53 protein-coding genes, 1 tRNA gene, 1 other RNA gene and 1 pseudogene are annotated in these 57,671 nt (G+C 37.6%); 10 read left to right on the top strand and 46 right to left on the bottom strand.

Annotated elements, in window-relative coordinates; translation table 11 throughout:
- The first annotated feature begins 324 nt into the window (after positions 1-324).
- Positions 325-549 carry a type II toxin-antitoxin system HicB family antitoxin gene (locus EVJ47_09180; GenBank protein ID RZD13834.1) on the top strand — a complete coding sequence of 75 codons (225 nt, stop codon included), beginning with the start codon at positions 325-327 and terminating at the stop codon, positions 547-549.
- A gap of 8 nt (positions 550-557) precedes the next feature.
- A complete protein-coding gene (locus tag EVJ47_09175) occupies positions 558-776 on the top strand; it encodes an addiction module toxin, HicA family (protein ID RZD13837.1) in 219 nt (72 codons plus the stop codon).
- A 443-nt stretch (positions 777-1,219) separates the two neighbouring features.
- On the opposite strand, the gene EVJ47_09170 is transcribed toward EVJ47_09175, so the two are convergent.
- On the bottom strand, positions 1,220-2,050 hold the full coding sequence (locus tag EVJ47_09170) for a hypothetical protein (protein RZD13833.1): 831 nt from the start codon (positions 2,048-2,050) through the stop codon (positions 1,220-1,222).
- Positions 2,051-2,314: 264 nt separating this feature from the next.
- On the opposite strand from EVJ47_09170, the gene EVJ47_09165 reads away from it, so the two are divergent.
- Entirely contained in the window at positions 2,315-2,518 is a 204-nt protein-coding gene (locus EVJ47_09165; GenBank protein RZD13832.1) for a hypothetical protein, read from the top strand.
- 217 nt (positions 2,519-2,735) lie between these two features.
- Positions 2,736-4,445, top strand: a complete 1,710-nt coding sequence (locus EVJ47_09160; protein RZD13831.1) for an AarF/ABC1/UbiB kinase family protein — start codon at positions 2,736-2,738, stop codon at positions 4,443-4,445.
- A 122-nt stretch (positions 4,446-4,567) separates the two neighbouring features.
- On the opposite strand, the gene EVJ47_09155 is transcribed toward EVJ47_09160, so the two are convergent.
- Positions 4,568-5,938, bottom strand: coding sequence for a hypothetical protein (locus EVJ47_09155; GenBank protein ID RZD13830.1), 1,371 nt, complete (start codon positions 5,936-5,938; stop codon positions 4,568-4,570).
- Positions 5,939-6,131: 193 nt separating this feature from the next.
- Between EVJ47_09155 and EVJ47_09150 the strand changes: the two genes are divergently transcribed.
- The 4 genes from EVJ47_09150 (at position 6,132) to EVJ47_09135 (ending at position 10,370) form a co-directional block, all read left to right on the top strand.
- Entirely contained in the window at positions 6,132-6,755 is a 624-nt protein-coding gene (locus tag EVJ47_09150) for a phosphoribosyltransferase (protein RZD13829.1), read from the top strand.
- Positions 6,756-6,891: 136 nt separating this feature from the next.
- Positions 6,892-7,410: an ATPase gene (locus EVJ47_09145; protein RZD13828.1), complete on the top strand. Its 519-nt coding sequence runs from the start codon at positions 6,892-6,894 to the stop codon at positions 7,408-7,410.
- 540 nt (positions 7,411-7,950) lie between these two features.
- Positions 7,951-9,084, top strand: coding sequence for a TolC family protein (locus EVJ47_09140; GenBank protein RZD13827.1), 1,134 nt, complete (start codon positions 7,951-7,953; stop codon positions 9,082-9,084).
- A gap of 65 nt (positions 9,085-9,149) precedes the next feature.
- Entirely contained in the window at positions 9,150-10,370 is a 1,221-nt protein-coding gene (locus EVJ47_09135; GenBank protein RZD13826.1) for an efflux RND transporter periplasmic adaptor subunit, read from the top strand.
- Between the two features lie 93 nt (positions 10,371-10,463).
- Here EVJ47_09135 and EVJ47_09130 read toward each other — a convergent pair whose 3' ends face one another.
- From EVJ47_09130 to EVJ47_09115, 4 genes are all read right to left on the bottom strand, one after another.
- Entirely contained in the window at positions 10,464-12,809 is a 2,346-nt protein-coding gene (locus tag EVJ47_09130) for a plasma-membrane proton-efflux P-type ATPase (protein ID RZD13825.1), read from the bottom strand.
- A gap of 438 nt (positions 12,810-13,247) precedes the next feature.
- A complete protein-coding gene (locus EVJ47_09125; protein RZD13824.1) occupies positions 13,248-14,828 on the bottom strand; it encodes an ATP-binding protein in 1,581 nt (526 codons plus the stop codon).
- 383 nt (positions 14,829-15,211) lie between these two features.
- Positions 15,212-16,630: a hypothetical protein gene (locus EVJ47_09120; protein RZD13823.1), complete on the bottom strand. Its 1,419-nt coding sequence runs from the start codon at positions 16,628-16,630 to the stop codon at positions 15,212-15,214.
- Between the two features lie 33 nt (positions 16,631-16,663).
- A complete protein-coding gene (locus EVJ47_09115) occupies positions 16,664-18,067 on the bottom strand; it encodes a TldD/PmbA family protein (GenBank protein ID RZD13822.1) in 1,404 nt (467 codons plus the stop codon).
- A 134-nt stretch (positions 18,068-18,201) separates the two neighbouring features.
- On the opposite strand from EVJ47_09115, the gene alr reads away from it, so the two are divergent.
- Complete coding sequence (alr, locus tag EVJ47_09110; GenBank protein ID RZD13821.1) at positions 18,202-19,329, top strand: alanine racemase; 1,128 nt, start codon at positions 18,202-18,204, stop codon at positions 19,327-19,329.
- A gap of 63 nt (positions 19,330-19,392) precedes the next feature.
- Here alr and EVJ47_09105 read toward each other — a convergent pair whose 3' ends face one another.
- From EVJ47_09105 to EVJ47_08935, 35 genes and pseudogenes are all read right to left on the bottom strand, one after another.
- Entirely contained in the window at positions 19,393-19,623 is a 231-nt protein-coding gene (locus EVJ47_09105; GenBank protein ID RZD13820.1) for a NifU family protein, read from the bottom strand.
- A gap of 183 nt (positions 19,624-19,806) precedes the next feature.
- Positions 19,807-20,265, bottom strand: coding sequence for a transcription elongation factor GreA (greA, locus tag EVJ47_09100; GenBank protein ID RZD13836.1), 459 nt, complete (start codon positions 20,263-20,265; stop codon positions 19,807-19,809).
- 41 nt (positions 20,266-20,306) lie between these two features.
- Positions 20,307-23,633: a carbamoyl-phosphate synthase large subunit gene (gene carB, locus EVJ47_09095; GenBank protein ID RZD13819.1), complete on the bottom strand. Its 3,327-nt coding sequence runs from the start codon at positions 23,631-23,633 to the stop codon at positions 20,307-20,309.
- A 91-nt stretch (positions 23,634-23,724) separates the two neighbouring features.
- Positions 23,725-24,594, bottom strand: a pseudogene (locus EVJ47_09090) (radical SAM protein).
- Positions 24,594-25,715 (bottom strand): carbamoyl-phosphate synthase small subunit, encoded by a 1,122-nt coding sequence (gene carA / locus EVJ47_09085; protein ID RZD13818.1) that lies wholly within the window; start codon positions 25,713-25,715, stop codon positions 24,594-24,596. Before carA ends, EVJ47_09090 begins: the two are co-directional and overlap by 1 nt.
- Before the next feature lie 21 nt (positions 25,716-25,736).
- Positions 25,737-27,014 carry a dihydroorotase gene (locus EVJ47_09080; GenBank protein RZD13817.1) on the bottom strand — a complete coding sequence of 426 codons (1,278 nt, stop codon included), beginning with the start codon at positions 27,012-27,014 and terminating at the stop codon, positions 25,737-25,739.
- A gap of 4 nt (positions 27,015-27,018) precedes the next feature.
- Positions 27,019-27,954, bottom strand: coding sequence for an aspartate carbamoyltransferase catalytic subunit (locus EVJ47_09075; GenBank protein RZD13816.1), 936 nt, complete (start codon positions 27,952-27,954; stop codon positions 27,019-27,021).
- A 13-nt stretch (positions 27,955-27,967) separates the two neighbouring features.
- Positions 27,968-28,543: a bifunctional pyr operon transcriptional regulator/uracil phosphoribosyltransferase PyrR gene (gene pyrR, locus EVJ47_09070; GenBank protein ID RZD13815.1), complete on the bottom strand. Its 576-nt coding sequence runs from the start codon at positions 28,541-28,543 to the stop codon at positions 27,968-27,970.
- On the bottom strand, positions 28,536-29,201 hold the full coding sequence (gene lepB / locus EVJ47_09065; protein RZD13814.1) for a signal peptidase I: 666 nt from the start codon (positions 29,199-29,201) through the stop codon (positions 28,536-28,538). Before lepB ends, pyrR begins: the two co-directional genes overlap by 8 nt.
- Positions 29,202-29,489: 288 nt before the next feature.
- Positions 29,490-31,295, bottom strand: a complete 1,806-nt coding sequence (locus EVJ47_09060; GenBank protein RZD13813.1) for an elongation factor 4 — start codon at positions 31,293-31,295, stop codon at positions 29,490-29,492.
- A 64-nt stretch (positions 31,296-31,359) separates the two neighbouring features.
- An RNA gene (rnpB, locus tag EVJ47_09055) (RNase P RNA component class A) lies at positions 31,360-31,701 on the bottom strand.
- 55 nt (positions 31,702-31,756) lie between these two features.
- Positions 31,757-32,188 (bottom strand): ribonuclease HI family protein, encoded by a 432-nt coding sequence (locus tag EVJ47_09050; protein ID RZD13812.1) that lies wholly within the window; start codon positions 32,186-32,188, stop codon positions 31,757-31,759.
- A gap of 82 nt (positions 32,189-32,270) precedes the next feature.
- Positions 32,271-32,984 (bottom strand): hypothetical protein, encoded by a 714-nt coding sequence (locus EVJ47_09045; protein RZD13811.1) that lies wholly within the window; start codon positions 32,982-32,984, stop codon positions 32,271-32,273.
- On the bottom strand, positions 32,981-34,102 hold the full coding sequence (locus EVJ47_09040) for a Nif3-like dinuclear metal center hexameric protein (protein ID RZD13810.1): 1,122 nt from the start codon (positions 34,100-34,102) through the stop codon (positions 32,981-32,983). Before EVJ47_09040 ends, EVJ47_09045 begins: the two co-directional genes overlap by 4 nt.
- A gap of 7 nt (positions 34,103-34,109) precedes the next feature.
- A tRNA-Met gene (locus tag EVJ47_09035) sits at positions 34,110-34,185 on the bottom strand.
- A 12-nt stretch (positions 34,186-34,197) separates the two neighbouring features.
- Positions 34,198-36,111, bottom strand: coding sequence for an RNA polymerase sigma factor RpoD (rpoD, locus tag EVJ47_09030; GenBank protein ID RZD13809.1), 1,914 nt, complete (start codon positions 36,109-36,111; stop codon positions 34,198-34,200).
- A gap of 26 nt (positions 36,112-36,137) precedes the next feature.
- Positions 36,138-38,147: a DNA primase gene (gene dnaG, locus EVJ47_09025; protein ID RZD13808.1), complete on the bottom strand. Its 2,010-nt coding sequence runs from the start codon at positions 38,145-38,147 to the stop codon at positions 36,138-36,140.
- A 176-nt stretch (positions 38,148-38,323) separates the two neighbouring features.
- On the bottom strand, positions 38,324-38,668 hold the full coding sequence (locus EVJ47_09020; protein ID RZD13807.1) for a CvpA family protein: 345 nt from the start codon (positions 38,666-38,668) through the stop codon (positions 38,324-38,326).
- A 9-nt stretch (positions 38,669-38,677) separates the two neighbouring features.
- Positions 38,678-38,872, bottom strand: coding sequence for a 30S ribosomal protein S21 (locus tag EVJ47_09015; GenBank protein ID RZD13806.1), 195 nt, complete (start codon positions 38,870-38,872; stop codon positions 38,678-38,680).
- Positions 38,873-38,988: 116 nt separating this feature from the next.
- On the bottom strand, positions 38,989-39,747 hold the full coding sequence (locus tag EVJ47_09010) for a bifunctional phosphoribosyl-AMP cyclohydrolase/phosphoribosyl-ATP diphosphatase HisIE (GenBank protein ID RZD13805.1): 759 nt from the start codon (positions 39,745-39,747) through the stop codon (positions 38,989-38,991).
- A gap of 23 nt (positions 39,748-39,770) precedes the next feature.
- The gene (gene hisF, locus EVJ47_09005) at positions 39,771-40,526 is read right to left on the bottom strand and encodes an imidazole glycerol phosphate synthase subunit HisF (GenBank protein ID RZD13804.1); all 756 of its coding nucleotides are present in this window, start codon (positions 40,524-40,526) and stop codon (positions 39,771-39,773) included.
- Positions 40,527-40,577: 51 nt separating this feature from the next.
- A complete protein-coding gene (gene hisA / locus EVJ47_09000) occupies positions 40,578-41,300 on the bottom strand; it encodes a 1-(5-phosphoribosyl)-5-[(5-phosphoribosylamino)methylideneamino]imidazole-4-carboxamide isomerase (protein RZD13803.1) in 723 nt (240 codons plus the stop codon).
- A 6-nt stretch (positions 41,301-41,306) separates the two neighbouring features.
- Complete coding sequence (gene hisH, locus EVJ47_08995) at positions 41,307-41,951, bottom strand: imidazole glycerol phosphate synthase subunit HisH (GenBank protein RZD13802.1); 645 nt, start codon at positions 41,949-41,951, stop codon at positions 41,307-41,309.
- Positions 41,952-41,962: 11 nt separating this feature from the next.
- A complete protein-coding gene (locus tag EVJ47_08990; protein RZD13801.1) occupies positions 41,963-43,003 on the bottom strand; it encodes an N-acetylmuramoyl-L-alanine amidase in 1,041 nt (346 codons plus the stop codon).
- Between the two features lie 55 nt (positions 43,004-43,058).
- Positions 43,059-43,778 carry an imidazoleglycerol-phosphate dehydratase gene (locus EVJ47_08985; protein RZD13800.1) on the bottom strand — a complete coding sequence of 240 codons (720 nt, stop codon included), beginning with the start codon at positions 43,776-43,778 and terminating at the stop codon, positions 43,059-43,061.
- A 130-nt stretch (positions 43,779-43,908) separates the two neighbouring features.
- Positions 43,909-44,976 (bottom strand): histidinol-phosphate transaminase, encoded by a 1,068-nt coding sequence (hisC, locus tag EVJ47_08980; GenBank protein RZD13799.1) that lies wholly within the window; start codon positions 44,974-44,976, stop codon positions 43,909-43,911.
- A gap of 1 nt (position 44,977) precedes the next feature.
- Positions 44,978-46,279, bottom strand: a complete 1,302-nt coding sequence (gene hisD / locus EVJ47_08975) for a histidinol dehydrogenase (protein RZD13798.1) — start codon at positions 46,277-46,279, stop codon at positions 44,978-44,980.
- Complete coding sequence (gene hisG, locus EVJ47_08970; GenBank protein RZD13797.1) at positions 46,266-47,105, bottom strand: ATP phosphoribosyltransferase; 840 nt, start codon at positions 47,103-47,105, stop codon at positions 46,266-46,268. Before hisG ends, hisD begins: the two co-directional genes overlap by 14 nt.
- Before the next feature lie 14 nt (positions 47,106-47,119).
- A complete protein-coding gene (gene murA, locus EVJ47_08965) occupies positions 47,120-48,448 on the bottom strand; it encodes a UDP-N-acetylglucosamine 1-carboxyvinyltransferase (protein ID RZD13796.1) in 1,329 nt (442 codons plus the stop codon).
- Positions 48,429-49,469: a peptide chain release factor N(5)-glutamine methyltransferase gene (gene prmC / locus EVJ47_08960; GenBank protein ID RZD13795.1), complete on the bottom strand. Its 1,041-nt coding sequence runs from the start codon at positions 49,467-49,469 to the stop codon at positions 48,429-48,431. Before prmC ends, murA begins: the two co-directional genes overlap by 20 nt.
- On the bottom strand, positions 49,447-50,514 hold the full coding sequence (locus EVJ47_08955; protein RZD13794.1) for a peptide chain release factor 1: 1,068 nt from the start codon (positions 50,512-50,514) through the stop codon (positions 49,447-49,449). The genes prmC and EVJ47_08955 overlap by 23 nt, the downstream gene beginning before the upstream one ends.
- A gap of 53 nt (positions 50,515-50,567) precedes the next feature.
- Positions 50,568-51,278, bottom strand: coding sequence for an FAD-dependent thymidylate synthase (locus tag EVJ47_08950; GenBank protein RZD13835.1), 711 nt, complete (start codon positions 51,276-51,278; stop codon positions 50,568-50,570).
- Between the two features lie 97 nt (positions 51,279-51,375).
- Positions 51,376-51,585, bottom strand: coding sequence for a 50S ribosomal protein L31 (locus tag EVJ47_08945; GenBank protein ID RZD13793.1), 210 nt, complete (start codon positions 51,583-51,585; stop codon positions 51,376-51,378).
- Positions 51,586-51,695: 110 nt separating this feature from the next.
- The gene (gene kdsB, locus EVJ47_08940; GenBank protein ID RZD13792.1) at positions 51,696-52,451 is read right to left on the bottom strand and encodes a 3-deoxy-manno-octulosonate cytidylyltransferase; all 756 of its coding nucleotides are present in this window, start codon (positions 52,449-52,451) and stop codon (positions 51,696-51,698) included.
- A gap of 177 nt (positions 52,452-52,628) precedes the next feature.
- Positions 52,629-53,375: a septal ring lytic transglycosylase RlpA family protein gene (locus EVJ47_08935; protein ID RZD13791.1), complete on the bottom strand. Its 747-nt coding sequence runs from the start codon at positions 53,373-53,375 to the stop codon at positions 52,629-52,631.
- 292 nt (positions 53,376-53,667) lie between these two features.
- Here EVJ47_08935 and EVJ47_08930 point away from each other — a divergent pair, with 292 nt between their 5' ends.
- Positions 53,668-54,411: a Crp/Fnr family transcriptional regulator gene (locus EVJ47_08930; GenBank protein RZD13790.1), complete on the top strand. Its 744-nt coding sequence runs from the start codon at positions 53,668-53,670 to the stop codon at positions 54,409-54,411.
- A 7-nt stretch (positions 54,412-54,418) separates the two neighbouring features.
- Here EVJ47_08930 and EVJ47_08925 read toward each other — a convergent pair whose 3' ends face one another.
- From EVJ47_08925 to EVJ47_08905, 5 genes are all read right to left on the bottom strand, one after another.
- Entirely contained in the window at positions 54,419-55,831 is a 1,413-nt protein-coding gene (locus EVJ47_08925; GenBank protein ID RZD13789.1) for a hypothetical protein, read from the bottom strand.
- Between the two features lie 152 nt (positions 55,832-55,983).
- Positions 55,984-56,187 carry a hypothetical protein gene (locus EVJ47_08920; GenBank protein ID RZD13788.1) on the bottom strand — a complete coding sequence of 68 codons (204 nt, stop codon included), beginning with the start codon at positions 56,185-56,187 and terminating at the stop codon, positions 55,984-55,986.
- 149 nt (positions 56,188-56,336) lie between these two features.
- Complete coding sequence (locus EVJ47_08915) at positions 56,337-56,897, bottom strand: cytochrome c biogenesis protein CcdA (protein RZD13787.1); 561 nt, start codon at positions 56,895-56,897, stop codon at positions 56,337-56,339.
- Positions 56,891-57,127: a hypothetical protein gene (locus tag EVJ47_08910; GenBank protein RZD13786.1), complete on the bottom strand. Its 237-nt coding sequence runs from the start codon at positions 57,125-57,127 to the stop codon at positions 56,891-56,893. Before EVJ47_08910 ends, EVJ47_08915 begins: the two co-directional genes overlap by 7 nt.
- A 22-nt stretch (positions 57,128-57,149) precedes the next feature.
- A complete protein-coding gene (locus tag EVJ47_08905) occupies positions 57,150-57,521 on the bottom strand; it encodes a hypothetical protein (GenBank protein RZD13785.1) in 372 nt (123 codons plus the stop codon).
- Positions 57,522-57,671: the final 150 nt, after the last annotated feature.

Below are 57,671 nucleotides of genomic sequence, written 5' to 3'. Positions count from 1 at the left end.
AACAGGGCGGTTACCGATGAAACATACCTCGAGATCGATACCCGGACATTTTCCATAGACGATAACTCCGATTTTAAGATTATCGGGGTTGTTATTATGATTGTCAAGGGAAACCCGATAAACGATATGGATATAGAAGCGTTATTAATGACCAAGTGGATTAATGAATAGATTTTAAAAGCCCTAATGTTAATTACATAAAAGTTTTACATAAAAGTTTTATTGACATAATATTTTACAAGGGATAAAATTAATTTATTATAAAAAATGAAGAATAATTGCTGTTCTTAAAAATTAGAAATTTATAGGATTTAAAAACACAACATGAAAGAATATAATTATACGGTTATTTTGGAAAGAGAAGAAGACGGCGGATTTCATGCGTTTTGTCCGGCTCTTCCGGGATGTCATACATACGGGGACAACTACGATGAAGCATCAGAAAATATAAAAGATGCAATTAAGCTTTATATTGAAAGTTTAAAGATGCATAAAGAAGAAATCCCAATTGAAGACATTGCTATTAAATCTATGAGGGTAGCGGTTTGAGCCCCAAATTGCCTCGCATTACTTCTAAGGACATAATAAAGGTGGCTGTTAAATTAGGCTTTCAGTTCGACAGGAAATCAGGAAGCCACGCCATTTATTACAGCGATTCGGATAAAAGGCGGATAGTCGTTCCAATTCATTCTGGAAAAATTATAAAACCGAAAACGCTCTCAGGAATAATTAAAGACATGGGATTAGAATCAAATGAATTTCAAAGTCTGCTATAAAATAATCACATTTTAGCGCACATAAAAAATATATATAGCCGATAAGTTAGTAATTTCATTAACTTATCAATCAAGGTAACAGCCTTCTAAGCTGTGGGTCGCAGGTTCGAATCCTGCTGGACGCACCATTAAAAACCGCAGTAAATAAGCAGTTCTGCAGATTTTCCTCTTGACTACGATATGAATTAAAATGTAAAATTATGTATGAAAATGAGGCAAATGGAAAAAGCGGCCGATGTCCTGGGAGATATTCTCGATGGCGCCTTGGAAACGACCGGTAGCGAGACCACCCTCGAACTAAACCTTGCTGCCATAAAGGTAAAGCACACGGTTAAGAAAGGTAAGAAATAAAAATAACGGGGGGGGTAACATTATGACCGTGCAGGAACTAATCGAAGAGCTTAAGGAATAGCCGCCTGAATTACTATCCTTGCTTCCGGCGGCTATTTTGCCGCGTTGAACTTCTTTGATTGTTTTTTAATAATATCGAATTGCCAGGCAAGTTCCGTGATTATCTGGTTATTAGATGTAACGGTAATCTTTCCCAATAAATCTTCCCTATGTGAAATTATCCCTATCGACAATTCTTCGGATATCGCAAAACTGGCGTACGGCAACATTTTATCTAATTCGTTTTGAAAAACGTAAAATACATCGATACTATTTTTTGCCTGCTCATCCATAATTTCTTTTATCTTGGAGAAATCATCCTCGTCCTTTAAAAGAAATATTCGTTCAATATGAACGCCTCTTTTTGCCTGCCTGTAATTTTGTTTTGTATGTTCGGTCACATCCTTGCCGTATCCCCAATAAAACGGTTCTATAAGATTGCTTACAACCTTAAACGACTGTCCCGGTTTTAATTCTTTCAATGCAATCAATTTAGCGGCGTAAATATCGTGAAAAATAAAATCTCCACCCTTTTCCGCCTGTTTTAAGAGAATATGAATTTTTTCAAAATCTTCCAGAGCTATTCGCGTCGAAATATCCGATTTTTTCTTTTTAAGCCTGTTATACAGCATTATAGTTTCATTAATAGCGATTTGTTCCTTAAGGGGAAGTTCTAACGACGGGAAAGCCGCCTTTAATCTTTTTTCCAGATTATCGATGGCTATTACAATTTCCGCAAGAATAGCGGCTAATGCAAAAGCCAATACGATTACTATTTTTGTGGAAACGTTTAAATGAAAATATGCACCTAACCAAAATGTGAGAACTATAAACACAATGCCTAATAGTCCTATTAATAGGCGTAAAAATATAACCCTTGACATTATTATATTATCCCTTGATATAAAAGAATTTACTATTTTGTGGAGCTTGTTTTTTCGTTATTATAGATATATAAAGACTAATAATTGCCACAACTAAACCTATTATTGCGGCAATTAAATTGATTGTATTTGACATAATTCTATTTATTGGCTGTTATTTTAAAGAAATTAAAGCAAAATCCGATAAACCAATTATTGCATAGCCTGTTAGTTTATCGCCTGTAATCGGCACATCCGCAAGCATCGATGGTTTACCCCCCCCCAATGATAATTTCAAAAATATCCGTATCCGCATCATCAATATTTTTGATAATATACGGGATGGACTTATTATATCATAAAATAAAAATAGAATCAGGTGAAAAAGCGGCAATGCAAAAGCACACAAGGGTTCTTGCAAGAGGAATACTTGGGCGGAATAACGGGGATATATCAAAGTCGGCAAACATCGCTTCGCCGCCTCTGTAATGACTTCTGTGGGAAGGCTCTAGTTTCTTGCGGAAATCGTTCATATAAAATACTTAAACAGGGTGCGGAAATAGCCGGGCGGGTTGTTTTATATATACTCCTGCCGTAAAATAAGGTAGGTTACGCCGGGCTTTTTAATCTCTTTGGCAACGCAAGCGGGATGGGGGAGTCCGCTTGCTTTTGCGGTAAGCAGGGCTTATAATATAATTAACTCTGAATGGCTAAACAAGAAGATGCGGAGGCGTCTTTGCTCTTAAATAAAAGAAAACATCGCAATTTTAAAAGATACGCGGAAATATTATCCATATTATCCCGCCACGGTTTAGGATGGTTGATTCTTGAGCTGGATCTGGGATTCTTGATTCCTTTCCACTGGGGTTTATTAGGGCATCCGAAGAGAAAAGAACCTTATAATAAACCCGAACATATTAGAATGGCGCTGGAAGATTTAGGACCAACATTTATAAAACTCGGCCAAATATTAAGTATGAGACCTGATATATTGCCGCCGGAATATATAAACCAATTTATTAAACTTCAGGACAGCGCTCCTTCCGTTAGTTTTGATAAAATTAAAAAACTGATAGAGGACGAATTTGGAAAACCGCTGAATAAAATATTTAAAAATGTTGACGTTAAGCCTTTAGCCGTTGCCTCGATAGCGCAGGTTCATAAGGCAATTCTTTTTGACGGTACGGAAGTTGCGCTTAAAATTCAAAAACCTGGAGTCGAATTAATAATAGAAGAAGATTTAGAAATTCTTTCGGAACTTGCCGATTTTGCAAAGAAGCATTCCAAGCTTGCCAAAAAAGTTGATCTGGATACAATAGTCGGCGAATTTAGTTTTATTATTAAAAACGAACTCGATTATACCGGTGAAGGCAGGAATGCCGAAAGAATGGAAAAAAATTTTGAAGGGGATGCATCATTGCATATACCTAAAATATTTTGGGATTATTCGAGTAAAAAAATACTGACGATGGAAATAATATCGGGAATCAAGATAAGCGATACCGAAGCCTTAAAAAAGAAAGGATTCGATTTAACGGATATTGCAAAAAAAATAGCCCATATATATCTTACGATGATTTATAAACATGGTTTTTTTCATATGGACCCACACCCGGGAAACTTATTTGTAATGGATAGCGGAGCTATCGGAATTATCGACTACGGAATGACCGGTTCATTAGACCAAAGTCTTAAAAGGGCGCTTCTAAGACTTTTTTTGTCTTTGACCGAAAAAAATGTCGATAACGTGATAGATGAATTTTTGACTATGGGGGTTATAAAAAGAAGCGCTAATCTGTCCATTCTTAAAAGAGACCTGAAACATTTTATTAAAAATGTATATGATAAGCCCCTTAAAGATATTATAGCGGCGGATGTTTTTAATGAATTGATGGCAATTGCATTCCGTCATCAGCTTGAGTTTCCCAATGATATGATTGCACTGCTTAGAGCAACCGCCATAGGTGAAGGTTTAGAGTTGATACTTGACCCCGAGTTTAAACTGATGGAATTTTCTGAGCCATATTTTAAGCGCTTTTTCTTTGACAGTTATTCATTTAAAAATCAGGTAAAAAGATTTTTTGAGGAATCAAACGGTATGCTCGAAGTTTTTTACGAACTGCCAAAAAATTTAAAAAAAATATTCAGGGAATTCGATAACGAAGGGATAAAAACCTCAACCGAAATCGACGGGTTAAAAGACGCGTTAAATGAAATGAAAAGAACCGCCAACAGGGTTTCGGTGAGTATTTTAACCGGTTCATTGGTAATAGGACTCGGTCTTTTAATGCTTATATATCACCCGCCTGTATGGAAGGCAATAGGCGGAATATTTTTTAGCATTTTATTCATCGTGGTTTTAATATTTGTTATAGGCCTTTTATGGTCGATATGGAAATCAGGGAGAATTGACTGACCTGCCGCCAATCTTGGAATTAATGCTTTTAGACACACAGATTACGAATCTACGAAAGAAAAACTTTTCCAGATTTAATTTATTGACATAGTTTATCCATTTAGTAAAATCCGGGCAAAAATTCAATAATTTTTAAAAGTATAAACAACCATAGCGTTTACGGTATTTTGAGTGCTGTTACCGTTTCCGTAAACCCTGCGGTTTGCAATTTGATTTTCAAATTCAAGTCTAAACTGAATATTTTTAAATATCTTCATGGCAGGTCTATATCCTAAGGTAAATGTCGAATCGAAATAACGATAAGCTATGCCGGGCGTACTTGCCGCTTCCCACATGCCGTTAGGATCCGAGACGCCGGCTTCCCTTACGGTTTGCGAAAACCTGCCTATGTTTAAGATGCTATAATGATGGATATAAAAAACCAGACCAGAGAAATGCGATTTGTTAAAGGTAGAATCTGAGGTAGAAATCAAGTAAGACGGATAATTATTTATGGAAGAATTAAATTGACCGGCATTTATATTGTTGCCGTAAACTATGGATTTATTTATTCCTCCGTTTAAACCGGTTTCGTAATCTAATACCGCCGTCCAGTGTTTGTAAAACGAATATTTAGCATCTATAAAATTATAGAAAAACCTGTCTAAATTATCCCGATAAAGGTTATTGTTGTATATGATAAAATTTTCGGCTCCGTAAACGACCCCTTCATGAAATTTTAAAAATTTAAACGGTTTATACGAAGCTATATATTCGAATGTCGGGTATCTGTTTATAGGAACCATAGCGTTATCGGTTAATGCAACCCCGAAAACCATTTTTAACCGTCTTGTAAAAGGGTACTTGAAAAATATTCCGGTAAGTTCCCCTGGTTCTATTGCCGTTACCAATGAGTATGTATTTTCCCATAACCTTGATAAATTATAAGATTCAAAACCTATAAGATAATTTTTTTCGCCTAAATCAATTTTTAACCCATTTCCGATTGGAATACCAAAAGAAATATAAATTTGCCTAAACCCGTATAACGGTCTATCGTAGATAGGTTCCGTGTAATAAGAATAGTTGCCTGTGTAAGGTCCGACAGCCTGAATATTTTCGCCGGCGTCTATGGATACTTTGAAACCGATGCCGAATTTGTTTCTGCCGTTTGAAAAAGGATTTTTTGATACGGTAATATCAAATTCATTAATTGTAGCGCCGTTTGCCTTATAATTATCTATATAATTTCCGTTGTAGTTGCCCAAAGGATATGCTTCGCTTGCGTAAGGTCTTGCAAGATTATAAGTATAAGATGCGGCAAAAGTTCCGAACAGTTTTATTTGGGATATAAAAGAATTATTATGACTTGCGGCAATAATTCTTTTTTGTTTTAACGGGATGGATTGTGCCTGCGCCGTGCTTAGTTTATAATAATTTTCGGCATTTGAGACCCTGGTAAAAATAAAAATACAGGAAAACAAAATGTAAATTGCGATCGGGATTATCCGCATATAAAAATTTTTATTTAATTAAGACTGGCTTGCAAGGCATAAAAATTTGGAATTCTATTGTTTCAGGATATAATATAACTAAAGGGATTATTTATGCAATTATTTTTTAGATACTTGAAAATCGGCATGGGCATTTAAATTTTTAAAATTGAAAGAAATTAATTTGTTAATTGAAAATTTTACGGTGTTTTAAATGTTTAAAAATAGACGGGAAGCGGGAGAAAAGCTTGCTATTGCTTTAGAAAAATATAAAAACAAGGAGGATATAACCGTCCTTGCCCTTCCAAAAGGCGGAATAGAAGTTGCTTTTGAGGTTGCAAAATATTTGAATGCAAAATTCTCGCTTTTAATCGTAAGAAAACTGCCCTTCCCCGATAACCCCGAAGCCGGTTTCGGGGCCGTAGCGGAAGACGGCAGCATATATATAAACAAACAATCGTCGCGGTATCTTTCGGAAAAAGAAATGAATGACATAATATTTTCTCAAAAAAATGAAATTAAAAGAAGGATTTCTATTTTAAGAAAAGGGGAGCCATTACCCGATATTATTAATAAAACGGTTATCTTGATAGATGACGGCATTGCCGCAGGTTCGACAATGCGCGCGGCAATAATGCTATGCAGAAAACGGGGGGCAAAAAAGATTATAGCGGCCGCCCCCGTTGCGGGAAAGGATGTCGCCGGGCAGATAAATGAATTAGCGGACGAACTGGTGATACTTGAAACGCCGTATAATTTTCGTGCCGTTGCGCAGGTTTATGAGAACTGGTATGATGTTTCCGACGAAGAGGCAATAGATTTACTTGGCCGCTTATAGCGGTTTATTATATTTATTACGGTGCTTAGCTTATATAGTTGTTATACGCCTTTAAAGCTTGTTAAACGACTATTTTGTAATTACAATGCGATGTTAAAATTAATCTTGAAGAAGAAAAAGTTTTCGGAGGCTTTTTATGAAAAAATGGGATGCTACCAAAGCCAAAGTGAAAAAACAGCAGGCAGACGATTTAATGGACTCTTATTTAAACGCTATAGAATATAAAGACATGTCGGTTTGCAGTAAATGCCGCAGTATATATCATGACAAAAGATGGGCCGAAGATAAGAAACTATATGATTTACTTATGAAAAACCCTGAAAAAGTAATCTTTACCGTATGTCCAGCCTGCCGGAAAATCGAGACCAAATATATGGAGGGGGTGGTTGAACTTAAAGGAAATTTTTTGTTTGAGCATAAAGATGAAATTATCAGCCTTATAAAAAATACGGTTGAAAAAGCGGATTATATTGATCCTCTTGAAAAGATAGAAAATATAAATATAGACGAAAAAAATAAAACAATAGAAATTATCACCACAGACGATAAACTTGCGCAAAGAATCGGCAGAAATATCGAAAAAGCTTACAAAGGCAATGTTGAATATCATTTTTCAAAAGAAGACAGATTGACAAGGGTTTATTGGAAAAGGTGATGCTTGACGCCGTGTTTTCGCTTAAACTAATGGCGGATAAAGGCTTATTTCTACATATAAAGCCCAAATCCCGATTTAGAAATTTATTTTCTAAATCGGGATTTGGCGGGTTGATTTTTATTTTCATTTTTGATATGATATAGATATCTGATAAAGAATACCTTATCCTTAAGTTGAATCCGCCGACAGGCTCGTTAATCTTCTTTGTTTCTTAATTTATTAAATTCAATTTATAGCAAAATTAATTATACCTTTAGTTTTAATCTTTCTTGCCATGAATAAAAAAGGAACGGCGATTAAAGTTATTTTTCCGATTCTAATACCCGCTCTCTTAACGGTAATATTTCTGGCTTATCCAAATCCCTCTTTTGCTTTTAAAAACTTAAAAAAAAACTTCATTTTTTAGCAATTAACGATAAAAAACCTGTTAATTTAGGATTAAAACAGCCCTTTAATACCGCTGCAATAAATAATAAAAACCCTAAAAAGATTTTATCCTTGAAACGGTTAATCAAAAGTTCCTTAGGGAATTATAATCTGATGTCTTTAATGACGAAAGCCGATGCCTTAAAAGAAAATATTACAATAGACAAAAGCCTGCCAAACCCCAGAATCGCTTTCGGCTATAACGACTCCGACGGTTTTAATAATTTTATGATAGGAAACCATGAATATCAGGGAAGCAAGGTAAGATTTACTTTTACCCAGCTTATACCGTTTCCGACTAAACTATTTTTAAAAAGTAAAATCGCGAAAATTTATTATGGATACAATAAGGAAATTACGGAATCTGCAAGGGTTTCGACGGTTGCGGGCGTTAAAAACTATTACTACCGGCTTGCGCAATTAGAAAACGATATTTCTATAATAAAAAGCGATTATTCGCTGTTAAAGCTGTTAGAAAAAAATACCGACAACAGCTACGCGATAGGAAAAGCCAAAGAAACCGATGTTATAAGAATCGAGCTAAAAATGATAGCCCTTAAAAACCAATTAACCATCCTGAAAAAAGACAGGTTACAATATTTATACGCGCTCTCGAGACTTTCGGGAATCAAGCTAAATAAACTTAAAGGAAACGCTGTGCTGCCGCGTGTAACAAAATTAAAAGCTAAAAAATTTAGAAATATTATCAGGACAGCTCTCAAAAATAACCCTTCACTCAAAGCCGCTAATTTTTTATATAAAAGGTCAAAATATGAAAAAAAATTAGCCGGCCAGGGGCTGTATCCAAATATTATTTTTCATGTGAAATATGGTTATAGATACGACATACAGCCCGCTTTAGGAGGTTCGATAGGGCTTGAAATCCCGCTATACTTTAATCAAAGGCAGTTTCCCGAAATGAATAAGGCTAAAAAGAATATGATTTCGTCAATGTTCGCGAGAAGCTGGGAATACAGCGGAGTTGCAAGAGATATTATGGCATACATAGCAAAAATTAAAAAATATTACAAGCTTTACGAAACCGAAAAAAAGATTTATCTTCCCGAATCCTCGCTCCTTTTAAAATTATATATAAGCAGGTATATATTCGGAAAAACTTCCGCTTTTGAACTTCTTAATTCATTCAAAAAAATGGTAAAAGCGGAACTCTTATCCAATAGCTACGAGGTTAATTTCTTAATAAACAGAAGCGATTTATCGGCATCCTTAGGGGAAATAAATCGTTAACAATAAAATTACGAAAAACGGAAAATAATAAAAAAAATAATTTATAAAAAGGCGTTGATACAGATATGTTTAAAATGAAGAAATTCTTCGATAATATTAAAAAGACCGTTCCGAACAATAAATTTTTTATTCCGGTTATTTTATTTATACTGGCAGGAATATTTTTAATCATATACAGGTTTTTTATCCTGCCGGTAAATTTTTACTACAATAAGGAATTATATAATCTCAGTAATTATAACATCAGGATAGGCGTCAGTAAAAAGGTGCGCCTATTAAGGCTTAGCCATATAAAAAAAATAAAACCCTATTTCCGAATAGTAAAAACCATAAAAGTATCTCCAAGAATCAGGGCAAGGGGCAGGACTACATTTGCCACTCCGTTAGCGAGAACTATTTCGTTGAAATTCGGCGGTTATATTTCTAAGATATACGCCGATAAAACCGGAATTAAAGTTCGCAAAGGAATGCCTTTATTTTCGTTATACAGCCCGTCCTTAATAGATGCGGAAAATGACTATAACCTTGCATATAAAAACTATCAAAGACTTAAAAATACCTCATTTAAATCGCAAGCCCAAACAATTTATGTATCCGCCGAAAAAAAACTTTTATTCTGGGGGATAAATAAAAACCAGCTTGAAAGAATAAAAAAAGATAAAAAAATTATTAAACAAATACCCGTATATTCCCCTATAAATGGAATAGTGGTCAGAAAATTCATTACTCAAGGCGGTTACATTAAGCCGAGCAAAAGACTTTACGAGCTGGCTAATATATCGAAACTCTGGATGAAAATATTTATAAATGTTCACGATTTAAAATTTATCAATATAGGAAAGCGGGTCTCTTTAAGATTTGCATATTATAAAAAAAGAACTTTTCACGGCATAATTTCATATGTTTATCCATATACCTATAAAAAAGGAAAATTTATTAAAGTAAGAATATCCGTAGCAAATACAAAACATGCCTTAAAAATTAATTCTTACGGAAACGCATATATAAAAATGCCTTTTACCGAACGCTTGGCCGTGCCGGTCTCTTCCGTGGCTCATATAGGTTATAAAGATGTCGTGCTAATTTATGATAAAAGCAAAAACGCGTTTAAAGCAAAAAGTATCCTTATAGGCGCAAGGGACGGTAATTATTATCCTGTCATAGAAGGCTTAAAATCGAAAGAAATCGTTCTTAAATTAAAAAATTTAAGCAAGATAAATATAAGTGATTTAAGAAAAATAAATCATTATCTTATTCTATCTTCCGTAAAAATAAATTCTTTATAAGCCGTAAGGGTGAAATTTTTGGGCATATAAGGACTAAACGGCGAAAAGTTATGGCCGTTTAGTCCTTATATACAAAACGACGGTATTATGTTATTAAATGTATCTTTTTAAAAGCGGCACTTTTATAAAGTCTAACGCCACCATAAAAATCAATGTGAAAATTATCAGATATAAAACCATTATTAGCGGAACAGGGGCAATTAACCATCCATATATTGCCATTAGCGTAGCTAAAAGAAGCCCGCCGAATTCCGCTATTAAAAGCGGTTTTGACGGCATAGAGTGCCATAAAAACGATTTCTCGCGAACCAAAAATATATTGGCATGACCGGAATAGACGAGTCCTAAGAATATAAAAGAATCCAATGCCGGTCTGGATAAATCAAGCAGTTTCCAGCCCCAAATATAGACGCCGAATATATATACGAGCCAGCCGATAGAAAATGCTACCGAAATTTCCATAAGTTCCCTTACATTCCACTTATTGGGTTTCTTTGAGTATCTTACATTATCCGTCGATAAAGACATCGTTACGAAGTCGTTTGTGAAAATAAGCAGAAGAATTATAAGCGGCATGGCCTGGACATCAAAGTTTTTAATTCCGAATATTAATAGCCCGAGAGCTAAAAATAAGCCTATTTGTATTGTTTTTACTATCTTATTCGATATGTAAGAAAATAATCTCTGGTAAACGCGTCTTCCCGTTTCTACCGCGCCCAGCATACCCGACAATCCCGGATTGGTTAGAACAAGACTTGCCGAAGCCTTGGCCACATCGGTAGCCGTCGATACCGCAATGCCTACCTGAGCCTGTTTAAGGGCAGGAGCATCGTTTACGCCGTCCCCCGTCATACCTATGACCTCTTTCCCCCCTTTCTGCAGAGCCTGAACAAGGTTATATTTATCTTCGGGAAAAATACCGGCATATACTTCGCAGTTCAACACTTCAGGTTTTAATTCGACTTTACCTTCTTTTTTCAAGGCATTGTAATCGCAAACTTCGCCATTTATGCCTAATTTTTCGCCTATGTGAATTGCCGTTGCCGAGTTATCGCCCGTAAGCATTTTGACATTGACGTGCAGGTCTTTAAGCTTGGCTATAACTTCTTTAGAATCGGGACGAACAGGATCGGATAGCGCCAGTAATCCATAAAATTTTGGAGTGGTTCCCTCTTCCCCGCCCAGTACCGCTATAGTTCTTTCGCCTCTCTTTGCAAATTCTGCCGATTCTTTTTCCCAATCTATAGTCGGGTCAAATTCCTTTATGATTAACGGAGAACCTTTTATAGCCGCATAGCTCTTTCCGTTTTCTTCGTATCTGGCTTCCGAACGCTTAGTGGCGGGATCAAAAGGGATAAATTTGGTTTTCTTGGGAATGCTTACATTCAATTCCTTAGTTTTATCTAAGATAACTTTATCTATAGCATCCATGGTGGATTCTTCCGATGCAATCGAAGCCATTTTTAACAAATCCTGTTCCTTAAAATCACCGTGAGGCCGAACCGTGGACAGCGTAAGCTCGTTAAGCGTTAATGTTCCGGTTTTATCGCTGCATAAAATCTCCATTGCGGCAGAATCTTGAACGGCGCTCAACCTTGTGGTAAGGACGCCTTCTTTTGACAGCGCTAAAGATCCGACGGCATTCGACAGAGTAAATGTCGGCGGAAGAGCAACCGGAACGGAGGCAATAAGTAATATCAGCGCAAAAGGCAGCATATCTTCCATCGGTATTCCGGTTATAGCCGCATACGCAAGTATAGCTACCACAAGCACGCCATCCATGACAAGAAGATATTTAATTATGGACATAATTAACATTTCTGCCTGAGACGGCACTTTGGCTAATTTTACAAGTTCGGTTGTTTTCCCGAAATAACTTTTGGCGCCCGTTGCCGTAACCGTGCCGCTCACTTCCCCTCTCCTGATTATAGAACCGGAATATATGGTATCCTTTACACTCTTTTCTACGGGTAAGGATTCCCCCGTTAAAGCAGATTGGTCAACATCGACATGACCCTCTTCTATTTCCATATCGGCAGGAGCAAAATCTCCCATCCTCAGACGGACATAATCTCCCGGCACCAGCTCCCTTGCGGGCATCATAACCCAGCTGCCGTCTCGTAAAACCCTTGCCATAACCTGCAGTTTCTTTTTTAAAAGCTCTACGGCGCCATGAGCTTTTTGCTCATGAAAAAAGCCCAGGACTGCGTTAAATGTGAGTAAAAATGCAATAATCACGGCATTAAGAGTTTTTCCGAAAGCCCATTCCAACAAAAGTGCGGCCTCAAGCATCCATGCAATAGGCCCCCAAAATTTTTTTAAAAAAAGCAAAAAGGGATTGAGATGCTCTTCGGTGATCTCATTTGGGCCGTACTGTTCCAAAAGCCTTTTTGCTTCTTCATTGCTTAATCCCTTAGAAGAATTCTGGCTTGTTGACATAAATTAAACCTCCTTTAAAGTATGTTTTACTATTAAATAAATTGTGGCGAATGATAAATATTATCAAATATAATATTGCCGCCTTTTTGACTTTAATCATAATTTTTAAATTATTGCAATACTTTTTTAAAAAAATGTTTTATTCTGCATAAATCTTTAAAGATGAAAAAATATTCCGAACGAATTTAACCTCTTAATTACTGGGCAATATTTTTATGTCCGATTCATAGGGAGGGTTTATACCTTAATCCTGCAATAGAAAATATTTAAATGTTTCTTTTATATGTAAATACTGGATTCCCGCTTTCGCGGGAATGACTATTCGGGGATTGAGGTTTTAACCCAAAAGGTGTCATTCCCGCGAAAGCGGGAATCCAGAAAATAAACTTCTATTGCAGGATTAGGTTTATAAAAATAAGGTAGTGTAATAAAGAATGCCTAAGCCTTGAGAAATTTAGTATTTCTGTAATTTAACGCCTCAAGAATGGAATCTTCGTCTAATTTATCTTTTCCCTCGATATCAGCGATAGTCCTTGCGACTTTCAGGGTTCTATGATAAGCTCTCGACGATATGTTTAATTTTTGGCAGATATTGTAATAAAAACTTAAGGTTGAATCCGATATATTAATATATTTCTTAATACAGGAACCATTTAACGAAGAATTAAACCTGATATCCGTTCCCACATATCTTTTGCCTTGAAATTTTCCGGTTCGCTCAATCCTTTCTTTTATTTCTTTAGAACTTTCGCCTGATTTGTTGTCCATAAGTTTTTCTAAATTAACGGAATATACCTCGATAAATATATCGAATCTATCGAGTATTGGTCCCGACAATTTATTGTAAAACCTGTAAATTTCGGCGCTTGAACACCTGCATTCATGATTTTCATCGCCGTAATAACCGCAGGGACATGGATTCATTGCGGCAATAAGCATAAAATCGCATGGAAAAAGGATCGAAAAGCGGCTTCTCGACAGATTAACCGCTTTATCCTCCATCGGCTGCCTGAGGGAGTCCAATGTTTTTTTACTTAACTCGGAAAACTCGTCTATAAATAAAACTCCGTTGTGGGCAAGACTGATATCCCCTGGTACCGGATTAGCGCTCCCTCCCCCGATTAATCCTGCCGTTGTTATAGCATGATGAACCGAAATAAAAGGCCTTTTTGAAATAAGGATGCCTTCTTCTTGAAACTTTTTGTTTGAAAAACTGCAAATGTTCGATGTCTCGATAGATTCCTCCAGCGATATATCCGGCAATATTCCCATTGCGCTTTTAGCTATCATCGTTTTTCCGCTGCCGGGAGGCCCTATCATAAGAATATTATGATGTCCTGAAACCGCTACTTCAAGCGCTCTTTTGGCAAATTCATGTCCTTTTATATCCAAAAAATCGGGGTAATCATTATTTTTATTTTCCCTTAATTCCATTTGTTTTGCATAAAAGTTAAAATATTCATAATCCGGCAAATAGTTTTCCTTAAAAGCCGCTTGAATTAATTGACCTTCTTCGCCGCTTATGAATTTGCAAACATCCTTTAATGTGCCGAAGGACTTAAAATTAACCCCCAGAAATTCCGCAGTTTCTTTATTTTCATCAGGTATTATGATAGCTTTATTTAATTTCTTAGCTAATATTCCCAGGGCTATTACACCGTTAACCTTATTTAATCTTCCGTTTAAGGATAATTCTCCCGCAATAATATAGTCGTCAAGATTAATTTTGCATTTAAGCAGCCTGGCTGAAATTAAAATACCTATAGCAAACGGCAAGTCAAAGGTTGAGCCTGCCTTCCGTATATCGGCTGGCGCCAAATTTATGGTTATCTTTTTAATGGGATAATCAAAACCGGAGTTTTTAATTGCCGCCCTGACCCTGTCTTTTGCCTCTTTGGTAGAAGTGTCGGGAAGACCCACAATCATAACACCGGGAATGCCTGTCGTTATAAATATTTCAACATCTACCGGAATAGCGTTAATACCTATAAATGTGGCGCTTTTTAGACGGGTAATCATAAAACAATACCTGATAAATAGTTGTATTTTTAAATAAATATTATATCAGCCTATTGTGAAGATATTATGAAGGAAATGTTAAAAAGAGGTTAAACTTTTATTACGATTTAATGAAATTAAATCTAAGGGATAAATGCGCATCCCAAATCCCGATTTAGAAACTGCCTTAGGTATTCCAAAGCGGAGCAATACTGGATTCCTGCCTACGCAGGAATGACTAAAATATAATTTAAATATTCACATAACGGGTGTCATTCCTGCGTAGGCAGGAAAGTCGAGGATAAACTTCACGAGTGTCGTCAGACACGAGAGCGAAGCGGTAATCCAGATTATAACATCCCAAATCGGGATTTGGGCGCATTATCTTATTTGACGAAAACAACTTAGCCTGCCTTTAATTTTCTTGCAGGTGATGCGATTTTTAAATTATTATGTTTAAAAAAGTATGCAAAAAGGGTTTTTTCAGCAACCCCTCCTCCTGTGATTCTCCACACGGGGTTTTCTATAACAAGAGCCGATATGGCAATTTTTTTACCGTTACCCTCGCCAAATCCGGCAAACCACTGGTATAACCCTTCAGGATTATTGCCCGAAATAGTTCCCGTTTTGCCTCCCGCAATAATACCGGGAAGCACATATTGATTGTAAGCATTATAAAAATCCGGACGGCCTATGCCGCTCGTAATGGTTTTAATCATCATCTGTTTCAAAATCAACGCGGTTTTTACCGTTACAGGATTGTCCAGCTCTTTAATTCCCTTATGAATATATATAACATGCCCGTCCGGACTGATAATTTTTTCGATAATATAAGGTTCTATCAGCTTGCCTCCGTTTATTATAACGGCAGAAATTAAAGCAGCCTGAAGAGGGGTAATTTTCACATTTTCAAAGCCGGCGCCGGTAAGTTCTAATTGATAAAATTGATTTGGGACATCCGCTCTGCTTTCTTGAAGATTTAAAATAAAGGGTATGTTTTTATTGAAATAAAATTTATTAAAATACTTCGTCAGCAGTCTTCTTCCGACATAAAATCCTGCAACCTTGCCGAATGCCACATCACAAGATTTTGCAAATGCCAGACTAAAAGATATCCTGTTTAATCCCGTGCTTATATTTTGTTTCCAGTCGGCTTCATTAGTTCCGTAAAGTCCGCCGTTATAGCAGATATTAAACCCGGGGTAAAAGCCCTTTGATTCTATGGCAGCCGATGCCGTTATTATTTTGACCAGCGAACCCGAAGGGTAAGGAATAAGGCCTGAAATCTCGCCCTTCCTTTCTTTATTATGCGAATAAGAAGCTAAACCTAAAACCGCGCCGGTATCGGGGTTTACGGCCGCCATAACCCCGAACGGAACGGCATATTCCTTAAAAGTCTTTTCCGCTTCTTTTTGAATTACGGGTTTTATTGTGTAAACAATAGTATAACCGGCTATTTTTTGAATATAGCGGCCGTTCTTAATTTTATTAAAGACAGGAGGATTATGCCTAAAATATGCTTTTAAGGCTTTAACGGAAAACCCTGCGTCTAAAAAAGGATTAAAATCCAGAGTAGCGGATTTTACTGCCTCTGCTTTATCTTTAATAAAATTAATAGGTCTTATTCCGGTTCCCCGAAACTGTTTATTGCGGATTAGAAGATAAGATTTGCCGAAGTAAAAAATTCTAACCGAACCGTAAACCAACAAAATAACGAAAATTAAAAATCCGATTAATTTTATTAAAGATGCGAAATTATTTTTTTTTCTTTTTTGCCTGTTAAGTATTTTTTGATACGACTTCCAATCCTTTATTCTTTCCATTCATAGAAATCCCCATTAAATAAAATCTAATAATCATCCGTTGCTTTTTCCGCCGACTACAATCGACGGAATTCTCAGCGTAGGCTGGGCGTCGGATACAGGAACGCCCTGTCCGTCTTTACCGCATGTCCCAATGCCGAAACCTAAATCATTCCCTACCATGTCGATATTTTTTAAGACTTCAGGCCCGTTTCCCATAAGGGTTGCCCCGCTGACGGCTTCACCTATAGCCCCGTTTTTTATGATATAACCCTCCATAACATCAAATACGAAATCGCCCGTAACGGTATTTACCTGTCCTCCGCCCATTTTTTTTACAAAAAGACCGCTGTCAACGCTTTTTATAATATCCCCAGGTTTGGAATCCCCCGGCGCTATCATCGTATTGGACATTCTGACTATAGGGTGGTGTTCATACGACTGCCTTCTGCCGTTTCCCGTGAGTTCATATCCATATTTAATATTGGATAACCTGTCGGACATATATTTTTTTAACATCCCGTCCTCCACAAGCACATTTTTATTCGAGAATGTTCCCTCATCGTCAAATCTATAAAATCCTCGTTTTCCTGCTAAGGAAGAGTCGTCTATAACCGTTATTAACTTTGACGCTACCTGTTCTCCAATTTTGTCCGAATAAACGCTCAAGCCGTTTCCCGCAATATCGGCTTCCAACCCATGACCTATAGCCTCATGTATCATTGTTCCGCCGGCCTCGCTCGATAATACCACGGGCATAGTTCCCGAAGGTGCAAAGGGAGCGTCAAGCTGGGTTATTGCCCTGTTCAAAGCCTCCTTAGCGATATCTTCCGGGGCAGCATTATCAAAAAATTCAAAGCCGGTAAAACCTCCCGCCACTTCGTATCCAACCTCCGTCTTTTTGCCGTTAGACACGACAACATGCGCTAAAAATGCCAAATTTTCCCTGACATCTTTCACGAAGTCCCCCATTGAATTTACAATTATAACATCCTGTTTATAGTCGGAATAGGTGATATTTATCTGAACGACCCTTTTATCGAAACCCCATGCAAATTTTACGACGGGTTCTATCTTTTTTAGTTTTTCAAAGGTTGGGGTCTCTGCCACATCCTTTAGGATTTTAAAGTCGGTTTTTGGCTTCTTCTCGTTAAAGTTAAGAGGCGCAATCTTACAGGTATCGCTTCGGTCGTTGTACGCCGCCTCTTTTAAACTTTTCCCGATTTGCATCAGATTTTTTTCATCCAGATTATTCGTATAAGCGTAATATGTTTTTTTATTTGAAATAAGCCTGAGACCGGCTCCATAGGTTATCCCGCTGATTGCTTTTTCGAGTCTTTTCCCTTCGTTAGATAACAAAGTGGAGGCTTTGGATTCTATAAATATATCGACAAAATCATCTTCATTATTCGATGCGTTTGCAAAAATTTTACTAAAATTCAAATTTGTAATATCCATTTTGCCCTCAATGATTACACTTATTATTTTTTATTTATAACTCCATAAATTTTAACATAAGATTGTTTATTTATAAAGATTTTTATATAATTTATACATTGCCATTAAAACTAAAATTAAAATCTTAATTTTCGATGAACGATACCACGCTATTTATAAATCTAAAAAACTTAGAAAATAATATCAATCAAATAAAATCCCTTAAATTAGCTAAAAATAAAACTATAATCGCTATTTTAAAATCCGACGCTTACGGGCATGGAATCATCCCTGTAGCTAACACACTCATAAATAACGGCGTGAACTTTTTTGGAATCGTTAAAATGGATGAGGCAATCTCCCTTCACAAAAATCATCCCGGGGCAAAACTTTTAATGCTAATAGGCATCTCCGAAAACGACATAAAGGAAGCTCTAAATATGAATTTAAGTATTGCCGCTTTTAGTTTGGATTACATTAAATTTCTTTTAAATAAAGCACGGGACATTAAGCCGCCGCGGCCTTTGAACCTGCATATAAAATATGATTCGGGAATGAACAGATTAGGATTAAACGATGCCGAAATAAAAAAGGCAATAGAAATTATAAAAAAAAATAAAAATTTATTAAATATCGAAGGAATTTTCAGTCATTTATCATCTGCCGGAAATGACTTAGAATATACTAATTTTCAACTTAAAAACTATAAAAAGATATTGTCGAAATTTAAAGCCGGGGGTATTACGCCGGAGTTTACCCATATAAGCGCAAGTTCTTCACTTACGAATAATAAAATAGAACAGGATTTTTCTAATGCAATAAGGCCGGGAATATCGCTTTACGGCATAAATCCAAATCAGGATAATTACCCGGGTTTAAATCTTAAGCCGCTTATGACTTTAAAATCGTCTATCATTCAGATAAAAAAAATAAAAAGGGGGGCGTTTATATCTTATAACAATACATTTAAGGCGCCTTACGATATGATAACCGCTATTATACCGGCAGGTTACGATAACGGTATCCCAAGGCTGTTATCGAATAGCGGCAGATTTTTGATCAGGGATAATTTCTCGAATATTGTGGGAATAGTAACTATGAATATGACAATAGTTGACATTACAAAAATAAAGGGGGTAAATATGGACGATGAAGTGATAATTGCGGGAGAAAGTCTTACAAAACGGATTGGACTGGAAGAAATCGCCTTAAAAGCCCGAACCATCCCCTATGAAATATGCCTTAACTTGGGAAAATCAAATCAAAAAGCTTATATTTATTAGGGCATAAAAAAAGCCCGCTGGAAAGCGGGCTTAATTGCCAAAAAATATCGGCAGAACTTTAACTTAAACCGCATTGACCTCTTTCACGCCCGGCACGCGTTCCTTCAGCAGGCGTTCGATGCCGCCCTTGAGCGTCATTATAGAACCCATGCAACCGGCGCAGGCGCCTTTAAGTCTAACATTAACGGTTCCGTCATCTAAAATGTTCACCAACTCCACATCACCTCCGTCAAATTGCAAAGACGGTCTGATTTCATCTAAAACCTTTGTCACCTGAACTCTATCTAAAGCCATTATTAAATCCTCCTTTTATTTAGTCTTATTTAGCCGCTCTTACCTATATTACCGACTGAACAGTTTGCTTGCAGGACGGCTAATATCTTAAATTAATGCCCGAAACTTAACGGATTTTACATATCATATATATATATGAAAATTTGCCCGTTTCATCTCATCCTATCTATAATAATACTATCATCAAATATATTTAATGTCAAGGATTTCAAACTCTTTAACACCCTTGGGAACATTTATGGTTACCTCATCTCCTACGCATCTGCCTATTAATGCTTTAGCGATAGGGGAACTTATGGAAATTTTACATTCTTTTATATTTGATTCGAGATCCCCGACTATCTGGTACTCCACCTCGCACTCCGCATTTAAATCCAACAGTTTTACAAATGCGCCGAACACGACCTTTTCTTCGCAAATTCTGGATATATCTATCACCTGAGCCCCTGCTATCTTATCCTCAAGCTCCATAATCTTACCCTCCAGAAAACTCTGCCTTTCTTTTGCGGCATGATACTCTGCATTCTCGGATAAATCCCCGTGAGCCCTTGCCTCTTCGATTGCCTTGATGTTTGCAGGTCTTTCGACGGATTTTAACCTTTTTAATTCCTTAACCATATTGCCGTAACCTTCTTTTGTAATAGGAAAAGATTTTTCTGCCCCTGCCAATAAAACTCACCTCCTTATATTCCTTTATAATAATCTTGCAATGCCCTGACCGATACATTATGTTCCTTCAACGCCCTTATTGCCATACATGCGGCGGCAGCGCCCCTGATTGTCGTGTAATAAGGCAAAGAAAATTCGATGGCGCTTCTTCTTATTATATACGAATCCTCTAAGGATTTCATCCCCCTTGGCGTGTTAAAAATCATTGAAATCTCCTTGTTTTTAAGGGCGTCTATTATGTGCGGCCTGCCTTCTTTTACCTTATTTATCTTTTGATTTTCAATGTTTAACCCGCTTAAATACTCCGATGTTCCCTTTGTGGCGAGTATATGGAAACCCATATCTATTAAAGGCTTGCAAATATCGCTTAAATATTTTTTGTCCTCATCTTTAACGCTTATCAAAACCGCACCCGATAATGGAAGGTTTTGTCCCGCGGCTATCTGTGATTTGGCATACGCCATTCCGAAATTTACATCTATTCCCATTACCTCGCCCGTTGAACGCATTTCCGGACCAAGCATAGGGTCGACATTAGAAAATTTCGAGAACGGAAAAACGGCTTCCTTCACGCAATAATAATCGATATTAAACGACTTCCCAAGTTTGAAGGAATCAAGCTCTTCCCCGAGAAGAATCTTCGTCGCAAGTTTAGCAACGGGGATACCCGTAGCCTTGCTGACAAACGGCACGGTTCTCGATGCCCGCGGATTAACTTCTATAACATATATATCGTTATTTTTAACGGCATATTGAATATTGATAAGGCCCATAACTTTAAACTCAAAACAAATCGTTACGGTTATTTCTTTTATCCTTTCGATAATATCCCTGTCTAAAGAAAATGCCGGCAATGAACATGCGCTGTCCCCGGAATGAACGCCTGCTTCTTCTATATGCTCCATTATTCCCGCTATATAAACGGACTTAGAGTCGCTTAATGCGTCAACATCTACCTCGATGGCATCTTCTAAAAATTTATCTATAAGGATAGGAAAAGAAATATCCTGCTTAAATATTTTTTTGATATATTGTCGTAAATTATTTTCATTATAGATAATTTCCATTGCCCTTCCGCCCAGAACATAAGAAGGCCTCAGTAAAACAGGAAACCCGATCCTGGTAGAATTCTTATAAACCTCTTCATCGTTAAACGCCATTGAACTATTCGGCTGCAGCAGATTTAATTTTTCGATCACCCTTTTGAACTTTTCCCTATCCTCGGCGGTGTCAATATCTTTAAAAGATGTTCCCAGTATTTTAATGCCGCTTGAATCAAATCCTTTTGCCAGCTTAAGCGGCGTTTGACCGCCAAATTGTAATATAATAGGCGGGTTAGCCTCAATATTTTCGATACTCATAACATCTTCGGAAGTTAACGGTTCAAAATATAATCTGGATGAGGTGTCATAATCGGTCGAAACAGTTTCGGGGTTACAGTTAACCATTATCGAAGAATAACCGCTTTCTTTTAAAGCTAAGGCGCAGTGAACACAGCAATAGTCAAATTCTATTCCCTGTCCGATTCTGTTCGGACCGCTGCCCAGAATAACTATTTTCTTGTTTTCTAACGGTTTGACCTCGTTAAATTTATCATAAGATGAATACATATAAGGCGTAGCTGCCTCAAATTCGGCGGCGCAGGTATCGACCTTCTTATAAACCCTTAATATATTATTCTTTTTGCAAATGTCTGCTATAAACCTTTCGGCCTCTTTGATTAATGCGACTGCGCTTTCGTCTTTTTTTGAATAATCTTCGGGGGCAATATGCTTTCCGTCTTTATATCTCGCGGTCAGCTTTGCAATAACCCAGTTAGAAAAATCAAATTCTTTAGCTTCTCTTAAGAGCGGAATATTCCCTTCCAAATCCGTGGTAGAAAATAGTTTTTTTTCAAGTTCTATGATGAGTTTAATTTGATTTAAAAACCACTTATCGATTTTGGACAATTCATTAATCTCGTCAATCGTGAGATTTATCCTGAGGGCATCGGCTATTAAAAACAGCCTTCTATAATCGTTATTTTTTATCAGCGACCTTATTTCTTCTTTAATCATAAGGGTGTCTTGTTTGTTTTCGATGTCGCCGTAAGATAAATCCAATCCGTAAAGGGATTCAATCCCGTAATTCCCATTTTCCAATGACCTTGCGGCCTTTTGAATCGAACCCGCAAATGTTCTGCCTATTGCCATAACCTCGCCGACCGATTTCATATGGGTCGTCAGGGTATTATCGGTTTGAGGGAATTTTTCGAATGTAAAACGGGGTATTTTTGTAACGACATAATCTATCGACGGTTCGAAACATGCAAGCGTTTTTTTAGTAATATCGTTCGTAATTTCATCTAAAGTATAACCGACTGCTAACTTTGCGGCAATCTTGGCTATTGCGAACCCTGTTGCCTTCGAGGCTAAACTTGAGCTTCTTGAAACCCTTGGGTTCATCTCGATAACATATACCTTATCGGAATCGGGGTCTAAAGCAAATTGAATATTAGAGCCGCCCGTTTCGACTCCTATTTCGTTCATTATCTTAATGGAATAGTCGCGAAGTTTCTGTAAATCTTTATCGTTCAAGGTTTGAACAGGCGCGACGGTAATCGAATCTCCCGTATGAATCCCCATAGGATCAAAGTTTTCGATAGAGCATATTATTATAGTATTTCGATTTTTATCCGTCATGACCTCAAGTTCGACCTCTTTGAATCCTATAACTGATTTTTCGATTAATATCTCGTTAATCGGGCTTGCGTTTATACCGTTTGAGGCAAACTCTGCAAATTCTTCAATATTATACGCAATGCCTCCGCCGGTGCCGCCCAGCGTAAAAGAAGGTCTTATAATTACGGGAAAACCGATACTCTTTTGAACCTCGTAAGCCTCATCCATGTTAGTGGCAAAACCGCCCTGCAAAACCGGAACGCCTATCTTTTCCATGCTCTTTTTAAAATATTCTCTATCCTCGGCTTTTTTAATCGCGTCAACATTGGCGCCTAAAATTTTTAATCCGTATTTTTGTAAAACTCCGCTTTCGTGAAGCTCTAAAGTCAGGTTAAGGGCGGTCTGTCCGCCAAGCGTCGGCAATATGCTGTCCGGTCTTTCCTTTTCTATGATTTTTGCAATAAATTCCTTTGTCAGGGGTTCGATGTAAGTCTTACTCGCATAACCCGGGTCCGTCATAATCGTAGCAGGGTTAGAATTTACAAGTATGACTTCATAGCCCTCCTCGGCCAAGGCTTTTGCCCCCTGGGTGCCGGAATAATCGAACTCGGCCGCCTGCCCTATTACGATAGGACCCGAGCCTACTATCAAAATTCTTTTAATATCGGTTCTTTTAGGCATAATTTTACCGGACGGTTTAAATTTTTGATTAAAACATTAAAGAATTATCTTCCTGAAAATATCCTGTTAAATTCGCGTTTGCCAGATCTAAAATGGCTTCCGCATACTCCCCCGCGGTTATTTTTCGATTGATTTTAAAATCGTAACAGGCTTTATACGCGGGAAAATATTGGCTCATAAGGCTTACAGGGACATTTTCGCTAAGTTCGTCCGCAATAAATCTAAAAGAATCTTTATGTCCGCTTATTCCTGCCGGCAAAACGAGATGCCTGACCATAAGACCCGAAACGGCAACCCCTTTAACATCCGTAACAAGTTCCTTAACCTGATTATACATAATCTTCAAAGCCGACCTATTAACTTCGACATAATCTTTTATTCCCGAATACATTAAAGCCTCTTCATTATTTGAATACTTAATATCGGGAAGATATATGCTGATAATTTTATCCAATAAGTTAAGCATCTCCCCTGTTTCATACCCCGAACTGTTATAGACAATTGGTACCGACAGCCCTCCTTGTTTTGCCAAAAATATAGATTCCGCAATAAACGGCATATAATGCGAAGACGAAACTAAATTAATGTTGCAAGCGCCTTTTTCCTGCAGTTTAAGCATGCCCGCCGCAAGGTCCGCGGCATTATATGAATTTCCCGCGCAATACCTGCTAATCGGATAATTCTGGCAAAATTTACATTTTAGCGGACATCCGCTAAAAAAAATTGTCCCCGAACCTGTCTTGCCGGATATAGGCGGCTCCTCGCCAAAATGAAGGTTTATGCTTGCGATTCTTAATTTATCTTCCGCACCGCACAAGCCTTTTTCGCCGTTTAATCTCTTAGCTTTGCATCTTCTTGGACAAAGCCCGCATTCTCCCATTAACTCGTAAAGTCCATCGATTTTGGCCAGAAACTCTTTATTTGAAATGTTTAAATATGACGGCAAATGTCTTGGCTTCATTAAAAAACTCTTTTTTTATTATGCAAACATAGCTCTTTGAATTCGGAAAAAAGATACCTTGAATCTCTGGGTCCCGGCGAACTCTCGGGGTGGTATTGGACCGAAAATGCCTTTAATTCATCATTTTTAATGCCTTCCACGGTATTATCGTTAAGGCTTATATGGGTTAATTCGGTATTCCTCGATATGCGGCCGCCGGTATTCGACAAATTAACGCAAAAACCATGATTTTGCGAGGTTATTTCTATCTTTGAGGTTTTGAGGTTTTTAACAGGATGATTTATTCCGTGATGTCCAAATTTAAGTTTGTAAGTACTAAAACCTAACGACAAAGCTAACAACTGGTGCCCTAAACATATTCCAAAAACAGGTTTTTCGCCTAACAGGCTTTTTAAGGTTTCTATTTCTTCTTTCATAGTTTTAGGGTCTCCCGGTCCGTTGGATAAAAGAATTCCGTCAGGCTCGGTTTTAAGTATCTCCTGTTTGGAAAAATTATGCGGAACAACAGTTACGCAGGCATTTAAATCGTTAAGGCATCGCACCGTATTATACTTAACGCCGTAATCGATAATAGTTACATTAAACTCGGGGGACTTAACCTTTTTTTCATAAACCCCCACAGTAGAAACATTTTTAACGAGATTTAAACCTTCCATTTTTGGCAAACCGGTCAGTTTGCTTTTAATATATGTAATTCCCGATTCCTTTGGGGCAATATACGCATTAATAGAACCCTCCTCCCTTAATTCTATCGCTAAATGCCTTGTATCAATCCCCGAAATTACAGGAAAGCCGTAAGCATTGACAAATTCCGATAAACTTTTTGAAGCGCCGAAATGGGAAAACATCCGGACATAGTTTCTTGTTACAAGCCCAGATAACCATACCTTTTCGGATTCAAAATCCGTATCGTTTATCCCGTAATTGCCGATCATGGGATAAGTCATAAGAACAACCTGCCCGTTATAAGAAGGGTCGGTAATTAACTCTTGATAACCGTTCATAGCCGTATTAAAAACAATTTCGCCCCCCGATTCTATCGCTTTTCCCTCGTAATAACCCTCGTAATATTTCCCGTTGTCAAGCAGGAGCAGGGCTTTTTCTTTGCTTAGATTGTCCATATTTATAAATAAGTTGAAATATTAATTTGCTTTAATTAAATTGGCGTTAACGACGATATATAACGGAAGTCCGATAAAATCCATATCGATAAAAGGAGAATTTTTACTTAGCGATTTAATTTTATCCTTTGTGAATGTCCACTTTTTATTAATATCCACAACGGTGATATCTCCGATAAATCCGTTTTTTATAGCCCCCCTGCTGCCCAGGTTCAAAATGCTTGCAGGATTTAAAGACATAAGCCTTGCTATATCCGTCAGCGTCAGCCTTTTTTCCCTGTATAACTTTAATGTTAACGGAAGCGATGTTTGAAGACCTATAATTCCAAACGGGGCTTCGATCAGCGTCGTATCTTTTTCGTCTTCGCTATGCGGGGCGTGATCCGAAGCTATAACATCGATTGTCCCGTCTAACAGCGCCTCTTTAATGGCGGCAATATCGTCCTTTGTCCTTAGAGGCGGATTCATTTTCGCATTGGTATTATAGTTTGTCAGCGAGTCTTCGGAAAGGGTAAAATAGTGCGGGCATGTTTCGCATGTAATATTTGCGCCTTCCTTTTTCGCCTGTCTTATTATATTAACCGAACCTTTAGTTGAAACATGGGCTATATGAAGCCTTGCTTCATAATATTTAGCGAGCATCGCATCCCTTGCCACGGCTATTTCTTCGACAATGCTTGGAATTCCCGCAACTCCAAGGCTTTGAGAAACCACACCCTCGTTCATTACTCCTTTACCGCGCAGTTTTATATCCTCGCTGTGGGTTATAACGGGTAAATCGAATGTTTTGGCATATAAAAGCGCTCTTGCCATAAGCGAGCTGTCATCTACCGGATTTCCGTCGTCGCTTATCGCAACGGCTCCCGATTCTTTTAATTCGCCGATATTAGACAGGGATAACCCTTTTAAATCTTTCGATATAGCGCCGACGGTAAAAAGATTAATCAGATTAACGGATTTTGCCCTGTTTAATAAAAAACTATTTACGGATTTAGAATCGTTTGGAGGATTGGTATTCGGCATACAGCAGATTGATGTAAATCCGCCCGCTACCGCCGCCCCCATTCCCGACTTAATATTTTCCTTATATTCGAAACCGGGCTCCCTTAAATGGACATGCATATCTATAAGCCCCGGCAAAACGACTAAACCCTTTGCATCTAATGTTTCGGCGCCTTTTATAGTCTTTTCCTGCGGAAAGTCTTTGATAGCGCCGTTTTCTATATAAATATCCCTTTTAACTTCCGTTTTAGTAACGGGATCGACGACCACCCCGTTTTTTATTATAAGTTTTCGCATACTTTTATTTTTTTTTTACACCGAGCAAAATGTAAAGGCAGGCCATCCTCACCGCCACCCCATTTTCAACCTGCTTTAAAATACGGGTTTTATTTTCGTTTATTATACTGCCGGCTATTTCTACATCGCGGTTTACTGGGCCGGGGTGAAGCACCATAACATCTTTTGAGGCTAAAGATAACAAACCTGGCGTTAATTTGAAGAAATTTCTGTATTCTTCTATGGACGGTATAAAATAATAACTTGCCCTTTCCTTTTGAATTCTGAGCATTATTATAACATCGGCATTTTTAACCGCTTCTTCCATACTGCATGCGATTTTTACATTCCGCTGGTCCTTGAAATCTTTAAGTCTGGGTAAAAGCGAATACGGGCCGTATAAATAAATCTCTGCTCCAAGCTTAGATAATCCGTAAATATCGGACCTTGCCACCCTTGAATGGTAAATATCTCCGATAATTGCAACCTTAAGGGAACCGATATTTCTCTTTTCCTCCATTATGGTCATAATATCCAAAAGGCATTGGGTCGGGTGTTCATTCATCCCGTCACCCGCATTTATGGTTGAGGCTTTTGTTATTTTCGATATAAAATAAGATGCCCCCGATTCATGATGCCTTACAATAAAGGCATCAGGTTTCATGGATTCTAAATTTAATATGGTGTCCTTTAAACTCTCTCCTTTGGTAACCGAGCTTTGTGAAATAGTGATGTTTAATGAATCCGCGCTAAGTCTTTTTTGGGCAATCTCGAAGGATGATCTCGTTCTTGTAGAAGGTTCGTAAAAAAGATTCACGACGGTTTTCCCCCTCAAAGTCGGAACCTTCTTTATATCCTTCAATGATATTTTTTTAAATTCCTTTGCCGTTTCTATAAAGTAATAAATATCGGATTTTGTCAGGTCATTAATCGAAATGAGGTCTTTTTTATCGAAGCTCATTGAAAATTAAATATTATTTTTTAATAATTTTATCAACATGTTTTTCTTTGCTTAAAATATCGACATGAATTATTTCATCCTTGCCCGACTCAATTTTTTTCCCGACAAAGTCTGGACATATAGGCAGCTCCCTTCCCCCTTTATCGATAAAAACGGCAAGCTTGATACATTTAGGCCTTCCGAAATCAAAAATTTCGTCTATTGCCGCCCTTACCGTTCTTCCGCTGCTTATAACATCGTCAACCAGAATGATATCTTTATCCTCTATGTCAAAGGGCAATTCCGTCGATTTTATGGTTTTTTTTACGGCAAACGGATCGTCCCTGTAAAGCGTCATATCGACATAACCCATTTCGCAATCTATTTCAAAGCGGTTCTTAATGCCATTTCTTATTAAGCCGGCTAATGGAACCCCTCCTTCTTTTATGCCGATTATAACGGTATTGTTAAAACCTCCGGCGGCCGCCCGGGTCTGCGGCGGGGTTGATTTTAAAACAGAGTCTATAAAATAGTTCAGAATATCGTTTGTTGCCGAATCGTCAAAAAGTAAGCTTTTATCCAATTTTTTAGAATCGTCGGAACTAACCATTTTGCATCTTGCCTTCCCCGTACTTAAAAGGGCAATCGGGAACCATCTTGAAAAATCTTTTGTAATAAATATCGAAATGATTTTTGGGATTCCATGAAAAATAAATCATAAATGCCTGTCCTATTATATCCTTATACGGCACAAAACCCCAATATCTTGAGTCTAAGCTGTTATCCCTGTTATCTCCCATAACAAAAAGCTCGCCCTTAGGAACGGTTATCGGACCGAAATTATCCCTCGGGGAATCGTAGGCCGGCAAAAGCTTTTTTGATGCCCATTTGGCATACTTGCAAACATACAGACGATTATTTACATAAACGTTGTTGTTGATAATCTGGACTTTATCCCCGGGCGTTCCGACCACTCTTTTTATAAAATCTATCCCCGGGTGTAAATTATATTTTTTTGCGTAAGGGAATTTAAAAACTATGACCTGACCTGTTTCAGGATGAGACACGGGAATAACGGCCTTTGTGAATGGAATATGGACACCGTAGATAAACTTGTTGACTAATATATGGTCGCCGGGTATAAGATCGGGTTCCATCGAACCTGATGGGATTTTAAACGCCTGCACCACGAATGCCCTAAAAAAAAGAGCTATGACTATCGCTATGACTATCGCCTTAAAATAGTCCCATAAAGTATTTTTGCTCATAAGTATATAATATTATAGAATAAAGATAGAATTTGCCTGATAAAATAAACGAATCAGATTAATTTTATAGATTATATCAATTTTTTTGCCTAAAGTCTATAAGTTTCAAACCTCCCAAATCCCGATTTAGAAATTTATTTTCTGGATTCCTGCTTTCGCAGGAATGACACCCAACGGGTGAAACGATAAATCCTCTCAAAGTCATTCCTGCGAAACCAGGAATCCAGATTTACTTAACATTGGAATATATAAATATTTTCTAAATCGGGATTTGGAAAACCTTATGTTTCAAACCTTAAGTATCGAAAGAAATGCCTCCTGCGGAATTTCAACCGATCCGATGTTCTTCATTTTCTTTTTACCTTCTTTCTGCTTTTCCAAAAGTTTTCTTTTCCTTGTAATATCCCCGCCGTAACATTTCGCCAGAACATTCTTTCTTAATGCCTTGATTTCCTCTCTTGCGATAATTTTAGACCCTATTTGAGCCTGAAGAATAACCTCGAATAATTGCCTCGGTATTAATGTTCTTAGCTTTTCCACGATATTTCTTCCGCGGGCATAAGCCTTATCCTTGTGAACGATAACGGAAAGCGCATCGACAGGGTCTTTATTAACAAGTATTTCAAGCTTAATCATATCGGCCTGCCTATATCCGCTGAGTTCGTAATCAAAAGACGCGTAGCCCTTCGACAATGATTTGAGCTGATCGTAAAAATCGAGGACTATTTCGGACAGCGGCAGGTCATAAATAAGCTGAACTCTGTTTTTTGTTATGTACTTTAACTCAACCTGATGCCCCCTTTTTTCGACACAAAGGTTTATTATCTTTCCTAAAAATTCTGAAGGAACATAAATATTTGCCCTGATAAACGGCTCTTCGATATAGTCCACCTCCTGCGCGGGTATTTCCTTTGACGGCGGAAATTTCATAGGATTAAGCGCAGATTTTACTTCCCCTGTTTTTGTAACGATATTATAAAGAACGGTGGGGGATGTCGATATTAGGCTAAGGTTATATTCCCTTTCCAATCTTTCGACTATTATTTCCATATGCAAAAGCCCCAAAAATCCGCACCTAAATCCAAAACCTAAGGCAAGAGAGTTCTCGGGCTCATAGGAAAATGAAGGATCGTTAAGCTTAAGTTTTTCGATGGAATCCTTAAGCTCGGGATAATCGTTTGCATCTATCGGATAAATCCCCGCAAATACCATCGGTTTTGGTTCTTTAAAACCCGAAAGCGGATTTTTGGCCGGGTTTTCTTTTAAGGTAATGGTGTCCCCGATTTTAAATCTGCCCGCGTCTTTTATATTTGCGATAATAAAACCAACCTCGCCGGCGCTTAAACAATTTAGTTCTTTCATGTAAGGATTGTAAACGCCGACTTTTTGAACCTCGTAATAAGCGCCTGAATTCATTAGAAGTATGTTGTTCCCCGGAACAACTTTCCCGTCGAATATCCTGACAAGCGCAACAACACCCTGATATGCATCGAACCATGAATCAAAAATTAAAGCCTTGAGGGGGGCGGACGAGTCTCCTTTAGGCGCAGGAATTTTATTTATTATAGCCTCAAGTATCTCCTTTATCCCTATGCCTTCTTTAGCGCTTGCCAAAATAGCATCGCCTGCATCAAGACCGACAACCTCCTCTATCTCTTTTTTTGTCTTTTCGGGATCCGCGCTGGGCAAATCGATCTTATTTATAACCGGAACAATGGTTAAGTTCATATCGGAAGCAATATAAACATTAGCAAGCGTCTGTGCCTCGACACCCTGGGTGGCATCAACCACAAGAAGCGCGCCTTCGCATGCGGCTAACGACTTTGAAACCTCGTAAGAAAAATCCACATGCCCCGGGGTGTCTATTAGGTTAAGAGCATAATTAACGCCGTTATAATCATAATTTAACCGGACGGTTTGAGCCTTTATGGTGATGCCTCTTTCGCGTTCAAGTTCCATATTATCAAGGAACTGGGAAACCTTTTCTCTTTCGGTTATTGCTCCGGTAAAGTCTAAAAATCTGTCCGCAAGCGTGGATTTCCCGTGGTCTATATGGGCTATGATAGAAAAATTTCTTATGTTTTTGATTTCCATTGATTAATTAATGCAAAGTATAAAGCAAGAAAAAATTATAAGGCAAGAACAAGAAATATGAAAAATCGCAAGCAAATCCGTAAGCCGGGTTCTGTATAAATCAGTCATTTCTCTATGCGAACAACCCGAAAACCATCAAAGACGAGCAGCCTTAAAGTCTTCCTATTTGTTCTTGCTCCTAACGGGGCTTGCCATAGACACTATTTGCATAATGCCTAAGTGAGCTCTTACCTCACTATTTCACCCTTGCTATAATAAATTATTATTATAGCGGTATATTTTCTGTTGCGCTTTCCTTAAAGTTACCTTCACCGATATAAAGCGGCGTTATGCTCTGCGGAGCCCGGACTTTCCTCAAAAACCTTACTATTATAAAGAGGTTTTCGCGACTGACTGTTTTTGCTTGCGACTTACTTTTTTATTTTAACAATTTATTTAATAATTTACAATACCGGCGGCGGTCAGCATGACCGCAGGGCTAACGCTTCATCTATCGCCAAATTTGCCAATCTGTCCGCCTGCTTGTTAAACTCTCTTGAAATGTATGTAAAAGAACAATCCAACCTTCTATTCTTTAATATTTTTTTTGCTTCAAGATAAAGAGGTAATATATTGGGACTTTTAACCGAATATTCTCCGTTCATTTGCTTTACCAAAAGTTGCGAGTCCGAAAAGAAGGCTATTTTAAAGATATCGCCGCTTACGGTCATTTTACTTAAATAGTTTAAGGCAATTATTAACGCCTTGTATTCTGCCTCGTTATTGGTTGTAATTCCCAGATATTCCTTTAACTCCGCTATCGCGACCCCTGTCCCGTCTCCTATCAGGATTCCTGCTCCGGCATTACCCGGATTATTCCTTGAAGCTCCGTCTATATACACATTTATAACCATAAATTATTTATTTCCCCTCCCCGTAATATACTTGCATATACAGCACATATGCAGAATGATTTTTTCGTTTCTTCGCGCTGCGCTAATTATCCTGCTCTATGTATAATATTCTTGAGCATATCGGGCATTGCATAAATAATTTTTCCGATAAAAGTTCATTGAACTGCTGAGGGGGGAGCATTCTATAACACCCGGTGCATGCGCCCGACTTTGTTACGGAAGCTATGGCAGGTAATTTTTTGCTTCTTTTTATCGTTTCATATACCGCATAATGCTCTTTTTTTATTTTGCCAACAAGCAAAGCTCTCTTGCCGGCAAAATCCTTTTTTGCCGCATCAAGCTCTTTTTCATTTTTTTTATAACTATCTTTCTTTTCCGACAAACTATGGGTCAGCTCATCCGCCTCTTTTTGAACCTGCAATGCTTCATTATCCACTTCATCTTTACTGCTTAAATATGATAGTATATCATCCTCGGACTTCTTTTTTAAAGATTCGTTATCCTTTATGGATTTTTGCATTGCGTTGTATTCTTTATTGGTCTGGATAAGTTTTTGAGCATCCTTCATTTTTGCAATTCTTTCATCATATGATTTTATATTAAGCTCTTCCATGCCTATTTTCTTATTTAACTCCAGTAGCTCTTCTTTCAGTTTCCCAAGTCTTTCCTCTTTTGCCTTAAGAACATCTTTTGTTTCCTCGATGCCTTTAAACGCCTCTTTTGCCGCCTCCTCTAACTTTAACAAATCCATATCGATTTTCTGAATCTCAATTATAAATAAAATCTGCTGGTTCAAATCTTCCCTCCTTTATATTTAAAAAACGGATTATTTTCATTATTATTTTCTATTACAGGAATACTAAATTCCTTTATCAATATATCCCTGACAAGCGAAGTAAAATACTTTTCCATATCAAAATGAGGAAGCTCCGCTAAACATATGCCGCTTTTATCGGCTTTAAGAGCCTTGCTATGCGTTAATTCGGAAGATATTAAAATGCCGCAGTTATTTTTAATTGCCTCGTCTATAAACGAAAAACCGCTTCCCGAAACGACGGCAATTTTTTTTATCGTACTGTTTAATTTTCCGCAATAGTGGATAAACAAAGGATTAAATAGCCTGTCGATTTTATTTAGAAGATTTTCAAGAAGGGTTGGAGGTTCTAAATTTCCCATGGCTCCCATGCCGTCCGGGAAACTGCCCCCGAAGTCATATAAGGGATATAAATCAAAAGCGGCTTCTTCATAAGGGTGGACCCTTTTTAATTCGTCCAGCGCCTTGTTTACGGCTCTTTCTTCGATTATGACCTCGAGCTTAGATTCATCCGTAAAAGAGGTTGTTTCAGGACTGCCTATAAACGGATTTGCTCCTGAAAGCGGCTTAAATGAACCCCTTCCTTTAGTTTCGAAGGAACAATTTTCATAGTTCCCGATTTTAGGGTTTGCATAGGCAAAAAGAATGTCTCTTACAGGCTTTACATAACCCTTTGGAATAAAAACCGAAAGTTTGTATAATTTTCTTTTATGCGGTATTAGAGGGCGGCTTTCTTTAATGCCAAGTTTATTTGCGATATAATGATTCATCGAATACCGCGAAGAATCAAAATTAGTATGCATCGAATAGACACAGATTCTGTTTTTAACAAGAAGATTAAAGATTTTCCCATCTTTAGAATCTAAATCCACCGAATGTAAAGGGTGGAAAAAAAAGGGGTGATGAATTAAAATGAGATTAAAACCTTTCTTGAGGGCAATATTTGCGCATTTATCCGTAAGGTCTAAGGATGTTACGACACCTGAAAGAGGTTCATCGGTTAATTTTATTTGATACCCCGAGTTATCCCATTCTTCTTGGAGGCTTAGCGGGATTAAACTCTCTAATTTATCAATAACATCTTTTATTAATAATGGCATTTTAAAATGGTGGGCCCACCCGGGTTCGAACCAGGGACCAACCGGTTATGAGCCGGCCGCTCTACCAGCTGAGCTATAGGCCCTTAATGCACTACTTACTTTACAAATGTTTTAAGTCTTTTGGAGCGGCTCGGGTGCCTGAGTTTTCTTAATGCTTTAGCCTCTATCTGCCTGATTCTTTCCCTTGTAACCCCAAACTCCTGACCGACTTCTTCTAATGTATGATCTGATTTTATTCCAATGCCAAACCGCATTCGGAGCACCTTTTCCTCCCTATCGGTAAGAGTGGACAGAACCTTTCCGGTTTGCTCTTCAAGGTCCGTGTTAATGGCTGCTTCTAAGGGCAGAACGGTAGTTTTATCCTCGATAAAGTCGCCAAGATGGCTATCCTCCTCTTCGCCAATCGGGGTCTCTAAGGATATCGGCTCCTTGGCTATTTTCAAAACTTTCCTGACCTTGTCTATGGGGAGATCCATTCTTTCGGCAATCTCTTCGGGCGCAGGCTCTCTTCCAATCTCCTGAACTAAAGCGCGAGAAGTCCGTATTAATTTGTTGATAGTTTCAATCATATGAACCGGGATTCTGATGGTTCTAGCCTGATCGGCAATCGCCCGGGTTATTGCCTGCCTTATCCACCATGTTGCATATGTCGAAAATTTATATCCCCTTTGATACTGGAATTTCTCGACAGCCTTCATAAGGCCGATGTTGCCTTCCTGGATAAGGTCAAGAAATTGAAGCCCCCTGTTTGAATACTTCTTGGCAATCGACACTACAAGTCTTAAATTGGCTTCGACAAGTTCGGTTTTTGCGGTTTTTGATTTTTCTTCCCCTATTTTTATCGATTCGACAATATTTTTAAGTTCATCCTTGGAGACGCCGACCTCGTCTTCTATTAACGATATTTTGGATTTGTATTCATTAATAAGTTTGTTAATGCTGTCGATTCGCTTATGCTCTTGAGACCTTGCGGGATTAAACATATCCGTTTTATGCCTTAACGCGCTTTCAAGCTCTTTTATATTTTCCTCATATTCCAGCATTTTTAAATTTTGGTTCTTAAGTTTCGTTATAACTTTATCGGTTATTTTCTTCTTAAGTCCTAATTCTCTAAAATAGAGAAGTATCTTTTTCTTAGCAGCTTCGGATTGATTTTTACGATTTATTCCGGGTATCCGGCTTACGATATCTTCGTTATCGATATCGGCATGCAACTCGCCGCCCCCATGGTAATCTTTAATCTGCCCCTCTATGCCCTCTTTACCCTCTGCGTAAGCGGTTTTTTTGCTTTTTTTATTTAAAAAACCATGTTTTTTCTTGTTGCCGCTAACTTCTTTTATCTCCAAAGAAGTATAACCCACTTCTTTTTTAATTTTTTCGATAATGGACAAAACCCTTCCCACCGCTTTTTCAATCTCTTTTTCGCTTGGAAATTCCTCATCGTCAAAATCGGAAATAAGACTGGCAACGCTTATCTCTTGATTTTTTAATTTTTCCCCCATCGATATGACCCACTTTATCGGAATATCGGAATTTAAAACGGAAGAAAAAATCTCTTCTTCTCCTTCTTCGATGCTTTTGGCTATTTCTATTTCTCTTTCGCGGTTAAGAAGGGAAACGGAACCCATCTCTTTCAGGTACATTCTGACAGGGTCGTTTGTTCTGAGCGCAATATCTTCTTCCTCTTCTATTTCCTCGTTATATAATTCATTTGCATGTTTTGTTTTATGGGCAAACACGGCGGATGAATCTCCGTTGAGGTCGATATCTTTTTCGCCAAGCATGCTTATTAAATCATCGATTTGGTCAGGCGATACTATCTCCTGAGGAAGGACATCGTTAAAATCGTCGTAAGATAACCTGCCGACCTGTTCTTTGGCTTTTTCGATGCTTTTCTTGATTATCTGGTTGTCGAGGTCTTTATTTTTGCTTTCTAATTTTAAGGTATCTTTAGATGCACCCCCGATAATTTTATTTTGTTTGTTTTTATTTTTGTTTTTGTTTTCCATATTTTTTTTTATTCAGTCTTTTAACATTAAAAACTGCAAATTTTCTTTTGAAATTCTTTTGATAAGTATTTTAATTTATTAAGTTCTTTAAATTTTAACAATCTGACGCTTTCATCTAATTTCCCGCTTTTAAGTTCATCTAATAAACATCCGCAGGCTTTGTTAATATTATCTATTTTAAGCTTAATAAGAAGCTTCTTAATATCCCTTCTTTCATCTTCTAAAGTTGTTTTATCTTTATAACCGGATGAAAATGATATAGAATAATAGATACGGCTCCATTTTGATTTATTTTCCGTATTAGAAATTATTTCTTCTATCATGCGGCTATTTCCCCGATTAAAATCGCCGTCGGCTTCGCTGTTCCTTAATTCTTTCAGCGTTTTTTTTGTTGCTTTTATTATATAAATAGCATCTTTATCGGAAAATTCGTTGATTATATCATCATTAATATAATCTGTCAAGAGCAAATTGTAAAATAACTTTGCAATAACTAAATCCTCAATATTTAAATCTTTTTCATAATTTTCGCTCTGAAAACCGGATTCATCTTTTGAATCCGCAAAGGCTGATGATATTTTCTTCGAAGAAACGTAATCCCTGATAATATCTTCTTTTAATCCGAGCTTGTTAGAGATTAAATTTATATAATGGGAAAGTATTATATTATTATCTATTTTTTTTATAAAAGGCGCCACATCCTTTAATATAGAAATCTTCTTCTTAAGCTCCCTTATATCGTCCTTATTATATATTATACCATACTTTTTATTATTTTTAATTAAAACCTCGTCATTCTTCCCGCTATCATCTTTGGCAGTTTCGCCTGATAAATTATTCATATAGTAATCTATAATAAAATCTACCGGTGATTTTTTATTATCCGAAATTAATTTGATAAGCCTTTCCTTTCCATATTTTCTAACAAAGCTGTCAGGATCGTCCCCTCCGCTTAAGGTTGCCGCATATATATTTTTATCGGAATTATCCATAAAACCTTGAAAAAGCTCGATACCTCTATTAATGGCATTTATACCCGCCTTATCCCCGTCAAAAAGTAAGATAATCTCATCGCACAACCTTGACAAAATAATAATGTGATTCTTTGAAAGCGCGGTCCCCATAGTCGCGGCTACATTTTTAATGCCCCTCGAATAAAGCATTATCATATCGAAATAGCCCTCAACCACGATAACGCTATTTTCTTTCTTTATAAACGGTAAAGACTTGTTTAAGCCGAACAGGGTGCTGTTCTTAATAAAAATCGGGGAATTATTGGTGTTGATATACTTTGGCCCGTTAGAATCCTGCAAAACAGATCTGGAGGCAAAGGCTATAGGCTCGTTATTCCTATCGAATATAGGGATAACGAGTTTATTTGTAAAACGGTCAAAATATTGATTGCCGGGGCCTGATTTCCTGACCAATAACCCCGCATTAGCACAGATATCGAGATCGGCTTTGTTATTCGACAGGAGTTTGGTTAATCCGTTCCCTGGTCCCGCAAATCCTAATTTAAATTCTTTTGCGGTATTTTCATCTATGCCTCTTTCTTGAAGATATTTAATTATATGGCGGCTGTTCGAAAGATAAACAAAAAGATTTTCGTAATAAAAATTTAAAGAGAGGTTAAGAATTTTTTTAAGCGGCTCTTCGTCTTTTTGACTGTTATTTGTTTTATAATATTTTGTATCTTCGAGCGGGATATTATATTTCTGTTTAAGGTAGCGGACAACCTCGCCGAACGATTCCCCCCTTATATCTTTTAGAAAACCGATAACATTGCCGCCCTTGCCGCATCCAAAACAATAGTAAAGCCCTTTTGATTCATTAACATAAAAAGAAGGAGTTTTTTCCGAATGAAACGGGCATAACCCGGAGTAATTATTGCCAACCTTCTTTAATTTAACGAATCCGGAAACTTCGTCAACTATATTTGTATATGATAAAATGAGTTCCGCCGAAGCGAAGTTGTCTCCGCCTGACCGGCGTCCCGCCCGCCTTGCGTCCTGTTCTGTTTCCATATTTCTATCCATGGTTCATCTTATATTATTAATCGCCGGGCTAAAGACAAGACTTTAATAAAATTTATTAATGTATGCTGCTAAGAACCTGCCGGCTTCAAGAAGGTAAGGGAAAATATTATGATATTTATAATATCCGTAATATTTATTTATTAAAGAAAAGGAAAACAGAAAATATACGGCTAAACTTAAAAAGACAAAGGTTTTAATTCCCGCAAAAAAAAACCGCCGGCTCTGTTGCAAACCCCGAGTTGAAGCAAATTTAAAATTTTTGTGATTATTATTGAAATAACGGCAAAAATAATTACTATCAAAATAAATACACCGGTGAAAATAATAATTTTTCCGGCTTCTTCGTTGTGAAACATTTTAAGGTAATAAGAACCGCTTACCTTTGATATAGCGTACATGCCGCCAAAATAAGCAAAAAAAAGCCCCGCTACGGATATAGCCTCTTTAACAAAGCCCCTAAAAAAGCCCCTTATCATAACTGCCGCAAATAAAATTAAAAAGGCTATATCTATATAATTCATAAAAATAAATTAATAGTTAAAATAATTTTTTTTCGAATTTCTTTTCCTTGCGGCCGCAGCCTTTTTCTTTTTCTTTACGCTCGGTTTTTCGTAATGTTCCCTTTTTCTAATTTCTGAAAGAATTCCGGCTCGTTCGCAGGACTTTTTAAATCTTCTCAATGCATTTTCAAAAGATTCGTTTTCCTTAATTTTTACGATAGACAATGCTTATTTCGCCTCCTTTTATCGACAATCCGCCTATTTTATTTATATTTTTATATTATATATAGTATCTTATATTTTTTATTACTTTGTCAATCAATAATTTTTTATCTAATTTTTTATCTTAAATTTTTTTCATCTATGCCGGAAATTCCTTCCCTTCTTCTTAACTCATCGATTATCGAAGAAAAATCAACGCCTGTAAATACTAAAAAAACCATATAAAAAAACATTAGATCGGCGGCCTCGTAAATTATCTTATCCTTTTTTCTCTCTATGGCAGATAAAATAAGTTCAAGCGATTCCTCCTGAAGTTTTTTTCCAATTTTCTCCGGACCGGATTGCAATAGTTTTGCCACATACGATTTATCCGGAGCCAAACCCTCCCTGCTTTTTATAAGGTCAAAAATTAATTTGAGCGAATAGAATTCTTTGCAATCCTCCTTTTCATCCTTATCTTTATTTTCAAGATAATCCCTTTTTATCAGCTTATTATTGACTTTTGAATAAAAACAGGTTTTATGTCCCGTATGGCAGGCGGGGCCTTTTTGAATTACTTTAAGCAAAATACTGTCGCTATCGCAATCAAAAAAAATATCCTTTATCTCCTGAACATTGCCTGAAGTTTCCCCTTTTTTCCAGAGTTTATTTCTTGACCTCGAAAAATAATGGGCATAGCCGCTGGAGGCGGATTTTCTCAACGCCTCTTCGTTCATGAATGCCAGCATCAATACCTCCTTTGAAAAATAATCCTGAGCTATTGCGGGAATAAGTCCGCCCTGTTTGGAAAAATCGATTTTTTTTAAAAATAGTTCAAGGGTTTCCTCGTTAAAAATATCGAAAGTTATATCGCCTGAATTATTTTCTTTTTCATCCATAATCTTTTACAATTTTAATCCTGTTATAATCTTACGGTTATTCCTTTTGATTTTAAATACTTTTTTATGGAAATAATGCCGGTAGTTTCATAATGAAATATCGATGCGGCTAAAGCGGCGCTTGCATCTGCCTTAACAAAGACTTCTTCCATATCTTTGGCATCCCTTGCCCCTCCTGACGCAATCACCGGAATTTTAACATTCCTGACAACCGATGAAGTAAGGTTTATTTCGTAACCATTCTTAGTCCCGTCCCTATCCATGCTTGTTAAAAGTATCTCCCCCGCGCCTCTGTTATAAACCTCTTTTGCCCAATTTACGGCATTTACTCCCGAATTATTTCTTCCGCCGTGCGTGAAAACTATATAATCATCGCCGAGCTTTTTTGCATCTATTGCTATAACTATCGTGGATGAGCCGAATTTCTTTGCCGCAGAATCTATTAAATCAGGATTGAGAACCGCGGCCGTATTGATCGACACCTTATCCGCCCCGCTGTTTAACAAATTTCTTATATCTTCTAAGTCCGAAACCCCACCCCCGACGCTGAAAGGAATAAAAATATTTTCCGAAACCTTTCTGACAAGCTCAAGGATTGTTTTCCTTTTTTCGTGCGATGCGGTAATATCTAAAAACATAAGTTCGTCGGCAAGTTCGTCGTTATATCTTTTTGCCAGCTCAAGGGGATCTCCCGCACTTTGCAAGTCCTCAAAATGGATGCCTTTAACAACCTCGTTGTTTTTAATATCGAGACACGGTATTATTCTTTTTGCAAGCATAAAATTTTTCAGCCTTATTTTTTATTGTATTTATATTATATCCTTAATCTATCATGATAATAAAGCATTTGCCTTTTTCAAATCGAGCCTTCCGTCATATAAAGCCTTTCCGACTATTACCCCTTTGAGGTTGGAAAGATTCAGTTCTTTAAGTTTAATAATATCGTCCAAAGCGGAAACGCCTCCAGATGCGATAAGGCTTATATTTAATTTTGCAAGCCTCGATATAAGTTCTAAATTAACCCCCGAAAGCATCCCGTCTTTTTTAATATCGGTAAATATAAAGGTTTCTATTCCGTAATTATCCTTTAATCCGCCTATGGTTTCGATTAACGGCATATCGATAAGCTCTCTCCAGCCGGAGATAGCGATTTTTTCATCATACATATCCATTCCTGCGATTATCCTGCCTCTATATTTTAACAAGGACGGACTTACCGAACCTATATCCTTAAACAATATAGAGCCTAAAACGACATAAGAGGCGCCAGTATCGAAATAGCTTTCTATCGTTTTATTATCCCTTATTCCTCCGCCTACCTCCACAGGAATTTTTACGGATTTTATAATATCCCTTATAACACCAAAATTATCCGGATTTCCCGATTTGGCGCCGTCCAAATCGACTAAATGGAGCCTTTTTGCCCCCATCTCCTGCCAGTTAACGGCGGACTCCAAAGGCGAGAGTTCGTATTCCTTTTTAAGGCCGTAATCCCCCATAGTCAATCTCACGCATTTTGAACCCAGTATATCGACGGCAGGTATTATAAACATAATAATTTAATCCGTATAATTTAGGACAAAATTTTTCAACAATGTTAAACCGCCGGTGTGGCTTTTTTCGGGATGAAACTGGCACGCAAAAACATTATCCTTTTTTATGCAGGCGGCAAATTTTTCATAATAATAACAGGTCGCGACGGTAATATTTTCCTCAGGCACGCAATAGTATGAGTGGAGAAAATAAAAAAAGGTGTTATTTTTGATTCCGTTAAACATGCCTGCCCCGCGGGCAGATGGCGCAGGTTCGTTCGCCTGTTTTAATATTTCTATATCGTTCCACCCGATATGCGGTATCAAAGGAGTGTTGTCCTCGTTAAATTTTACCACCTTTCCTTTTAAAACGGCCAATCCCTCGCTATGTCCAAATTCTTCGGAAGTTTCGAATAAAAGCTGCATGCCGAGACAAATCCCCAAAAAATGCTTTCCGCTATTTATGGCAGCCTTAACGGGTTCAACCAGTCCCTTTTGTTTGAGGGTAAGCATAGCGTCTTTAAATCCGCCGACACCCGGCAGCACAAGATGCGAAGCACGCTCGATATCGTTATAGCTGCCTGTAATTTTTGACGGATACCCTAAATAATCAAAAGCATTCTGAACATTTTTAAGATTTCCCATTCCATAGTCTATTATAACAATATTCATAATTATTTTTTCTATTTTAAATTATAGTATCTAATAATCGCGTTCGCGATTCCGTTGGCGATTAGTTGTCTGAAAGTCGAAGAAGCCAGCAAATGTTCCTCGTACGGATTGGAAATATACGCATATTCTATTATTACCGCGGGCATGTCCGTAAATCTCAATACATATAAATCGTCATGCACAACGCCGTCATATTTAAGGTTTAAGTGCAATGAGATATAGTGTTCCAGATAACCTGCAAATCTGCGCGAGTTTTTATGAAAATAGTAAGTCGTAGTTCCGTAAAGGTAAGGAACTACGACGGAATTGCAATATAGCCCTATGAATAAATTTGCCCCGCTTCTATTTGCCTCCGCCGCCCTTTGCGGCAAGCCGACATTTGTATTGGAAGTCCTGTCTATTTCTACTTTTATTCCCTTAGCTTCCAAAATTTTTCTTAATTTTAATGCAATGCTTAAGTTTACAAAACTTTCAGGAAGACCCATAGGTCCGATCCCCCCCGGGTCGTCCCCGCCGTGGCCCGCGTCTATAAAAACATTGAAATTAATATGTCTGACGGCAGGAGTCGGCTTACCTCCCGGCGCCGTAATATTTTTCTTGAATTTTTTTGCAATATTTAAGACATATACGGCGGTCTTATAACGGTTATTTCCAATGCTTACCGTCCTTATCCGCGGCTTTGCCGGTAAATTTTGCCTGATTACGATATGAACGGAATATTCCGGACTTGTGCTGAATTGCGAATATGAAACCGAAAATACATTTTTAAAAGGGCGGGCTACCTTTTTTCCGGCTCCGTACAAAATTGAATGTCCGAAAACCAATATGAAAAAATTTTTGGGTCCCTTATAAAATAAATACCCCTTATAAAAAGGCTTGCCGATAGTATAAATATCGATAGCCCCGCTGCCGCGATTAACGGAAACTCCGGTAATTTTAGTTATATTGCCGCTATAAGCATAAGCGCTTTTAAAGACTATAAGTAAATTAAATATAAGTAAAAAAAACGAAACAAAAAATGCCTTTCTTTTGCAATAAAATGACCTTTCCATTTCTATATTTATTATTTCTATATATAATATATTAAAAAACAAATAAATTTATAAATCAAATACTGCCTTTTGTGGACGGTATTCCATAACCTTCGGCAACTTTAAGGGCATCCGCTATCGCTATGCCTGCCGATTTAAATACCGCCTCGACGATATGGTGATTATTAGAACCGTACATAACATTGATATGTAAATTTATAAGGGCATTTTTGCACAACGCTTCAAAAAAAATATTCGAATAAACATAAAAAAATTTATCGATAAGGACTTCTCTTGTGCCTTCTTTATCAAAATTACTATATTTATCGGAAAGTTCTTCAAGGGATTTTATCAAATAAACAGAGCCCGCCTCTTCGCTGTTATCCTTATACACAAAAAACGACCTTCCCGAAAAATCTACAACCGTGTGAACCAATGCCTCGTCCATTGGGACAAAAGCGCTGCCAAACCTCTGGATGCCCTTTTTATCACCCGATAACTCTTTTAATGCGCCGCCTATAACGATACCCGTATCTTCTATAAGGTGATGAAGATCGACATCTATATCCCCCTTTGCCTTAAGGGTCATATCGAAACGGGAATGTTTCGAAAATTGCTCGAGCATATGGTTAAAAAACGGAACGCCCGTATCTATATCGTAGATGCCTTTCCCGTCAAGATTTAACGAAAGTTTTATATCGGTTTCCGTCGTTTTTCTTTTAAAATCGCCTTTGCGCCCTTTTGGACGGTCTTTTTTAACTTTAGTAGTCTTGTTTTCCACTTTAGATTTTTCCATTCATTTATGATATAAAAATTATACACCATTAATAAAAAAATTTGAATATAAATGAAACGGCCCAAATCCCGATTTAGGAAACGGCTACAATCCGAAGAATAAAGGATTGTTCCGGAATATAAATACGCTCTTAAAAAGCTTTGAAATAATCGATTAGCTTTTTATTCTCGGCGGGCGTGCCGACGGTTATTCTGTAAAATAACTCCATGCCGCCGGTAAAACTTCTTATGATTATTTTATTATCTTTAAGAAACCTGTTAAATTTGGTTTTTATTTTATCGTCTTTAAGTCTTATTAAAATAAAATTGGCATCTGAGGGGTAAATGGAGATAAAATCGAATTTCTTTAATGCGGAGTATAATTTCTCCCTTTGATTTATCGTTTTCTTTATATTTTTTTCGAATTCGCTAAAATTATCTAAAAAAAATTCGATAGAACTTAATGTTAAAGAATTAACATTAAAAGGTAATTTTATTTTATTAAATTCATTTATAAGCCTGCCGCCGGAAAAAAGCATTCCGAACCTTAATCCTGCAAGCCCTATTTTGGAAAAGGTCCTCAAAACGATTAAGTTATCGTATTCCGGTATATATTTTATAAAAGATTCCTTGTTTGAAAAATATATATAAGCCTCATCTGCCACGACAATATTATTTTTATTTTTTAAAAGACCTTTTATAATATTGCGGTCAAAGAGATTTCCAGTCGGGTTGTTAGGATAACTGAAAAAATATATATTATTGGCGCCGTTTTGATTAATACCTGTATTTTTGGGCAGGTCGAAACATTTTTCGTCAAGTTTTATATGATTAATCTTTAAATCATTATATCTTGCTATGATGTCGTACATGGAAAAAGACGGGGTTGGAATGTTTACGACAACATCTTTTTTAAGGCTGAGGAGGATAATCGAGATAAGTTCGTCCGAACCGTTGCCGAAAATAAAATTTTTGGCCGCCGTATTATAAAATGCTTCGAGTAATTTGATAAGGTTTTCCGAACTTGAATCGGGATAAAGATTTATAAGCGTATCTTTTATAAAATTTGCGTATCTTTGCTTTATCTTTTTGCTTAAAGTATAATTGGATTCGTTCGCATCAAGTTTCAATGCCCCGCGCGGTTCAACCCCGCTTACCTCGTAAGCGCTAAGCTCTAGAACGCTGTTTTTAATAAAATTTTCTATTTTCAAGGGCGGCATATTAATTTTTATTATTTTTTGTTTTTTTAACGCGAAAACTTACCGATTCGCCATGGGCGCTTAGTCCTTCGATATCGGAAAAGAATTTGACATCGCCCGCGCTTTTCGATAAAAAATCTGGGCTTGACGAAATAACGCTTGTTCTTTTAAGAAAAGATACCGTATCTAAAGGGGAGAAAAATCTTGCCGTGCCGCCCGTAGGCAAAACATGGCTTGGACCGGCGACATAATCCCCTATTGCTTCGGGAGTATTCCCGCCTAAAAATATGGCTCCGGCATTTTTTATTAAAAATAATTTTTCGAACGGATCCTTAATATAAAGTTCTAAATGTTCCGGCGCCAGCTCGTTGGCAAGCTCTATAGACTCGTCTATCCCGCCTGTTAAAACCAAAGAAGCGTTAGAATTTATAGACTTTTCAATTATGTCTTTTCTATCTTCTTTTTTTATTAGTCCGGGTAATATATGCTTAACCTCCCCGATAAGTTCAGCCGAACTGCTTATCAGGGTCGAAACCGCCATCTCGTCGTGTTCTGCCTGGCTCATCATATCGATTGCGACAAGTTTTGGATCCGCAAATTCATCGCATATTATCGCAATCTCGCTCGGCCCCGCAATCATATCTATATCGACATCGCCGTAAACCATTCTCTTGGCGGTAGCAACATATATATTGCCCGGCCCGACTATCTTGTCAACCTGAGGGATAGTATTCGTCCCGTAAGCAAGCGCAAATATAGCCTGCGGACCTCCAACCCTGTATATTTTCTTGATGCCGCATAATACGGCTGCGGCGATGACATAATCGTTTAACTTTTCGGTAGGAGGGGTAACCATTATAATTTCTTTTACCCCTGCCGCTTTAGCAGGAATAGCATTCATTATAACGGAAGAAGGATAGCTTGCTTTACCGCCGGGAACATAAACTCCTACCCTGTTTAAAGGCGATATTAATTGACCCGTAATAATAGAATCATCGCAATTTAACCATGTTTGCAATCTTTGTTTTGAATGGTAATCGTAAACCCTTTCTATTGTTTTTTCTATTATGGTTCTTTCTTCTTTATTCACCGAATTAAGGGCTCTATTGCTTTCATTATTTGTAACTAAAAAATCTGGAGGGGAAAGCTTAATTTTATCGAATTTTTCCGTATAAAACGACAATGCTTCGTCGCCTTTATCCAGAATATCTAAGCGGACGGCTTTGAGTTCCTGCTGAATTTTGTCCGTAAAACCTGTCTGTTTAAGTCTTCTTTTTTTTAAAAATCCCTTAAAGCCATCCCCTTTTGAATCAAATATCCGCATTTTTTTCAACCTGCCGCTTTAAATTATCTATCAGGGATGCAATCCCCCCGGGGTTAATTTTAAGGCTTGCCCTGTTTACTATAAGCCTTGAGCTAACAACAGCAACATCTTCAATCGGCATCAGATTATTTTGCCTCAGTGTTTCGCCGGTCGAAACAAGGTCTACGATAAAATCGCAAAGACCCGAGACGGGCGCAAGCTCGACATTACCGTAAAGCTTTATTATTTGAACATTTGGAACGCCTTTTTTATTAAAGAAATCCCTTGCTATGCGAACATACTTTGTCGCAACCCGCAAATTTGCCTTTGAATGATACAATTTTTTGACATTATCTTTAATTTTTGAAAAAAATAACTTTTTGTCATTATCATTCATATTGGTAATATGAATATCGCCCCAATTATGTATATCATCGTTAATAATTGAATTCCCTGTGAAAATGTTATCTGCTACCACGGAAGCGGCAAGCGGAGGCAGACCATGTTTAATTAAATCCTCGCCGGCGGCAGCGACAATCCTGCATCTGCCTATTCTTAAATCTAAAGGTTCATATACATTTTTCGGTTTTTCGAGTAAAACATCCTTTCCCGAAATGCCGGCGTCGGCAGCCCCGTATTCTACGAATGTAGGAACATCCCACGGCTTGACTATTAAAAGGCTGACCCTGTCGTCTTCGTAATCGAATATAAGTCTTCTTGAATCGTAATCGTAATCGGGATGTTGAATAAATCCTGATTTCCTTAAAAGGTCAAGGCTGTCCTTTAAAACTCTGCCCTTTGGAATTGCGATTTTAAGTTTTTTGATCTTTTTTTGCGTATTAGCCATTTTATGCCTTACTATTACATACCCTTGCCATAATTTATATCTTTTTCTGCAAATTCGTTAATATTGGAAGATTCGGCTTCGCTTACTCTGGATATCACGGCTCCAAGATTCGCCAATTTCTTTTCCATTTTTTCGTAGCCTCTGTCTAAATGGTAAATTCTTGAAACTGCCGTATAACCGTCAAATGAGGCTAATCCTGCTAAAACAAGCGAAGCGCTTGCCCTTAAATCCGTGGCCATAACTTCTGCCCCCGAAAGCCTTTTTACGCCTTTTACGATGGCAAAATTATTCCTGACTTTTACATTTGCACCGAGGCGCATAAGTTCGGCAACATGCATAAATCTGTTCTCGAATACATTTTCGGATATAACGCAAAGCCCGCTGGAAATTGTCATTAATGCCATCATTTGAGCCTGCATATCGGTAGGAAAATCGGGATAAGGGGCAGTGGAAATATCGACGCTTTTAATGACCTTAGACCCTTTTATCCTTAAAGAAGACTGGGAATTTATAACAATTTTTGCCCCGGCCTCCGAAAGTTTATCGATAATGGACTTAAGATGGCTTACATTAATATCTTTTATGGTAATATCCCCCCTTGTTATGGCGGAAGCTACCATAAATGTTCCTGCTTCTATGCGGTCGGGAAGAACTCTGTGGCTCAGTTTATTTAATTTTTTAACCCCGTTTACGACAATCAAGGACGGCTCGATTCTTTTTATGTCGGCTCCGCCGTTATTTAACGCAAGAATCAGGTCGTCAATCTCAGGTTCTCTTGCGGCATTGTTTATCACAGTCGTCCCTTCCGCAAGCGATGCCGCCATAACAACATTTTCCGTTCCGGTAACGGACGGGATAGGGAAGTTGATTGTTGCGCCTCTGAGCTGTTCCGTAAAGGCTTCGACATATCCGTGATCCACTACGATATTAGCCCCCAAAAGTTTAAGGGCATTTAAATGAAAATCTATGGGTCTTGCTCCAATCGCGCAGCCGCCGGGCAAAGAAACCCTTGCTCTTTTATATTTTGCAAGAAGAGGTCCTAAAACCAGAACGGATGCCCTCATCGTTTTGACAAGGTCGTAAGGGGCTTCATAATTATTAATATTTGATGTATTTATGATAACCTTGTCCGTTTCGCCGGATTCTTTAATTTCGGCGCCGAGGCTTATCAAAAGTTTTTTGATTGTCTTGATATCTTCAAGGTCAGGAACATTAAAAATTTCGTTGCAGGTGTCGTCAAACATTATGGAAGAAGCAATTATGGGAAGGGAGGCATTTTTGGAACCGCTTACCTGCACCTCTCCGATTAATGGAATACCGCCCTCAATTATCATTTTGTCCATATATTATTTTAACCGCCCTTTCCTTTTTATTTAAATCGTTAATAAAAGTAATTTGCTTAAATATTATATCTTTAAATTTTTCATTATATAAATGTTCTATGGCAGACTTTTCCCTGCAATCAATTTCCAAAATAAGACTTTTCCTCTTTTTTGACGCCGAAGACAAAGGGTTTTCGGCTAAGGCGACTAATTCAAATATTTTTCTATAAAATTTAAGCCCGTCTTTGCCGCCGTCTAATGCCTTTAAAGGCTCATAAAGTTTAACATCGTCATCTAAGGTTTTTAATTCCCCCGTTTTAATGTAAGGCGGGTTCGATACTATTATGTCAAAGCCGCACAGGGCATTATCAAATAACTTAGCATTTAAGTCCGGCTTTGCCTGACCTGCGGACCGCCGCGCTTTCGTTTCATTGAGCCCGTAAATATCGGGTTTTAGCATATCAAAATATGCCGATACAACCTTATCTTCAACGCCGTTAAAAATAATGTTTTTTTTTGCCACTTCCAAACTTTTCAAGCTATTATCTACAGCATAAATTATAACATTACTTGAATTCTTTGCAATAGAAATCGCTATAGAACCAGACCCGGTTCCCAAATCTATAATGGATATTTTTCTTTTTAAGCTTTTTTGAAGCCTTTCAATCTCTTTTAATGTTTCTTCGACTAAACATTCCGTATCAGGTCTCGGTATTAAAACAGATTTATTAACAAAAAAGGGGGTTGAATAAAACTCCTTTTTCTTTACGATATAAGCGTACGGCTCTCCCAGGCTTCTCTTTATAATCAGCTTTTTAAATAAATTAATATGATTTTTAACCGGTTTAATATTATAAGAAGTAATAACTCCGTCTAAAGGTTTTTTAAGAACATACCCCATAATGATGGCTGATTCATTAAACGGATTTGGGATATTTTTACCTTTAAGGCAAAGTTCGCCCCATTTAATTAATTTGTAAACCGACAAATCTTTATCTATGTCTATATTAAAATTATAACTATTTTTGAGATTCAAAATAATCTGCCAAAGGTATCAAAAGTTCATCCAGATTGCCGTCCATAACAGAAGCTAACTTATGTATGGTTATCCCTGCCCTGTGATCGGTAATTCTACCCTGCGGAAAGTTATATGTCCTTATTTTTTCGCTTCTGTCGCCGCTCCCAACCATACTTTTTCTGCTTTGCGCCTCTAAGCTTTTTTTATCCGCTTCTATTTTGCTCAAAAGTCTTGACCTGAGTATCCTTAAGGCTTTTGCCTTATTTTTATGCTGGGATTTTTCGTCCTGGCAGGTAACGACGAGACCCGTCGGGATGTGGGTAACCCTGACGGCCGAGTCGGTTGTGTTCACGCTTTGTCCGCCATGCCCCGTAGAGCGATAGACATCTATCCTTAAATCTTGGGCGTCTATTTTAAGGTCAATTTCTTCCGGTTCCGGCATAACGGCAACGGTAGCGGCGGATGTATGAACGCGCCCCTGAGTTTCCGTGGCGGGAATCCTCTGCACCCTGTGAACGCCGCTTTCATTCCTTAAGAGGCGGTATGCACCTTCACCCTTAACCGATACCACTACCTCTTTTAATCCTCCCGAAGAGGAAGCGCTCAAAGATATTACTTCGAATTTAAAGTTTTTATTCAAAGCATATTTGTTATACATTTTGAATAGGTCAAGCGCAAAAAGGGCAGCTTCTTCCCCGCCTGTGGCAGCCCTTATTTCCAATAAAATATCTTTGTCCTGAATATTTTCTTTCGGGTAAAAAAAGTCCCGCAAATCTTTTGCTATTTTTGACGCTTTAGTTTTCAGGGAATTTATCTCTTCAAGCTCCATTTCAAGCAATGCTTCATTGGTTTCGACTTTAACCAATTTCTCGAGGTCTTTTATATCGAAGGTAATTTTATTATATTCATTGGCTTGTTCTGCGGTTTTTTTAATTAAATTATACCTTTTAAAAAGTGCTTTCGCTTCTTCGCTAAAGCCCTTCGAGCTTTCTTTTTGTATTTGCTCATATAACTCTTTCGATTCGTTGCTTAGTTCTGCAGCCTTTTTTATTAAAACATCATCTACCATTAAAATATACACCTCACCTGCGTATGTAAAGCCTTTTCAACCATTTTTAACCATTAAAAGTCAAATTCCGCTTTTAACCATGACGCCCTGACCTCCGAAGGCTTTCCGCAAGAAAACTCGCCCTCCGAACAGTTTCCCCTGACGCATGCGGGACCTGCGCCATGAAAAACGGACGGCGCAAGCGGGTAAACAAGTTTAAACATCTCCTGCGCAACACGCCTAATTTCCCATTGAGCCCTTTCGCATCCCCTTAATCTGAAAAAATGCAGGAGTTCCCTTGCGTTCATTGTAAATACGAGCTGGGTTTCCGTTGCATTTGGAAGTATATATCTGGCGTCTTCTGCGGGAACACCGTTTTCAAGCAGATATCCGTATAAAGAGAAAGCCTCGTCTATCGCTTTATTATATTTTTTCAAAAATTCACTATTTTTAACAATGGAATCTGGGACAACATATTGAGGCTTCGTCTCCTTAACATACCTCTGGCTTCTTTGAGAGTATGACGCGATACGGTGTCTAACTAATTGATGCGAGGCGCTTCTCGAGAGTTTTTCTACTCCGAAAGTGAAATTTGAGTGCTCCAATACCGATTCATGGCCTGACGACCTGATTTTTTTAATTAATTTCCTTGCCTTTTCTAATCCTTTTTCGCCTGCATTAAAATCCTCTTCAATTTTGGCTATATTGTAAGAGCTGTAGCAAAGCCTCGCGGCTATTGCTATTGTAATCTCCGGTTTAGAGGTATAATTGATAAGTTTAACCATTGAAGGCAAGTTTTATAACCGCCAACGGCGGGTTAAGTTTTATTACCGCTTTATAATCTTTTATTAATATCGTTATATGCTTTTCTATATATAATTATTACTTCTTATTGTTTTTGCCGTATTTTTTATTAAATTTGTCTATCCTTCCCGCGCTATCGACAAATTTTTGCTTGCCCGTATAAAACGGATGGCACTTCGAGCATATATCGACATGAATCTCTTCAACCGTACCTCCTGTAACAAACTCTTCACCGCAAGCGCATTTTACCTTTGTTTGATAAATTTTTGGATGTATTCCTTCTTTCATCGTTAAAAACTCCTTTCAATTTTTATTTTTTAATTTTAAATTTTAATTTTAAGATGTTTGGCTTTAACTCCATATCATATACTATCAACGAACCATAATAAATAGTTAAGCTATTTATTATACGATTTTAAAATAAAATTTTCAACTTTTTTTATGTCGCCTGGAACATCGACCGGTATAGTCGAAATACTAACGGTGTTTACCTTAATTTTATAGCCGTTTTCTATTGCCCTTAACTGCTCGAGCATTTCCTTTTTCTCTAAATACGAAGGGGGCATTTTCCCAAATTCGATAAGAAAATCCATTGTGTAGCCATAAAACCCTAAATGCTTGAAACCAAACATGTCTTTAAAATCTTTAAGCCCTTGAGGGTTCTCCCTATCGTAAGGAATCGGACTCCTTGAAAAATAAATTCCAAAATTATTTTTATCGACGACAACCTTTACATTATTGGGGTCGGTAAATTCCTCATAAGAATAAATCGGGGTTTTCACGCTAGTATATAAAATATCGCTGCCTTCTTTAAAAGGCTTAATTAAGGCATCTATTATCTCCGTGTTTACCAAGGGTTCATCCCCCTGAATATTTAAAATTATATCGGCGCCGGTACCCGCCGCCGCTTCTATGACCCTGTCGGTGCCGGACTGGTGGGTATCTTTGGTCATGATCACATTGGCCCCGAAACCGCGGCATGCATCATAAACACGGCTGTCTTCCGTAGCGATCAAAACCTCGGACAGCGCACCAGATTTTATGATGCCTTCATATACATGTCTGACCATAGGTTTATTCAAAATCGGGGCAAGCGGTTTGCCCTCGAAACGAGTCGATTTATATCGTGCCGGTATTACCGCCGCTATTTTCATAGTTTTTCAACCCCTGTTCCGCCACAGCGGGCGGGAAAGTTTAGAATAAACTTCACATACCTTCGGCACGCGTTGAAAGGCACACGCCGCCTTTGCGTGCCGGAGATGCCGAAGGATGGGAGCGAAGCGTTAATCTATTTTAAAAAATTATAATAAATAAGTTTTATTTTTTCATATTTATTCTATTTTTGCAATATAAACATCGTATCCGTATTTTGTAATAATTTTAGCAAAATTATAAGCATCTTTTAGATTTTTAAATTTGCCGAACACAACCTTGTAATAAAATATCCCGCGTATCGTTTTAGTAACAATATGAACTCCGGGGACGACTTTTCTCATCTGCTTGACCTTGTTTAAGGCTAAATGTTTTTTTGTATATGCCGCAAACTGCAATGTATAGCCAAGCATAGGAATAGCATATTTCACATTGTAAGAATTAACTATATTCCTAACGATCGGCTTGGGACCAAGATACTGAACCCTGACCAAAGCCGTGCCGGGACCAAGCATCTTTAAAGCCCTTGCCGCAGCGTAAGATAAGTCCATGATTCTATCCCCATAATACGGCCCTCTGTCGTTTACATAGACCTCTACGCTCCGGTGGTTTCCCAAGTCTGTAACATAGGCATAACTATCGAGCGGAAGAGTTCTTGAAGCCGCCGTTAAATCATACATATTGTATATTTGTCCGCTTGCGGTCGGCCTGCCTTGAAAACCCGGCCCATACCACGACGCAATTCCCACTTCCACATTATGCGATATTTGCTCCGGCGGGTAGTATTTTGGAGGCTGATGGGACGGCGGGTATGGGTACTGCCGATAACTCCTGCCGATTATATAAGGAATACATCCCGTAAGTTCAATGGATAAACCGAAAAATAAGACCGTTAATATTAAGAGCTTAAATATCGACCTCGGCATAAAGTTACACCCTTCCGCGCGGATACCGCAAACCTTGAATTTTTACCCAAATCGGGATTCGGGTTTTACATACATATTTCAAATTATTATTTTACATAGTATAATATCAAAATCGACTCACTCGGTAAACAATTTTAGCTTACGATTCTTTCGGTTTCGCCGCGCTATGAGTTTATTACTTATTACTATAAATAAAATGATAACCGTTCTAACATTTGCTTATTCTTTTTAATATTTTTATCTTAATAAATTTTTAATATAAATTTAATCTTTAATTCGCGTATTAAATAATATGAGCAAACTCTGGCTGTTGCAAAATCTAAAAATTTTCGAACATCTTTCAAAAAAGGATATCGGTTTAATAGACGACTTATCGAAAATGGAATATTATAAGGAAAATGATACTATATATTTAGGAGAATCTCAATCGAGCCATATTTATATTTTGAAAAAAGGCAATATTAAAATAACGCTGTCAACGGAATGCGGAAAGGAATTTATAGTAGAGATTTTAAAGCCGGATGAAATTTTTGGGAATTTTGGCGATTACGTGTTTGACGGCGAAGCAAGTTTTGATTTTTTAAATGCCGAAAGTGCTTTTGCTTTGACGGATGCGGAGGTTTGCAAATTTAAAAAAGACGACTTCGACAAAATACTAAATCTTTATCCCGTCATAGGCAATAGGGTTTTGAAATTAATCGGTTTGCGGTTTAAATATATTTCAACAAAAATTACATCACTGGCATATAAAAGTTTGGACGCCAGAATATCGGAGGTTTTAATTTATCTTGCCAATAATTTTGGGGTCGAGGAAGTTCTCGTACCATCTTCAATAAACATATTAGAACGCTGTATCCAAATAAATATTAAATTTAAATTAACCCACGAAGAAATTTCAAACCTGACGGGAGCCTCGAGGCAAAGGACAACGATTGTGCTGGATAAATTAAAAAACTTGGGAATTATCGATTTTCGCAAAAAAAAAATTATTATAAAAGATTTAAATAAATTAAAAGAAATAGCCGGCCTTCAATAAAAAATTTTCAATTTATTTTTATCTGTTTTTCCCACAATAGATATTTGCTCTCCAAATCTTGTCTTAATGCTTTTGAAAATAAAATTTTTATAATTTTCGGCAGCCGCTTAATCTTTAAAAATGTTTTAAAGAAGCGTATATAATGCGATTCAGGTTCAACGTAAATCCACGCCTTTAAATATTGCGCTCCTTCAACTAACGGGCGGCCATAAATGAGCTTGGCTGTTTGAAACGGCTTTAGACGCGTATCAAAATATTGCTTCTTTAAATTTAAGCTCACGCTCCAGCCGATTATATAACTTTTAACAGACTTTTTAATAACTTTCCCCGCGATATTTTCCTGCCCGACATTCAAAATAACCTTAGGCGTCGTATAAGTAGGAAAATCATGTCCGACTCCTGAGTTTGTCAAACTCAAAATTGTTTGGACATTGCCGGAATTAATATTAACCTTTTTAAGGTGAATAGTTACGGCTTTCAATATAAAATTTTTATTATAAATGCTTTTAAAAGCCATTGACCCTTGCGGATTATGGCAAACCTCGCATGAAATTCCCCTTTTTGCATAAATACTTTGTTTCCATTCGCCGTAAGTATTTTCGAATAATTTTCCGTCAAGCCTCCTTTGATCCTGTCCAAATTGATGGCATTTTATACAAAAATAAGAACCGGTGAACGCCGCAGCCGGAATGAAACCGCCATGCGCTATTTTTCCTTCTTTCATATATTTTTTAACGCCGGGACCGAATCTGCGGTAATATCTGACATGGCAGGCGGCGCAACTGACGCTTAACGCACCCTTGCCCATCGGCATTTTTAGCATATTTAAAGCGGCGACCATCGCTTTTTGCCCTTTTGAACCATTTTTTAAGATATTCTTTTCCTTCCCTGTCAGTCCTTTATATCCGCCTTGCTCTACATAATATTCGCCGATCGGCGAATGGCAGCTCAAACAGCTTGTCACCCAAGGCTTCCAGTGTTTTGAGGTCATTTTTTTTAATAAAAGCTGCGCTACCACTCCCGCATCCATTGAATGCGCCATTCTTGAGTTCTTCCATTCCTCGTATTGATCGTAATGGCATGCCATGCAAGAGGAGGGTGAAAGGGATTTTTGAATCTCGGGCCATTTATAATACGGGGGTTTCCCCTCATCGATAGGAGTTTTCCAGTAAATATTTAGGAATTTATGGGTATTTTTATGTGCGGCAAGTTTCTTTAAATATAAATATTTTTTATCGGCATTTTGATTTCTTGCATTAACTTTAGCATAAACATAAACGGTTAAAAAAATAATGGATGCAAAAAGTAACGGGATTAAAATTATGGGTAAATAAAGCGGGCTGTTCTTCAACCGCTTAAATCTAAAAATATCAAAAATACCCTGAAGGGCATGCAACGATTTATATTTCTTATGCTTCACAAAACCGCATCCTCGTTAAAATAAACAAACCGGCGCAGTATTAAAAACCCGGAATTATGTCATTATATTATATAATCTATAATATAATGATAAAGATAAAGAATAAAGCAAGAGACAGCTAATTAATCTACGCCGGCAATAAACGGCTTTTTTTATTTCATTCCACCACTGTTTCCACAGGGATTTTTCATTTTACCGCAAGAATTTTTCATCGAGGTTTTTTTCTTGCCGCAGGCATTTGACATGTTTTTGCCGCAAGGGTTTGACATGCCGGTATAACTTGCATTTGCGTTTCCAACCGCAATCAAACCGAACATCATAAATGCGGCCATTGTCATGAAAATTAATTTTTTCATAAAGCACCTCCCGTTAGTTAATTTTTATTTATTTATTACATAACAATATCTATTTTACTTTACAATTTGGGATTATTATGTCACGATTGTGACAGTCGGCGTTTTTTATTTGAAGATGCAGGGACAGGATAAGGTGTTCATTAACCCGCCTATCCGTTATAAGGTATGTTGTAATGAAAGGTATTGCCGAAATATAGCGATATGATCGATAAATAGTTAAAGAATATCAAAACCCCGACGGCAATCAAAAGCACTCCGCTTATTATCTGGATTGTCCGGATATATTTTTTAAATCTTTTAAATGCGGTGAAGAACAGATTTAACGATACCGCGCTTATAAAAAAAGGAACGGCAAGACCCATGGAATATGTAAATAGAAGAAAGCCGCCTTCAAGCGAATTATGAAGCGTGGCGCTTATAAAAAGAATTGAGGCAAGTATCGGGCCTATGCAGGGCGTCCACGCACCCGCGAATATTGCGCCGATTACGGCAGAGCCGATAATGCCCGCAGGCTTGTTTTTCAAATTAAATTGGACATCCCTGTTTAAAAACGAAAATATTTTAAGCTTGTTTAAAATCCCCGCGATATATAAACCCATGAGAACAACCACTATGCCGCTTATCCGCATTACCCACGCGGATTTTATAAAATCTGCCACCGCCCCGCTGAACATTTCGAGAAGCACAAAAATTACGGTAAATCCTAATATAAAAAAAGCGAGTTGATAACAACGGCTCTCCTTGCCGCTTTCCGTCTTCTTTCATCGTCCGCCGCCCCTTTCCCGCCCGAAAGTTCCGCAACCGAAAACCCGGATACATATGATAGATAAGAAGGGATTAAGGGAAAAACGCATGGGCTTGCAAAAGAGAACAACCCTGCCAGAAAGGCTACCGCCAATGATACATCTGGCACAAAAAAACCGCTTTCAAATCCTGTCATTTAAATCTCCAAATTACATAAATTATATAACTATTACCTGATAACCTTCGTTTATCAACCTGCCGACATTGGGATGACCGTCGTATTCTGATACGAGTTCGATATTCTTTTTAACAAGGCTGTCTTTTACCTCCTTTCTAGTGGAACAGAAGTCGCACGCCCTGTAAATTATTCCCATCGATTGTATTTCTCTAAATAACTTGTTTAAAAAATCGAAGTCGGATGTGTCATTGGATATTATATCGAGCCACTTTGTTCCATTGCCATCGAAAATAAGGATTATTTCATTTCCTTCCGCCTTGATTTCTTTTGAGTATATCTTGGCATGCCTCATCTTTGCAACCGATTCTTTAAGTTCGGTTCCTTCTAAGACTATAACCGCGACTTTTGCCATATAAAACCTCCTGTTTTAAATAAATTGATTTTTTTAACGGATGCGTTTTTTCACCGCTTTCTAAAGCAAACTCCTCAAGCAATCTTTTTTGCTTTAAGGTTAAGTTCGTCGGCGTTTCCACGATAATTTTGACATACTCATTCCCCTTTA

It is taken from the genome of Candidatus Acidulodesulfobacterium ferriphilum (assembly GCA_004195035.1).
In the GTDB taxonomy this organism is placed as follows: domain Bacteria; phylum SZUA-79; class SZUA-79; order Acidulodesulfobacterales; family Acidulodesulfobacteraceae; genus Acidulodesulfobacterium; species Acidulodesulfobacterium ferriphilum.
This window is presented reverse-complemented; position numbering and strand designations above follow the sequence as displayed.

Coding starts and splice junctions, on each gene's coding strand:
- EVJ47_09180 (RZD13834.1), top strand. CDS start 325: ATGAAAGAATATAATTATACGGTTATTTTGGAAAGAGAAGAAGACGGC.
- hisH (RZD13802.1), bottom strand. CDS start 41,951: ATGAATATTGTTATAATAGACTATGGAATGGGAAATCTTAAAAATGTT.
- EVJ47_08990 (RZD13801.1), bottom strand. CDS start 43,003: ATGGAAAGGTCATTTTATTGCAAAAGAAAGGCATTTTTTGTTTCGTTT.
- EVJ47_09040 (RZD13810.1), bottom strand. CDS start 34,102: ATGCCATTATTAATAAAAGATGTTATTGATAAATTAGAGAGTTTAATC.
- EVJ47_08910 (RZD13786.1), bottom strand. CDS start 57,127: ATGACAGGATTTGAAAGCGGTTTTTTTGTGCCAGATGTATCATTGGCG.
- EVJ47_08935 (RZD13791.1), bottom strand. CDS start 53,375: ATGCCGAGGTCGATATTTAAGCTCTTAATATTAACGGTCTTATTTTTC.
- EVJ47_08905 (RZD13785.1), bottom strand. CDS start 57,521: ATGGCAAAAGTCGCGGTTATAGTCTTAGAAGGAACCGAACTTAAAGAA.
- EVJ47_08985 (RZD13800.1), bottom strand. CDS start 43,778: ATGGAAAAATCTAAAGTGGAAAACAAGACTACTAAAGTTAAAAAAGAC.
- hisG (RZD13797.1), bottom strand. CDS start 47,105: ATGGCTAATACGCAAAAAAAGATCAAAAAACTTAAAATCGCAATTCCA.
- EVJ47_09155 (RZD13830.1), bottom strand. CDS start 5,938: ATGCGGATAATCCCGATCGCAATTTACATTTTGTTTTCCTGTATTTTT.
- EVJ47_08955 (RZD13794.1), bottom strand. CDS start 50,514: ATGGTAGATGATGTTTTAATAAAAAAGGCTGCAGAACTAAGCAACGAA.
- kdsB (RZD13792.1), bottom strand. CDS start 52,451: ATGAAAATAGCGGCGGTAATACCGGCACGATATAAATCGACTCGTTTC.
- hisF (RZD13804.1), bottom strand. CDS start 40,526: ATGCTTGCAAAAAGAATAATACCGTGTCTCGATATTAAAAACAACGAG.
- hisA (RZD13803.1), bottom strand. CDS start 41,300: ATGTTTATAATACCTGCCGTCGATATACTGGGTTCAAAATGCGTGAGA.
- EVJ47_09130 (RZD13825.1), bottom strand. CDS start 12,809: ATGTCAACAAGCCAGAATTCTTCTAAGGGATTAAGCAATGAAGAAGCA.
- hisC (RZD13799.1), bottom strand. CDS start 44,976: ATGCCGCCCTTGAAAATAGAAAATTTTATTAAAAACAGCGTTCTAGAG.
- pyrR (RZD13815.1), bottom strand. CDS start 28,543: ATGGTTAGTTCCGACGATTCTAAAAAATTGGATAAAAGCTTACTTTTT.
- EVJ47_09165 (RZD13832.1), top strand. CDS start 2,315: ATGATAATTTCAAAAATATCCGTATCCGCATCATCAATATTTTTGATA.
- EVJ47_09080 (RZD13817.1), bottom strand. CDS start 27,014: ATGCGAAAACTTATAATAAAAAACGGGGTGGTCGTCGATCCCGTTACT.
- EVJ47_09105 (RZD13820.1), bottom strand. CDS start 19,623: ATGGCTTTAGATAGAGTTCAGGTGACAAAGGTTTTAGATGAAATCAGA.
- hisD (RZD13798.1), bottom strand. CDS start 46,279: ATGCGGATATTTGATTCAAAAGGGGATGGCTTTAAGGGATTTTTAAAA.
- EVJ47_09010 (RZD13805.1), bottom strand. CDS start 39,747: ATGGATGAAAAAGAAAATAATTCAGGCGATATAACTTTCGATATTTTT.
- carA (RZD13818.1), bottom strand. CDS start 25,715: ATGGACAATCTAAGCAAAGAAAAAGCCCTGCTCCTGCTTGACAACGGG.
- EVJ47_09135 (RZD13826.1), top strand. CDS start 9,150: ATGTTTAAAATGAAGAAATTCTTCGATAATATTAAAAAGACCGTTCCG.
- rpoD (RZD13809.1), bottom strand. CDS start 36,111: ATGGAAAACAAAAACAAAAATAAAAACAAACAAAATAAAATTATCGGG.
- lepB (RZD13814.1), bottom strand. CDS start 29,201: ATGAGCAAAAATACTTTATGGGACTATTTTAAGGCGATAGTCATAGCG.
- EVJ47_08930 (RZD13790.1), top strand. CDS start 53,668: ATGAGCAAACTCTGGCTGTTGCAAAATCTAAAAATTTTCGAACATCTT.
- EVJ47_09120 (RZD13823.1), bottom strand. CDS start 16,630: ATGGAAAGAATAAAGGATTGGAAGTCGTATCAAAAAATACTTAACAGG.
- EVJ47_09160 (RZD13831.1), top strand. CDS start 2,736: ATGGCTAAACAAGAAGATGCGGAGGCGTCTTTGCTCTTAAATAAAAGA.
- EVJ47_09145 (RZD13828.1), top strand. CDS start 6,892: ATGAAAAAATGGGATGCTACCAAAGCCAAAGTGAAAAAACAGCAGGCA.
- EVJ47_08950 (RZD13835.1), bottom strand. CDS start 51,278: ATGGTTAAACTTATCAATTATACCTCTAAACCGGAGATTACAATAGCA.
- dnaG (RZD13808.1), bottom strand. CDS start 38,147: ATGGATAGAAATATGGAAACAGAACAGGACGCAAGGCGGGCGGGACGC.
- murA (RZD13796.1), bottom strand. CDS start 48,448: ATGGACAAAATGATAATTGAGGGCGGTATTCCATTAATCGGAGAGGTG.
- EVJ47_09020 (RZD13807.1), bottom strand. CDS start 38,668: ATGAATTATATAGATATAGCCTTTTTAATTTTATTTGCGGCAGTTATG.
- carB (RZD13819.1), bottom strand. CDS start 23,633: ATGCCTAAAAGAACCGATATTAAAAGAATTTTGATAGTAGGCTCGGGT.
- EVJ47_09050 (RZD13812.1), bottom strand. CDS start 32,188: ATGGTTATAAATGTGTATATAGACGGAGCTTCAAGGAATAATCCGGGT.
- EVJ47_09115 (RZD13822.1), bottom strand. CDS start 18,067: ATGGATATTACAAATTTGAATTTTAGTAAAATTTTTGCAAACGCATCG.
- EVJ47_09075 (RZD13816.1), bottom strand. CDS start 27,954: ATGAGCTTCGATAAAAAAGACCTCATTTCGATTAATGACCTGACAAAA.
- EVJ47_09140 (RZD13827.1), top strand. CDS start 7,951: ATGTCTTTAATGACGAAAGCCGATGCCTTAAAAGAAAATATTACAATA.
- alr (RZD13821.1), top strand. CDS start 18,202: ATGAACGATACCACGCTATTTATAAATCTAAAAAACTTAGAAAATAAT.
- EVJ47_09125 (RZD13824.1), bottom strand. CDS start 14,828: ATGATTACCCGTCTAAAAAGCGCCACATTTATAGGTATTAACGCTATT.
- EVJ47_08945 (RZD13793.1), bottom strand. CDS start 51,585: ATGAAAGAAGGAATACATCCAAAAATTTATCAAACAAAGGTAAAATGC.
- EVJ47_09170 (RZD13833.1), bottom strand. CDS start 2,050: ATGTCAAGGGTTATATTTTTACGCCTATTAATAGGACTATTAGGCATT.
- EVJ47_08920 (RZD13788.1), bottom strand. CDS start 56,187: ATGAAAAAATTAATTTTCATGACAATGGCCGCATTTATGATGTTCGGT.
- EVJ47_09060 (RZD13813.1), bottom strand. CDS start 31,295: ATGGAAATCAAAAACATAAGAAATTTTTCTATCATAGCCCATATAGAC.
- EVJ47_09150 (RZD13829.1), top strand. CDS start 6,132: ATGTTTAAAAATAGACGGGAAGCGGGAGAAAAGCTTGCTATTGCTTTA.